At 71.9% G+C, this 56,027-nt stretch carries 47 protein-coding genes and 2 pseudogenes (1 of these 49 only partly in view); 21 read left to right on the top strand and 28 right to left on the bottom strand.

What is annotated here, in order from left to right:
- Together ACFVX4_RS01625 and ACFVX4_RS01620 are read left to right on the top strand one after the other, a co-directional pair.
- On the top strand, positions 1-34 hold the end of the coding sequence (locus ACFVX4_RS01625) for a transcriptional regulator (protein ID WP_389970809.1). It extends 950 nt beyond the left edge of the window; the window shows 34 of its 984 coding nt (coding positions 951-984); its start codon lies off the left edge, out of view; the stop codon is at positions 32-34.
- Positions 35-50: 16 nt separating this feature from the next.
- Positions 51-404: pseudogene (locus ACFVX4_RS01620) on the top strand (hypothetical protein).
- 560 nt (positions 405-964) lie between these two features.
- Here the strand turns inward: ACFVX4_RS01620 and ACFVX4_RS01615 are convergent.
- Positions 965-1,891 carry an NADP-dependent oxidoreductase gene (locus tag ACFVX4_RS01615; protein WP_389970806.1) on the bottom strand — a complete coding sequence of 309 codons (927 nt, stop codon included), beginning with the start codon at positions 1,889-1,891 and terminating at the stop codon, positions 965-967.
- A gap of 216 nt (positions 1,892-2,107) precedes the next feature.
- Here ACFVX4_RS01615 and ACFVX4_RS01610 point away from each other — a divergent pair, with 216 nt between their 5' ends.
- Positions 2,108-3,568: an MFS transporter gene (locus ACFVX4_RS01610; RefSeq protein ID WP_389970803.1), complete on the top strand. Its 1,461-nt coding sequence runs from the start codon at positions 2,108-2,110 to the stop codon at positions 3,566-3,568.
- 135 nt (positions 3,569-3,703) lie between these two features.
- Entirely contained in the window at positions 3,704-4,291 is a 588-nt protein-coding gene (locus tag ACFVX4_RS01605; protein WP_389970800.1) for a TetR/AcrR family transcriptional regulator, read from the top strand.
- 81 nt (positions 4,292-4,372) lie between these two features.
- Here the strand turns inward: ACFVX4_RS01605 and ACFVX4_RS01600 are convergent, their stop codons facing one another.
- Together ACFVX4_RS01600 and ACFVX4_RS01595 are read right to left on the bottom strand one after the other, a co-directional pair.
- Positions 4,373-5,134 (bottom strand): MerR family transcriptional regulator, encoded by a 762-nt coding sequence (locus ACFVX4_RS01600; RefSeq protein WP_389970797.1) that lies wholly within the window; start codon positions 5,132-5,134, stop codon positions 4,373-4,375.
- Positions 5,135-5,399: 265 nt separating this feature from the next.
- Positions 5,400-7,838: a polysaccharide lyase 8 family protein gene (locus tag ACFVX4_RS01595; protein WP_389970794.1), complete on the bottom strand. Its 2,439-nt coding sequence runs from the start codon at positions 7,836-7,838 to the stop codon at positions 5,400-5,402.
- A gap of 298 nt (positions 7,839-8,136) precedes the next feature.
- Here ACFVX4_RS01595 and ACFVX4_RS01590 point away from each other — a divergent pair.
- Positions 8,137-8,703: pseudogene (locus ACFVX4_RS01590) on the top strand (ROK family protein); the annotation flags it as partial.
- Positions 8,704-9,192: 489 nt separating this feature from the next.
- On the opposite strand, the gene ACFVX4_RS01585 reads toward ACFVX4_RS01590, so the two are convergent.
- Positions 9,193-11,637 carry a SpoIIE family protein phosphatase gene (locus ACFVX4_RS01585; RefSeq protein ID WP_389970791.1) on the bottom strand — a complete coding sequence of 815 codons (2,445 nt, stop codon included), beginning with the start codon at positions 11,635-11,637 and terminating at the stop codon, positions 9,193-9,195.
- Positions 11,638-11,798: 161 nt separating this feature from the next.
- Between ACFVX4_RS01585 and ACFVX4_RS01580 the strand changes: the two genes are divergently transcribed.
- Positions 11,799-12,698, top strand: coding sequence for a metallophosphoesterase family protein (locus ACFVX4_RS01580; protein WP_389970788.1), 900 nt, complete (start codon positions 11,799-11,801; stop codon positions 12,696-12,698).
- Here the strand turns inward: ACFVX4_RS01580 and ACFVX4_RS01575 are convergent.
- From ACFVX4_RS01575 to ACFVX4_RS01550, 6 genes are all read right to left on the bottom strand, one after another.
- Positions 12,676-13,041 (bottom strand): VOC family protein, encoded by a 366-nt coding sequence (locus tag ACFVX4_RS01575; RefSeq protein WP_389970785.1) that lies wholly within the window; start codon positions 13,039-13,041, stop codon positions 12,676-12,678. The genes ACFVX4_RS01580 and ACFVX4_RS01575 overlap by 23 nt on opposite strands.
- A 60-nt stretch (positions 13,042-13,101) precedes the next feature.
- The gene (locus ACFVX4_RS01570) at positions 13,102-14,004 is read right to left on the bottom strand and encodes a glycosyltransferase family 2 protein (protein WP_389970782.1); all 903 of its coding nucleotides are present in this window, start codon (positions 14,002-14,004) and stop codon (positions 13,102-13,104) included.
- A 103-nt stretch (positions 14,005-14,107) separates the two neighbouring features.
- The gene (locus tag ACFVX4_RS01565; protein WP_389970780.1) at positions 14,108-14,509 is read right to left on the bottom strand and encodes a MazG-like family protein; all 402 of its coding nucleotides are present in this window, start codon (positions 14,507-14,509) and stop codon (positions 14,108-14,110) included.
- Positions 14,510-14,563: 54 nt separating this feature from the next.
- On the bottom strand, positions 14,564-15,463 hold the full coding sequence (locus tag ACFVX4_RS01560; RefSeq protein WP_389970777.1) for a PhzF family phenazine biosynthesis protein: 900 nt from the start codon (positions 15,461-15,463) through the stop codon (positions 14,564-14,566).
- An 80-nt stretch (positions 15,464-15,543) separates the two neighbouring features.
- Complete coding sequence (locus ACFVX4_RS01555; protein ID WP_389970774.1) at positions 15,544-16,011, bottom strand: lamin tail domain-containing protein; 468 nt, start codon at positions 16,009-16,011, stop codon at positions 15,544-15,546.
- 113 nt (positions 16,012-16,124) lie between these two features.
- The gene (locus ACFVX4_RS01550; RefSeq protein WP_389970771.1) at positions 16,125-16,898 is read right to left on the bottom strand and encodes an SDR family oxidoreductase; all 774 of its coding nucleotides are present in this window, start codon (positions 16,896-16,898) and stop codon (positions 16,125-16,127) included.
- Positions 16,899-17,160: 262 nt separating this feature from the next.
- On the opposite strand from ACFVX4_RS01550, the gene ACFVX4_RS01545 reads away from it, so the two are divergent.
- Positions 17,161-18,789, top strand: a complete 1,629-nt coding sequence (locus ACFVX4_RS01545; protein ID WP_389970768.1) for an alkaline phosphatase D family protein — start codon at positions 17,161-17,163, stop codon at positions 18,787-18,789.
- A gap of 22 nt (positions 18,790-18,811) precedes the next feature.
- Here the strand turns inward: ACFVX4_RS01545 and ACFVX4_RS01540 are convergent, their stop codons facing one another.
- Positions 18,812-19,816 (bottom strand): Gfo/Idh/MocA family protein, encoded by a 1,005-nt coding sequence (locus ACFVX4_RS01540; protein WP_389972044.1) that lies wholly within the window; start codon positions 19,814-19,816, stop codon positions 18,812-18,814.
- A gap of 86 nt (positions 19,817-19,902) precedes the next feature.
- Here ACFVX4_RS01540 and ACFVX4_RS01535 point away from each other — a divergent pair, with 86 nt between their 5' ends.
- Positions 19,903-21,225, top strand: coding sequence for a multidrug effflux MFS transporter (locus tag ACFVX4_RS01535; protein ID WP_389970765.1), 1,323 nt, complete (start codon positions 19,903-19,905; stop codon positions 21,223-21,225).
- A gap of 818 nt (positions 21,226-22,043) precedes the next feature.
- Here the strand turns inward: ACFVX4_RS01535 and ACFVX4_RS01530 are convergent.
- Complete coding sequence (locus ACFVX4_RS01530; protein WP_389970762.1) at positions 22,044-23,351, bottom strand: hypothetical protein; 1,308 nt, start codon at positions 23,349-23,351, stop codon at positions 22,044-22,046.
- A gap of 141 nt (positions 23,352-23,492) precedes the next feature.
- Between ACFVX4_RS01530 and ACFVX4_RS01525 the strand changes: the two genes are divergently transcribed.
- Complete coding sequence (locus ACFVX4_RS01525; RefSeq protein WP_389970759.1) at positions 23,493-24,488, top strand: small ribosomal subunit Rsm22 family protein; 996 nt, start codon at positions 23,493-23,495, stop codon at positions 24,486-24,488.
- Positions 24,489-24,503: 15 nt separating this feature from the next.
- On the opposite strand, the gene ddaH is transcribed toward ACFVX4_RS01525, so the two are convergent.
- The gene (ddaH, locus tag ACFVX4_RS01520; RefSeq protein WP_389970756.1) at positions 24,504-25,388 is read right to left on the bottom strand and encodes a dimethylargininase; all 885 of its coding nucleotides are present in this window, start codon (positions 25,386-25,388) and stop codon (positions 24,504-24,506) included.
- Positions 25,389-25,772: 384 nt separating this feature from the next.
- Here ddaH and ACFVX4_RS01515 point away from each other — a divergent pair, with 384 nt between their 5' ends.
- Positions 25,773-26,519 (top strand): bifunctional DNA primase/polymerase, encoded by a 747-nt coding sequence (locus tag ACFVX4_RS01515; protein WP_389970753.1) that lies wholly within the window; start codon positions 25,773-25,775, stop codon positions 26,517-26,519.
- A gap of 57 nt (positions 26,520-26,576) precedes the next feature.
- Here ACFVX4_RS01515 and ACFVX4_RS01510 read toward each other — a convergent pair whose 3' ends face one another.
- The 7 genes from ACFVX4_RS01510 to ACFVX4_RS01480 form a co-directional block, all read right to left on the bottom strand.
- Positions 26,577-27,515 (bottom strand): hypothetical protein, encoded by a 939-nt coding sequence (locus tag ACFVX4_RS01510; RefSeq protein ID WP_389970750.1) that lies wholly within the window; start codon positions 27,513-27,515, stop codon positions 26,577-26,579.
- Positions 27,448-28,419 (bottom strand): iron uptake transporter permease EfeU, encoded by a 972-nt coding sequence (efeU, locus tag ACFVX4_RS01505; protein ID WP_389970747.1) that lies wholly within the window; start codon positions 28,417-28,419, stop codon positions 27,448-27,450. The genes ACFVX4_RS01510 and efeU overlap by 68 nt, the downstream gene beginning before the upstream one ends.
- A 53-nt stretch (positions 28,420-28,472) precedes the next feature.
- The gene (efeB, locus tag ACFVX4_RS01500; protein WP_389970744.1) at positions 28,473-29,747 is read right to left on the bottom strand and encodes an iron uptake transporter deferrochelatase/peroxidase subunit; all 1,275 of its coding nucleotides are present in this window, start codon (positions 29,745-29,747) and stop codon (positions 28,473-28,475) included.
- Between the two features lie 20 nt (positions 29,748-29,767).
- The gene (gene efeO, locus ACFVX4_RS01495; protein ID WP_389970741.1) at positions 29,768-30,904 is read right to left on the bottom strand and encodes an iron uptake system protein EfeO; all 1,137 of its coding nucleotides are present in this window, start codon (positions 30,902-30,904) and stop codon (positions 29,768-29,770) included.
- 191 nt (positions 30,905-31,095) lie between these two features.
- Positions 31,096-31,935: a heme ABC transporter ATP-binding protein gene (locus ACFVX4_RS01490; RefSeq protein ID WP_389970738.1), complete on the bottom strand. Its 840-nt coding sequence runs from the start codon at positions 31,933-31,935 to the stop codon at positions 31,096-31,098.
- Positions 31,932-32,975: a FecCD family ABC transporter permease gene (locus tag ACFVX4_RS01485; protein WP_389972042.1), complete on the bottom strand. Its 1,044-nt coding sequence runs from the start codon at positions 32,973-32,975 to the stop codon at positions 31,932-31,934. The genes ACFVX4_RS01490 and ACFVX4_RS01485 overlap by 4 nt, the downstream gene beginning before the upstream one ends.
- Positions 32,976-33,031: 56 nt before the next feature.
- Entirely contained in the window at positions 33,032-34,105 is a 1,074-nt protein-coding gene (locus tag ACFVX4_RS01480; RefSeq protein WP_389970735.1) for a hemin ABC transporter substrate-binding protein, read from the bottom strand.
- Positions 34,106-34,238: 133 nt separating this feature from the next.
- Between ACFVX4_RS01480 and ACFVX4_RS01475 the strand changes: the two genes are divergently transcribed.
- The 3 genes from ACFVX4_RS01475 to ACFVX4_RS01465 all read left to right on the top strand — a co-directional run bounded on the left by ACFVX4_RS01475 (position 34,239) and on the right by ACFVX4_RS01465 (position 38,091).
- Positions 34,239-35,636: an HtaA domain-containing protein gene (locus ACFVX4_RS01475; RefSeq protein ID WP_389970733.1), complete on the top strand. Its 1,398-nt coding sequence runs from the start codon at positions 34,239-34,241 to the stop codon at positions 35,634-35,636.
- A gap of 82 nt (positions 35,637-35,718) precedes the next feature.
- Positions 35,719-37,314: an HtaA domain-containing protein gene (locus tag ACFVX4_RS01470; RefSeq protein WP_389970730.1), complete on the top strand. Its 1,596-nt coding sequence runs from the start codon at positions 35,719-35,721 to the stop codon at positions 37,312-37,314.
- Between the two features lie 78 nt (positions 37,315-37,392).
- A complete protein-coding gene (locus tag ACFVX4_RS01465) occupies positions 37,393-38,091 on the top strand; it encodes a PhzF family phenazine biosynthesis protein (RefSeq protein ID WP_389970727.1) in 699 nt (232 codons plus the stop codon).
- On the opposite strand, the gene ACFVX4_RS01460 is transcribed toward ACFVX4_RS01465, so the two are convergent.
- The gene (locus ACFVX4_RS01460) at positions 38,081-38,746 is read right to left on the bottom strand and encodes a heme oxygenase (biliverdin-producing) (RefSeq protein ID WP_389970725.1); all 666 of its coding nucleotides are present in this window, start codon (positions 38,744-38,746) and stop codon (positions 38,081-38,083) included. The two genes, ACFVX4_RS01465 and ACFVX4_RS01460, sit on opposite strands and share 11 nt — an antisense overlap.
- 259 nt (positions 38,747-39,005) lie before the next feature.
- Complete coding sequence (map, locus tag ACFVX4_RS01455; RefSeq protein WP_389970722.1) at positions 39,006-39,863, bottom strand: type I methionyl aminopeptidase; 858 nt, start codon at positions 39,861-39,863, stop codon at positions 39,006-39,008.
- A 58-nt stretch (positions 39,864-39,921) separates the two neighbouring features.
- Here map and ACFVX4_RS01450 point away from each other — a divergent pair, with 58 nt between their 5' ends.
- Complete coding sequence (locus ACFVX4_RS01450) at positions 39,922-40,152, top strand: hypothetical protein (protein ID WP_389970719.1); 231 nt, start codon at positions 39,922-39,924, stop codon at positions 40,150-40,152.
- 43 nt (positions 40,153-40,195) lie between these two features.
- On the opposite strand, the gene ACFVX4_RS01445 is transcribed toward ACFVX4_RS01450, so the two are convergent.
- Both ACFVX4_RS01445 and ACFVX4_RS01440 read right to left on the bottom strand, forming a co-directional pair.
- Entirely contained in the window at positions 40,196-41,503 is a 1,308-nt protein-coding gene (locus ACFVX4_RS01445; protein ID WP_389970716.1) for an MFS transporter, read from the bottom strand.
- A gap of 78 nt (positions 41,504-41,581) precedes the next feature.
- On the bottom strand, positions 41,582-42,184 hold the full coding sequence (locus ACFVX4_RS01440; protein WP_389970713.1) for a hypothetical protein: 603 nt from the start codon (positions 42,182-42,184) through the stop codon (positions 41,582-41,584).
- Positions 42,185-42,303: 119 nt separating this feature from the next.
- Here ACFVX4_RS01440 and npdG point away from each other — a divergent pair, with 119 nt between their 5' ends.
- On the top strand, positions 42,304-43,014 hold the full coding sequence (npdG, locus tag ACFVX4_RS01435; protein ID WP_389970710.1) for an NADPH-dependent F420 reductase: 711 nt from the start codon (positions 42,304-42,306) through the stop codon (positions 43,012-43,014).
- Positions 43,015-43,165: 151 nt separating this feature from the next.
- Entirely contained in the window at positions 43,166-43,339 is a 174-nt protein-coding gene (locus ACFVX4_RS01430; protein ID WP_356481761.1) for a hypothetical protein, read from the top strand.
- Between the two features lie 16 nt (positions 43,340-43,355).
- Here ACFVX4_RS01430 and ACFVX4_RS01425 read toward each other — a convergent pair whose 3' ends face one another.
- Positions 43,356-44,162, bottom strand: coding sequence for a site-2 protease family protein (locus ACFVX4_RS01425; RefSeq protein ID WP_389970707.1), 807 nt, complete (start codon positions 44,160-44,162; stop codon positions 43,356-43,358).
- A gap of 204 nt (positions 44,163-44,366) precedes the next feature.
- Between ACFVX4_RS01425 and ACFVX4_RS01420 the strand changes: the two genes are divergently transcribed.
- Positions 44,367-47,681: a BTAD domain-containing putative transcriptional regulator gene (locus ACFVX4_RS01420; protein ID WP_389970704.1), complete on the top strand. Its 3,315-nt coding sequence runs from the start codon at positions 44,367-44,369 to the stop codon at positions 47,679-47,681.
- Between the two features lie 9 nt (positions 47,682-47,690).
- Here ACFVX4_RS01420 and ACFVX4_RS01415 read toward each other — a convergent pair whose 3' ends face one another.
- The 3 genes from ACFVX4_RS01415 to panB all read right to left on the bottom strand — a co-directional run bounded on the left by ACFVX4_RS01415 (position 47,691) and on the right by panB (position 50,552).
- Entirely contained in the window at positions 47,691-48,545 is an 855-nt protein-coding gene (locus ACFVX4_RS01415; protein ID WP_389970701.1) for an ABC transporter permease, read from the bottom strand.
- Positions 48,542-49,564, bottom strand: a complete 1,023-nt coding sequence (locus ACFVX4_RS01410; protein WP_385327374.1) for an ATP-binding cassette domain-containing protein — start codon at positions 49,562-49,564, stop codon at positions 48,542-48,544. Before ACFVX4_RS01410 ends, ACFVX4_RS01415 begins: the two co-directional genes overlap by 4 nt.
- A gap of 100 nt (positions 49,565-49,664) precedes the next feature.
- Entirely contained in the window at positions 49,665-50,552 is an 888-nt protein-coding gene (gene panB, locus ACFVX4_RS01405) for a 3-methyl-2-oxobutanoate hydroxymethyltransferase (RefSeq protein WP_389970698.1), read from the bottom strand.
- Between the two features lie 192 nt (positions 50,553-50,744).
- On the opposite strand from panB, the gene ACFVX4_RS01400 reads away from it, so the two are divergent.
- From ACFVX4_RS01400 to ACFVX4_RS01385, 4 genes are all read left to right on the top strand, one after another.
- Positions 50,745-52,361, top strand: a complete 1,617-nt coding sequence (locus tag ACFVX4_RS01400) for an MFS transporter (protein WP_389970695.1) — start codon at positions 50,745-50,747, stop codon at positions 52,359-52,361.
- 140 nt (positions 52,362-52,501) lie between these two features.
- Entirely contained in the window at positions 52,502-53,152 is a 651-nt protein-coding gene (locus ACFVX4_RS01395; RefSeq protein ID WP_389970692.1) for a TetR/AcrR family transcriptional regulator, read from the top strand.
- A 243-nt stretch (positions 53,153-53,395) separates the two neighbouring features.
- Positions 53,396-54,430, top strand: coding sequence for an endonuclease/exonuclease/phosphatase family protein (locus ACFVX4_RS01390; RefSeq protein WP_389970689.1), 1,035 nt, complete (start codon positions 53,396-53,398; stop codon positions 54,428-54,430).
- Positions 54,431-54,776: 346 nt separating this feature from the next.
- Complete coding sequence (locus ACFVX4_RS01385) at positions 54,777-55,997, top strand: MFS transporter (RefSeq protein ID WP_389970685.1); 1,221 nt, start codon at positions 54,777-54,779, stop codon at positions 55,995-55,997.
- Positions 55,998-56,027: the final 30 nt, after the last annotated feature.

Here is a 56,027-nt window from a genome sequence, read left to right as displayed (position 1 = left end):
TCATCGAATCGCGGCGCTTCCGCGTACCGCATGACGAGAGGGACACGCGCATGAGTGACGGTCGGATCTTCCGCGAGGCGTGGATCGCCGGGGTGACCAGGCACTACCCCGGTGAACCGAAGCCCGGCTACCTCACGCCGTGGGACGAGACGCCCGAGTGGGAGCGCGAAGCTGCCGCCGCCGTGTACGGACAGGTGCGCGACTTCATCAGGATCAGCGAAGGGCACGCCGCACGGCTCACCCGCGAGTAGAAGGGCCGCTTCGTCGCCATCTGTTGGACCGCCCAGATGTTCAAGCACTTCGAGGACCCGAAGCCCGGATACGTCGCAGACTGGGCCGACCTGCCGGCCTGGCAGCAAGAGACGGACGCGGACATCTTCGAGCGCGTCGAGCAGACCTTCTGACCTCCGGAACGACGACGCCCCGTCCGGGCTGACCTGGACGGGGCGTCTCCTTACGTAGCCATGAAGGTAGCCACGGAAGTGTCCTTCCTTCATTTTCGTGCAGGTCATAGCGTTGCGGTGACTGTTCCCGGCGTACAGCCCGACTCGTCTGCCACAGGGGTCCCTGGTCAGTGAATTTCCTGGCCAAGGGCCCTTTTCCGTCGGACTGGGGACACTCGCCGTGAGCGCGTACTGCCGGATTCGCGGCGCGCCCGATGAGCCGCACGCCGGGAGGCGGGCGACTCACCGGACTCGGCCGTGTCAGGTGTCCTGGTGGTCGGCTTGCTCCGGGGCCGGGGCCTCCAGGTATTCGGGGCATTCGGGGTTGTGGCAGGGGCCGGGGTGCCACACGGGTACGAAGATTCCGAGACTCTTGTGCCGTCTCTTCACAACCGCGGTCACGGGCTGCTTGCAGACCGGGCAGACAAGCGCCCCTTGGGGACCGGTCTCATGCTCGGCTTTAATCATCCTTTAACGATAGGCGTGATGGCCGCAGCCTGCTGGTGGGGCGGCTTCTTCCGTCAGTGCGGCGTGATGATCAGCTTGCCGCGTACATGGCCGCCCGCGCTCTCCCGGTGGGCGTCGGCGGCCCGGGACAAGGGGTACGTCCTCGCCACGGACAGGGTGAGTCCGCCGCTCACTACCAGTGCGGCCGCCTGCTCAAGGCGCTCACGGATCGCGTCGGGGCCGGCGAAGACGAAGCGCACGCCGTGCTCCGCCGCCCGGTGGTCGGCGATGGTGACCACGCGCTCCGGGGCGCCGGTCAGTTCGACGAGGGCCGGCAGCGAGCCCTTCCCGGCGGCGTCGAACGCCGCGTCCACGCCCTTCACCGCGACGGCGCGGGCCCGCTCGGCGAAGCCCTCGCCGTACGTCACGGGCTCGGCGCCGAGCGAGCGGAGATACGCGTGATTGTGTTCGCCGGCCGTACCGATCACGGTCGCGCCGAGATGCCTGGCGATCTGCACGGCCACGGACCCGACGCCGCCGGCGGCCCCGTCCACGACCAGGGTCTCCCCGGCCTTCACCCCGAGGTCCGCGAGCACCTGGTACGCCGTGTTGACGGCCACCGGGAGTCCGGCCGCGACCTCCCAGGACACGCCCTCGGGCTTCCGCGCGAGCTGTGCCGCGGGCGCCAGTGCGAACTCGGCGTAGCCTCCGGAGCCGATCGAGCCGAAGACCTCGTCGCCCGCGGCGAAGTTGGTCACGTCCGCACCGACCTCCGCCACGACACCGGCGACATCGCCGCCGGGCACCGAGGGGAACTCCACCGGCATCATCGCCGCGACGGCCCCGCTGCGCAGCTGCCAGTCCAGCGGATTCACCCCGGCGGCGCGGACCTCCACCAGTACCTGCCCGGGACCCGGGTGGGGCAGCTCGCGGTCCACCACGCGTAAGACCTCGGGACCTCCGTACTCCGAGAACTCCACAGCGCGATACGTCTCTGTCATTTTTTGCCCTTTTCCGTGCGGATTCCATCTGGTTGACAAGAGTTTGTGATGATCCGTCAACTCCTTGCCCAAGCTATCGAACGAAGGCTCGGTGGGTCATTCGGCTCCGACTGGATCCCGCCACTCGTCCTCGTGTCGCCAACGCTGGCCATTGATACCCCCATGGGGTATATTCACGACGCATAGATACCCCCCTCCCGTATAGGAGTGCTTGCAATGGCCGTGTCAGCCGCATCAACCGCGTCAACCGATTCGCGGAGATGGTCCGCGCTTGCCCTGATCGCTCTGGCCCAGTTCATCGTCATCATGGATACGTCGATCATCGGCGTGGCCCTGCCCGAGATGCAGGCCGACCTGGGCTTCTCCCAGGAGAACCTGTCGTGGGTGTTCAACGCCTATGTCGTCGCCTTCGGAGGGCTGTTGCTGCTCGGCGGGCGGCTGTCGGACCTGCTCGGCGCCAGGCGCCTGTTCAGTGCCGGATGGGTCGTCCTCGCCGCGGGCTCCCTGGCCGCGGGCCTCGCGGGCGAGGTCTGGGTCGAGCTGACCGGACGGGCCCTGCAGGGCGTGGGCGCCGCGCTGATCGCCCCGTCCGCCCTCACCCTGCTGATGACGCTGTTCGGCTCACGGCCCCAGGAGCTGGGCAAGGCCTTCGCCCTGTACGGCGCGGCCGCCCCGGCCGGCGGGACCGCGGGAGTCTTCCTCGGCGGGGTCATCACCCAGTACGCCAGCTGGCCCTGGGTGTTCTACATCAACATCCCCGTCGCCCTGATCGTCCTGGCCGCCACGCCCGCCGTCATGCCTTCGGGTACGGGACGACGCGGCTCGATCGACCTGGCCGGCGCGGTCACCGTCACGGCGGGTCTCGCCGCCGCCGTCTACGCCATCGTCCGTGCTCCCGAGACCGGTTGGGGTTCCGCCGAGACCTGGCTGGTCCTCCTGGCCGGTGCGGCACTGATCGTCGCGTTCGTCGCGATCCAGTCCAGGCGGCGCGAACCGCTGATGCGGCTGGGGATCTGGCGGGCGCCCAACCTGGCCGGTGCCAACATCGCCCAGCTGCTCATGGCCGCCGCGTGGATACCCATGTGGTTCTTCCTCAACCTCTACCTGCAACAGGTCCTGGGACTGGGTGCCTTCGCCTCCGGCTCCGCGCTGCTGCCCATGACCGTCGCCATCATGATCATGATGATCGTCCTGGCGCCCCGCCTGATCTCCCGGTTCGGGCCCAAGCCCCTCATCGTCCTGGGGCTCCTCGCGCTCGGTGCGGGCATGTTCTGGCTCTCGCTCGCCCGTCCGGACGGGAACTTCCTCGTCGACGTCCTGCCCGCGTCCCTGCTCTCGGCGGTGGGCATGTCGCTGGCGTTCATCCCGTCGCTCGGTACCGCGCTCTCCAGCGCCCGCCCGGAGGAGGGCGGCCTCGCCTCGGGGATCGTCAACACCAGCTACCAGGTCGGTTCCGCCCTCGGCCTCGCCGCCATGACCGCACTCGCCGCCGCGCACGGCGCCCGCGAACCCGGGGACCCGGTGGCCCTCACCAACGGCTTCTCCGCCGCCTTCCTGGGAGCCGCGGCCCTCGCTGTGGCCGGCGCCCTCGCCGCCCTGCTGACCCTGCGCACCGCACCCGCACCCGCCGCCGAGGGCGTGGGCGGCGGCGAAACGTCGGAAAAGGGCGCAGCCTGAAAAGGGGCGGCTGTCCGCCGATGACCGCGGCCGGGCGGCGCCCGCTGCCGAGGGCGGGTGTCCGCCCCGGCAGCGGACGCCGCCCACCGGTCACCCGGGCCGTCGGGCGGTGACCAGCCAGGCGGTGGTGAGCAGTTGGAGCGCCCCCTCCCGCTCGTGGGGGCGCAGAAGGTCGACGAGCCTGCGCCGGGCCCGGGAGCCCTGACGAGCAGGGCGATCACGGGTGAGGCCGGCTGTGCGAAGGGCCTCCCGCACGCCCATTTCGACGGACTGGACGAGTTCGTCGCGGAGTTGGTCCTGGACCGGTTCGCGCGAGTGGCCCGGCACGCCGAGGAGCTCCGGGGGAGGGCGGGGCAGGGCACCGTCGCGGAGAACCTTCTCGGTACCGCTCTCGCGCTGCTGTCCTCGGCCGGCCCCACCGTCGCCGGCCTGGCACTCAGCCGTCCCGCGGCGTCCTTGCGCATCCGGGAGGCATTGGAGGGCGGTGCGCCGGGCTTCGACACGGTCCAGGACGCGATCACCGACTACCTGGACGCGGAACGGCACGGTGGCCGGATCGCCCAAGGAGCCGACACTGCCGCCGCGGCACTCGCCCTGGTCGGGACCCTCCACCACCTGCTCATGACCGGCGGGCACGACCGACAGAACGAGCGGGAGCGGGCCGGGCACCTGGTGGCCCTGCTCGAAGCCGGCCTCCGGCGCGGGCCCGACGACATCGGGTGAGCCGGGGCCGGGGCCGGGGCCGGGGCGGGGGCGGGGGAGTGCCGCCGCGGACCCGTTCCCGCGGTGGCACCCCCGTCCGGTTCAGCTCAGCCGGTTCGCGGCGTACGCCTCGATGGCGTCCCGCTGATACGCGGCCAGGCCCGGCGCGATCGACTCGTACGCCGCGCGCCACTGCTCGTTCTCCACGCAGGAACGCCCGATCGCGCGGTACTCCTCGGCGGAGACCCTCCGCAGCGCGGTCAGGGCCCGGTGCTGGGCCTCGATCTCGGCCTGCACCGGATCGGCCCCGGCGGGCACCCCCGCGGCCAGCAGCTCGGCCAGCCGGATCATCTGCGCCGTGCGCTCGCGGTGTCCGGCCTCGATCTGCGCCTCGCTCATCGTCGAGGTGTGCCGGCCGATCTCCTCGGCCAGCTCGGGGAAGTCGCGCAGGCTCTCCCCGTACTGGGCGGGCCGAACGCCCTCGAAGAGGTTCTCCGGTCGGTTGATGGCGGTCATGGGTCCACCGTCCTTTCTGGACTCCTCCAGTTCGGTGATCGTGCGGGAGACGGTGTCGGCCAGCGCGTCGATCCGGTCGCGCTCGGCGAGGAGCCGGCGGTGGTGACCGCGCAGGGCCTTCACCTCATCGACCTGCGCGGCCAGGATCCGCCCGATCTCGGGCAGACCCAGGCCCAGCGCCCGCAGCACGAGGATCTGCTGCAGCCGCAGCAGCTCGCCCTCCCCGTAGCGGCGGTGGCCGTTGGAGCCGATCCCCGCGGGCGGCAGCAGGTCGATCTCGTCGTAGTGCCGCAGCGTCCGGGCCGTCACGCCCGACATCCGGGCGACTTCCGCGATCGGCCAGACCATCGCCGCCTCCCCTCACGATCACCTCACCGGGCCGGTCTCTCCGGCCCTGGTCAGGACGGTAGAAGCTGCCGCTGCGGCAACCGCAAGCCCGGCATCCAGAATCTCCCGCCGATGCCCGAGGGGCGCGCCGGGCCGGCCCGTGATCACGGAGCCCGGCCCGGCGATCAGGCAGGCCACGGAGCCCGGTCCGGCGATCACGGAACCCGACCCGCGACCACGGAGCCCGGCCCGTGACCACTGCACGATCACCGCACGCGGCCCGCGGTCACCGCACCCGGACGCGCACCGTGTGCGTGGCGCCGCGGCTCTTGCTCAGGTCGCCGTAGGTCACGGTCACCGACGAGCCGGTCCGGACGTCGCCGACGCTGTCCGCCTTGGACAGGACGGACTTGACGGGCCGCCGCCAGGTGAGGGTGAGACCGGTGACGGTGCGGGACGGGTCGGAGACGCAGATCGTGGCGGTGCCGTCGCGCTTCTCGTGGATCTGCACGCAGACCGGCGCACTCGCGGTGACCTTGCCCGCCGTGCCCGCCGCCCAGAAGTTGACGCCGGTGAAACCGAGGGAGGGCACACGGATGCCGGTGCGCCCGGCGTCATTGGCGAGGATCTGCAGCCAGCCGGTGTCCTTGGCACGCGCGGCGGTGCGCGCGCTGCTCGCGCCCGGCAGCAGGATGTACGCGTAGGTGCTGTCCGCCGGGTCGGTGCCGTGGTCCTGCCAAAGGGTCAGGTAGCGGCGGGTGTTGGGCGTGGCGGTGCCGCCGTCGTTGATGTCCTTCCAGGCGCCGGTGCGCTCCTCGCGCAGCGCGTGCAGTTCGGTGCCGCCCGGGAAGACGTATCCGGCATGCCGGTCGAGGTGGGCCCAGGTGGTGGTGCGGGTGGTGGTCCAGCCCTGGGTGGTGGGCTGAGCCCGGCCGTCGAGCAGCAGCCGCTGCGTGCCGCTCGCGCCGAGGCAGCGGTTGTCGACGACCGTCTCGACGCCGGCGCCGTCGGCGGAGGTGATGCCGGAACCGAGACAGACCACGCAGTCGTCCAGCCAGAACCACGACTTGCGGGCATGCATCGTGCTGGCCAGGCCCTGGAGGTGCTGGCCGGTGGTGCCGAACTCGCCGTCGCCGGTGCCGCCGACCCACTGCGTGCCCGGCACCGGGTTGGCCCAGGCGCCGCCCTGCCCGTCGGCGAGCCGCTTTTGGGAGGCGGTGGTGCCGGGCAGCCGGTACGGGTCGACGGTCGGCCAGTACGCGTCCGAGTACTGCTCGAGACCCGCGCCGTCGCCCCACCACTGCAGCCAGCCCGCGCCGGTGTGCCAGCCGCGCTTGTTCTCCCCGTTGCCGAACTCGTAGTGGGCGATCCGCGCGGAGGCCATGGACAGACCGGCGCCCCAGCCGCGGCGGCGGTGGGTCACCCGGTCCATGTTGTGGAAGACGCGGTGCGCGGACGGCTCCGGCGACGCGGTGACGGTCGCGTCGTCCAGCAGCGTCTGCAGCCGGGCGGTGTTGACCAGGCTCAGGGAGCCGTCCTTGAGCGCCGGGGCGTAGTAGTCGCGCTTCAGCCAGCCCTTGACCATGGCGCGCCAGCGGGCGTTCTCCTCGGGGCCGGCGCCCATGCCGAGCAGCACGATGGAGGCCATGACGCCGTGGGCGCGGGTGTGGTCGCTGGAGCCGACGCGGGTGATGCCGCGGCCCGAGACGTTGTCCATCATCAGGCCGTCGTAGATGAACGGGGCGATGGCCGCGTCGATGGTGTCGAGGAACTGCCGGCTGCCCGGATCGGTGATCTCCCAGGCCGAGCCGCGCAGCAGGGCGAAGAGCCGGCCGAGCCCGTCGTTGAGGACCGCGCCGTAGCCACCGATGTACGGGATGGAGGTGTGCTGGACGAAGGAGCCGTCCGGGTAGAAGCCGTCGCCCGTCGTGACGTACGGGAAGACCGGCGAGAGCGCGGCGACCGCCAGCGTGACCTTGGCGGCGTCGGCACCGACGATGCCGCGCAGGATCATGCCGCGGCACAGGTCGACGCGGTTGGCGCCGGTGCTGGTGCCGGTGTACGAGCCGACGGCGGAGTCGGGCAGGAACTCGTCGACTGCCTTGCAGTAGGCGGCCCGCTGGGCGTCCGTCAGGGCGTCGTGGAGCAGCACGCAGGTGTCCATGAGGGCCTGGGGCGCGCCGATCTGCCAGTTCCACCAGTTCCCGTAGCGGGCGGTCGTCTCGTTGAAGACGTCGGCGTGGAGGTGGTCGAGGCCGGTGATGACCGCGTCCCGCAGGCCGGTGTCGCCGGTGACCCCGGTGCCGGGCTGGGAGTACGCCTCCGCCATGGTGCGCAGCCGGTTGTAGCCGGTGTTCATGTTGGCGGAGAAGCCGAACGATTCGGTGTCGGTGTCCGGGTCGGGGTCGAGATAGACCAGGTCCGGCCAGAGGGAACCGGGTGCGGGGGCCATCGTGGAGCGGTAACCGGTGGCCTGGGCGCCGAGGTCGGCGAGCTTGGACTTGAACGGCTCGGCGGTCGGGCTGAAGCCGGTACCCAGGTACAGATCGCGCCACTTCGCACGAAGGGCGGCGAATTCGTCGGCGGCGCCGGCAGCGGCGGTGGCGGGCGAGGGGGCCGAGGGAGAGGCGGAGTCGGACGCGGACGCGGCGGTCGGCAGGCCGAGGGCGAGCGCCGCACCGCCGCCCGTGGCCAGCAGGGCACGACGGGACCAGGCAGATGTCATCGAAGCTCCGGGGGAAGAGTGAGCCAGTGCGGGAAGGCCAGCGTGGTAAGCGTTTTCTAGCATGGGGGCGTTGGGGGACTCAAGAGGCTGCTCCGGCCGCTGTCGGTCTTTCGGAGGGGGAGTACGAGCGCGACTGCGCCCCTGGTCACGAACGGGAAAGGATCCGATGGATACCTCCCGGCGGGATTGACGGCCTCGCCGGTCCCGGGTCAGGGTTCGTTTCAAACAGGCAGGCTCCCTGTTTGAAAGAGCGTCATGTCCCTTCCCGCCGACGGCCTTTCGGACCGATGCGCGGCGCGTGGCTCGACGCCCGTGCGCCTCCGGGCTGCACAGTGTGGTCGTCGGAACGCCCGGCATCGTCGATCCACGGTCGGGCGAGATCGGGTTCGCCGCCGATCTGCCCACCTGGGGAGGCGGGCTGCGGGATCTGCTGCGCTGTGAACTCGCCCACCCCGTACGGTTCGAGAACGAGGTCAATCTCTCCGCGCTCGCCGAGCACCGCGTCGGCGCGGCGCGCGGTCAGGAGGCGTTCGCGCTGATCTCGCTGGGCGAGGGCGTCGGCATGGCGCTGATGCTCGACGGCCGGTTCGTGCGGGGTGCCTCGGGCGGCGCCGGGGAGATCGGCTACCTACCCCTCGGCGACGGCGCCCTGGCACCCGCCCGGCCCGCCGAGGGCACCTACGCCGGAGGCTTCCAGGCGCTGGTGGGCGCACGGGCGGTGCGGGCCCTCGCCCGGCAGTACGGCTTCGACCGGCGCACGGCGGCGGCCGTCGTCCGGGCCGCCCACGCGGCGGGGGAGGACGGAGCCGCCTTCCTCGACGCGCTCGTCGGGCGCATCGCCGCCGGTGTCGCCGCCGTCTGTGCCGTCGTCGACCCCGGGCTCGTCGTCCTGACCGGGCCGCTGGGGCGCGTCGCCGGTGAGCTGCTCGGCGAGCGCCTCGCGGAGCGGGTCGGTGCGGCGACCCCCGTGCGCCCCGAGGTCCGTCCGTCGCGGCGCTGCTCGACGCGACGCTCGGGGTCCGCTTCCAGGGCGCCGACGGCCCCGACGGCCCCGACGGCCCTTGGTACGACCTCGCCGAGGTCGTCCACCAGCCCACCGCGACCTGGAACGAACCGTGCGTCGAGGACCCGGCGCCGTACCGGTGGCTCCGGGCGTACGGCGCGCCCGGCGGACTCGCCACGCGATGGTATGGAGAGCGCGGAGAGCGCCGAGCCCGCGGAGGGAAGGTGTGATCGGCCACTTCCGCGTATCCGCCTGGCAGTCGGGGGCGGCTTTCGCGACCATGGGGTGATGAGGCATCGGGTTGCGGCCGATGAAGACGCGGATGGATCAGCCGCTTCGAGCGTGCGTGGGTCAGCCGCTCCGAGCATGAGGGGCGTGCGGGGTGTCCGGGATCGGCTGCTCGGCCCAGATCGTCTTGCCGCGCCGGGTGTAGCGGCTGCCCCAGCGCGTGGTGAGCTGGGCGACCAGATACAGGCCGCGGCCCCCCTCGTCGGTGAGGAGGGCCCGGCGCATGCGGGGTTGGGTGGCGCTGGGGTCGGAGACCTCGCAGGTCAGCTGTCCCGCACGGATCAGCCGCACCTCGACCGGGCCGCCGGCATGGCGGATGGCGTTGGTGACCAGCTCGCTCAGCACCAGTTCGGTGGTGAAGACGAGCTCCTCCAGCCCCCAGGCACGCAGCTGCCGGGCCGCGTCCTGCCGTACCCGGGCGACGGCGACCGGGTCGGCGTCCACGGGCCAGACCGCCGTGTTCCCGGGCGGCACCGCGTGGGTGCGGGCGAGCAGCAGGGTGACGTCGTCGGCGAGTTGGTGCGCGGGACGGCCGGAGACGATCTCCTGGCCGAGCTCCCGCAGCGGTGCGGTGGTGGTGCCAGGCCGGGACAGCCGGCGGCTCAGTTCGGCCATGCCCTCGTCGAGGTCGCTGTCGCGTCCCTCGATCAGCCCGTCGGTGTAGAGCACGAGGAGGCTGTCGGGCGCCAGTTCGACCTCTGTCACCTCGAAGGGCAGACCGCTGACGCCCAGCGGCGGACCGGGGTTCAGGGGCACGTACGAGACGGTCCCGTCCGGGGCCACGACGGCGGGCGGGGGGTGCCCGGCGGAGACCATCGCGCAGCGCCGGGAGACCGGGTCGTAGACGGCGTACAGGCAGGTGGCGCCGATCGGGTCGGCCCGGTGGCCGCCGGTTGCCCCGCCTGCGTCCGGCCGGCTGGGCCGAACGGGTCCGCCGGGTCCGCCGGGTCCGCCGGGTCCGCCGGATGCGCCGGGCCGGTCGGGTTCGTCGGGTTCGTTGGGCTCGTCGCGGAGCTGGGAGACCAGGTCGTCGAGATGGACCATCAGCTCGTCCGGTTCGAGATCGAGGTCGGCGAGGGTGCGGACGGCGGTACGGAGCCGCCCCATGGTGGCGGTGGCCCCCAGGCCGTGGCCGACCACGTCCCCGGCGACCAGGGCGACCCGGGCGGAGGACAGCGGGATCATGTCGAACCAGTCGCCGCCGACGCCGGTGGCGGTATCGGCCGGCAGATAGAAGCCGGAGGTGGTCACGGCGACGGTCTCGGCCTGCGCGGGCGGCAGCAGACTGCGCTGCAGGCCGACGGCTGCCCGGTGCTCCCGGGTGTAGCGGCGGGCGTTGTCCAGCGCGAGGGCCGCACGGGCGGCGATCTCGCACAGGAGGTCCAGGTCGGCCGATGCGTAGCCGGGCCGATCGGGGCCGCGCCGGACGGTCACCCGGCCGAGGAAGATGCCCCGGGCCCGCAGCGGGGCGGTCATCGACGCCGGGGAACGACCGACGGCCGGGGCGCAGTCGGCATCGGCCGGGACCACGGTGCCGGTCGGCACCTCCGCCGCCCGCTCCCCGGCCGCCGCGGTCCGGCGCAGCGGCAGCAGCCCGTCCTCGCCGGGAGCGGGCTCCTCGCCCGTGAACACCGACTCCGCGATCTCCACCACGGCGAGGTCGGCCAGTCCGGGCACCAGCACGGCGGCCAGTTCCTCACCGGTACCGGCGACGGACAGCGATCCGCCGACGGCCGCGGTGGCGTGATGCAGAATCGCCAGGCGCTCGTCCGAGCGGCGCTGCTCGGTGACGTCCGTGAACAGTGCGGTGACGCCGAAGACCTGCCCGTCCGGTGCCTGGAGCCGGAACGCCGAGATGGCCATCACCACCCCGCCGCCGGGATCCTCGATGGTCCGTACCGTCTCCTCCGCCAGGATCAGCGGCCGGCCGGTCCGCAGCACCTCGCGCAGCCGTCGCTCGACCGCCGCGGCGCCCTCGGCCTGCAGGAAGTCCCCCAGGCGCCGGTTGCGCAGGTCCGGCGGGAGGCCGGTGTACGGCAGCAGCTGGGTGTTGGTCCTGACCAGCCGCAGCTCCGCGTCGAACACGGCGAGACCCAGCCGGTCCTGCAGGAAGAGTTCCCGGGTGAACGCCTGGTCCTGCCGCCAGCGGTCGACCGTCCCGACCGGGGCCCAGAGCACGAGGTACCCGGTCGCGCCGTCGGCGGACGCCAGCGGCAGCGCGTGGAAGACGATGCCCAGGTCCTCGCCCCGGCCGGTGCGCACCACGGCCTCGCCGGACCAGGCGGTCTCCTGGTATCCGGCCGGCGGTTCGGGACCGGCCGCCGGGTCCGCGAGCAGCTCCAGGGCGGGACGGCCGCAGACCTGCTCGGTCGGAAGCGCGAACAGCTCCGCCGCCGCGGGTGTCCAGCCGATGATCAGTCCGTCCGCATCGAGCAGGGCCCCGGCCGCGCTGTCCGCGAACGGGAGCCCGTTGTGCCCGGGTGCGCCAGGGAGGGTCTTGCCGTCCACCTCGTTCTCAGCTCCCTCTCACGGCCCTGCCGGCGGTCCCGCGCCGCGTCCACGGACGTCTCCATCATGCCTCCGCTCGTTCCGGCCGCCAGTTTCGGCAGCCGGGCCGGTCCGAGGTGGGGCAGTATTTCGTTCAAGCATCTCGGCGGGAAGGTATCTGCATGTCCGATCGCACCGATGGAAGCACCGGCTCGCTGCTGGCGGTGAGCGACCTTCATGTGGGGGTGGCGGACAACCGCCCCGTCATCGAGTCCCTGCGGCCCGATTCCGACGAGGACTGGCTGATCGTCGCCGGTGATGTCGCGGAGCGGATGGCGGACGTGGAGTGGGCGTTGCGGCTGCTCGCGGACCGGTTCGCCCGGGTGATCTGGACCCCGGGGAACCATGAGTTGTGGACGCCGGAACGCGATCCGGTCCGGCTGCGGGGCCAGGAGCGGTACGAGCACCTGGTCGGGCTGTGCCGGAGCCTCGGGGTGGCCACTCCGGAGGACCCGTACCCGTTGTGGCCGGGCCCCGGCGGGCCGGTGGCCGTCGCGCCCGTGTTCGTGCTGTACGACTACAGCTTCCGGGCGCCGGGCACCACGACCAAGGAGGAGTCCCTGGCGTACGCGCGCCGGACGGGGGTGGTGTGCACCGACGAGTACCTGCTGCACCCCGACCCGTACCCGAGCCGCGACGCCTGGTGCCGGGCTCGGGTGGTGGAGACGGAACGGCGCCTCGCGGCACATGACCCGGAGGTCCCGCTGGTCATCGCCGGCCACTGGCCCCTGGTGCGCGAACCGATGGAGGTCCTCTGGTACCCCGAGTTCGCCCAGTGGTGCGGCACGCGGCTCACCGCCGACTGGCACCGGCGCTTCAACGTGGCGGCGATGGTCTACGGCCATCTGCACATCCCCCGTACGACCTGGTACGACGGAGTGCGCTTCGAGGAGGTCTCCATCGGCTACCCGAGGGAGTGGCGCAAGCGGGGCCACCCCAGGGGCCTGCTGCGGAAGATCCTCCCGTACGACGGCGACGGCGTGGCCGGGCAGGGGTCCGTCAGCGGTGGCCCAGCACGTTGACGACGCGGCCGTTCGGGTCGCGGACGAAGAAGCGGCGTACGCCCCACTCCTCGTCGCGCAACGGGTACACGATCTCGGCGCCGCTCTCCAGCATGGCCGCGTGGGCCGCGTCCACGTCCTCCACCTCGATGCTCATGTCCGGTGTGACCGGGGCGGTCGCGTCGGCGCCCATGATGCTGAGCTGGACCGTGGGGTGGGAGGCGGAGGCGAGCGTCATGATCCAGCCGTGGTTCATGACTTCCTGGAGGCCCAGCAGGCCGTAGAACTCCGCGCTCCGCTCCATCCCTTCGGCGGCGGGGCCACCGGCGGTGCGGATGTTGGGGACGATTCTGCGGACGGACATCGGCAACTCCTGTCGCGGGACTGACTCCGTGCCACCCGTCATCGGCGGACCCGACGCGGATCAGATGACCGGCGGCCGTCCCAGTTTCGTCATCTGCCACACCGTGCGCCACCGCATCGGCTGCCTTCGCCCGCACGGGGTACGGACACCCTCGGCGAAGCCGCCGGCCCAGGCGCGCAGACCCGTCGCCGACCTGGTGCGGGCCACGGTGAGCAGGGTCCAGGTGCCCAGGTAGGCCGGGACCAGGGGGAGGGGCAGGTTCCGGCGGGCGAGCCAGACCCGGTTGCGGGCCGTCATCCGGTAGTAGACGGAGTGCCTGGCCGGGGAGGTCTTGGGGTGCTGGAGCAGCAGATCGGGCTCGTAAAGGATCTTCCAGCCCGCGTCGAGCGCCCGCCAGGACAGGTCCGTCTCCTCGTGCGTGAAGAAGAACTCCGCCGGCCAGGGCCCCGTCTGGGCGAGCATCTTCATCGAGAAGGCGTGGCCGCCGCCCAGGAACGCGGTGACCGGTCCGCGCCGCATCGGGTCGGAGGCGCGCAGGCGCGGTACGTGACGACGCTGGGTCTCGCCGTGCTCGTCGGCGATCCGGAAGCCGATGATGCCGAGCCGCTGGTCGGCGGCGAACAGCTCCCGGACCTTGCGGAACGCCCCGCTGTCGACCAGGAGTCCGTCGTCGTCGAGCTCGATGACGACATCCACGTCGCCGAACTCCGCCAGCTTGGCCAGGGCGACGTTGCGGCCCCCGGGGCAGCCCAGGTTCTCCGCCAGCTCGATCGTCGTCACACCGCCGGGCAGATCGGACAGGCCGGGAAACGCGCCGAAGTCCGGGAGGGGCGATCCGTTGCCCACGACGACGAGGCGGGCCGGACGGACGTCCTGCCCGGCCACCGAGGCCAGCAGGGCCTCGACCTGCTGCGGGCGGTCGCCCATGGTGACGATGGATACGGCGATGCGCGGTTCGGACACGGTCGGCACTCCTGGTCTCGCTGCGGTGTCCGCGATCGTAGCCCCAGGAGATCGTCGCCCGTTGTTCAGCCACCCGTTGCCGCCCTGCCGTGCCCCGTGATTCTCAGGGTGCGGTGCCGGGGGTCTGGCTGGACGGGCCGAGCGGGGACCGCGGACGTGCCGCGACGCGTCGCACATGCCGGTCGAAGACGGCCGCCGCGTCGGGGGTGAGGGTGCGCAGCGCGACCATCGCCGTCACGATGACGTCGCAGAGCTCGGCCTCCACGTCCTGCCAGGAATGGCTGGCGCCCTTGCGCGGGTTCTGGCCGGTCGCCCCGATGACGGCCTGGGCGACCTCGCCCACCTCCTCCGACAGCTTCAGCATCCGCAGCAGCAGATCCTGCTCGGGCGGGATGCCGGTCTCCGCGTCGAGCCAGCCGTGCAGCTCGTCGATCGTCCGCCAGGTGTCGTGGTCCCGGTCGTGGGGGGTGTCCTGCCGGGGGCGGTGGGTGCTCTGCTGGTCCATGGTGCTCAGCCTGCCAGCCGCGACCGGCCCGTCGAGCGCGTCGGCGCGGCCCCGTCAGTCCCCGATGCGGGTTCCCGTCCCGCTCACCCGCACCCGGGCGTCGTCCGTCCGCAGTTCGACCGTGAGCGTGCCGGGGCGGCCCATGTCCTCGCCCTGGTGGAGGGTGAGGAGCGCGGTGTCGGGAACGAGGCCCTCGGCGCGCAGATAGGCGCCGAAGGCGGCCGCCGCCGCGCCGGTGGCGGGGTCCTCGACGACGCCGCCGACCGGGAACGGGGCGCGGACGTGGAAGACGGCCGGCGCCGCCCGCCACACCAGTTGCAGGGTCGTCAGGTCCAGCCGGTGCATCAGCGCTTCGAGGCGCGCGAAGTCGTAACGGAGGTCGGCCAGCCGCTCACGGGTCGCGGCGGCCAGCACCAGATGGCGGGCGCCCGCGAAGGCGATCCGGGGCGGCAGGGCCGGGTCGAGATCGGCGGCCGGCCAGTCCAGGGCGGCGAGCGCCTCCGCCAGGTCGTCGGGGGCGATGTCCGCGACATCCGGTTCGACGCTGGTGAGCGTGGCGCGGAGTTCGGCGCCCTCCCGGGTGACGGTGACCGGGACCGTGCCCGCGCGCGTGCCGAACACCAGGTCGCCGGGGCCGTCGCGCTCGGCGAGCGCCAGGGCCGTCGCGACGGTGGCGTGGCCGCAGAACGGGACCTCGGCCTTCGGGCTGAAGTAGCGGATGGTGTACTCCCGGGCGCCCGACGACCCCGCACCGCCCGACGTTTCTTCCCCGCCCGGCTCTCCCCGCCCGGTCAGGAACGCCGACTCGCTGTAGCCCAGCTCCGCCGCGACGGCGAGCATGGCGGCCTCGTCGAGACCGGACGCGTCAAGGACGACCCCGGCCGGATTGCCGCCCTCCGGGTCGGCGGAGAACGCGGTGTAGCGCAGGACCTCGATATCTGGAATCTGACTCATGCCGCAGGTCAACCGTGCCGCGGCCCGGGACATTCCCTTCCCGTCGGCAAAAAGGGGTGCCCCGGCCGCGGTCGCCCGGCTCAGTGGCAGTTCTTGGTGCCCTTGCTCGACTTCGTCCAGGAGCAGGAGTCCTGGAGCTTGCCGTTCGGCTTGATCAGCCGGGCCTTGTCGCCGGTGTTGTTCCAGACGTACGAACCGCGGTTCCAGTACACGTTGCCCGAAGCGTTCTTGCCCCGGCCGGTGTGGACCTTGACGGTCTTGCCCGCGGCGATGGTGTAGCTGCCGAAGGTGTACGTGTAACCGGTGTTGTCCTTCAGCTTGTAGCCCTTGAGCTGCAGCTTCGACTTGCTGTTGTTGTGGATGTCCACCCACTCGGCGTTGAGGGACGTGTTGCTGCGGGTGTCCTTGCCGGGGCTGTCGTACTGGATCCTGCCGAGGTGCAGCCCGCCCTGGTGCGGGGCGGCGGAGGCGGGGGCCGCGACGAGCAGCGAGCCGGCCAGGGCGGTGGCGGCTGCCAGGGCGAAGGGGGCCACGGTGCGTATGTGCATGCTGTGTTCCTTCTGTGGAATTTTGGTGAAGGAGTGTCAGCATAGGGGCAGCGCACGGCGACCCGGCGCGCGGGGCTACCGCCCGCGCCGGGGTGTTCGCCGGGAGCGTCCCGTCAGCCGCGCCCCACGTACGGCATCGCCGTCGCCAGGACCGTCGCGAACTGCATGTTCGCCTCCAGTGGCAGCTCCGCCATGTGGAGCACCGTCCGGGCCACGTCCGCCGCCGCCATCACCGGCTCGACCGCGAGTTCGCCGTTGGCCTGGAGGATGCCGGTCCGCATCTGCTCGGTCATGTCCGTGGCCGCGTTGCCGATGTCGATCTGCCCGCAGGCGATCCGGTACGGACGCCCGTCCAGCGACAGCGACTTCGTCAGCCCCGTCATGGCGTGCTTGGTCGTGGTGTAGGCGACCGAGTGGGGGCGCGGCGCATGGGCGGAGATCGAGCCGTTGTTGATGATCCGGCCGCCCTGCGGGTCCTGTTCCTTCATCAGCCGGTACGCCGCCTGCGCGCACAGGAACGCACCCGTCACGTTCACGTCCACCACCGAGCGCCAGTCCGCCACCGAGAGGTCCTCCACCGGGACGGAACGCGGGCCGAACGCACCGGCGTTGTTGAAGAGCAGATCGAGGCGGCCGAAGCACTCCCGCACCGAGGAGAAGAGCGCGCTCACGTCGTCGGGGCGCGACACATCGGCGGGGACGGTGATCACCCGGGCGCTCTCCCCGGCCAGTGCGGCAGTCCCGGCGAGGGGTTCCGGGCGCCGGCCCGCGAGCGCGACCGACCAGCCGGCGCCGGTCAGGGCGAGCGCCACCGCGCGACCGATTCCGGAGCCCGCGCCCGTCACGACCGCCGTCTTCGCATCGGAATTCAACACTTTGTTGCTCATGACGCCGCAGCGTACGTCGTTCCTCCCCGGGGTGTGCGTGAGGCCACATGGAGTCAAGGCGGCGCGTGGGGCGGCGCGTTCGCACGTCGGCCGGGTGCCGAAGATGATCATTGTCTCGTCGCGGATGCATGTTTTGTCCCCGCGGACCCATTGCTGCCGCATTCCTCATCCACGCGACGCCCGAGCGACGCGAACACGACAGCCGCTCGATGTGCTGAGCCGGTGAACTGCTCGCGTACACCACCAGCCAGGGGAGGGTCAGATGACAGACTCATCGCACCAGCAGGAGATGCGCGACGCCGCCAAGCAGGTCGGGCGCCGCCGCTTCCTCACCGTCACCGGCGCCGCCGCCGCGCTCGCCTTCTCGGTCAACCTGCCCGCCGCGGGCACCGCGAGCGCCGCCGAGCTGGACTCCAGGAAGATCGGCGACGACCCGTTCACCCTCGGCGTCGCCTCCGGTGACCCGCTTCCCGACTCGGTCCTGCTGTGGACGAGACTCGCGCCGCGCCCCTACGAGGCCGGCAGCGGACTGCCCCGGGCCCGTGTGCAGGTGAGCTGGGAACTCGCCCGCGACGAGCGCTTCTCCCGCGTCGTGCGGCGCGGATCGGCCACCGCCCACCCGGAGTTCGACCACAGCGTCCACGTCGAGGTCAAGGGACTCGACGCCGACCGCGTGTTCTACTACCGCTTCCGCACCGGGACGTGGACCAGCCCCGTCGGCCGGACCCGCACCGCCCCCGCCCGCGGCGCCCGCAACAGCTCGCTGAGCCTGGCCGCAATCTCCTGCCAGGCGTACCACGACGGCTACTTCACCGCGTACAAGCACCTCGCCCAGGAGGACGTCGACGTCGTCTTCCACCTCGGCGACTACCTCTACGAGTACGCCGTCGACGCGACCGGCGGAGCCCGTAAGTACACCGACCGCAGGCTCCCCGCCCACTACAACCGGGAGACGGTCACGCTGGAGGACTACCGGCTGCGGTACGGCCTCTACAAGTCCGACCCCGACCTGCGCGCCGCCCACGCCGCGCACCCCTTCGTCGTCACCTGGGACGACCACGAGACCGAGAACAACTACGCGGGCGACACCCCCGAGAACGACGTGCCGCCGGAGGAATTCCTGCTGCGCCGCGCCGCCGCGTACCGCGCGTACTGGGAGAACCAGCCGCTGCGCGCCCCGCAGCGCCCCACCGGCCCGGACATGAAGCTCTACCGGCGCCTGCGGTTCGGCCGGCTCGCCCAGTTCGACATCCTCGACACCCGCCAGTACCGCAGCGACCAGGCGTACGGCGACGGCTGGCAGACGCCCGGACCGGAGTCCCAGGACCCGTCGCGCACCATGACCGGCGCCACCCAGGAGCGCTGGCTGATCGACGGCTGGCACGCCTCGCAGGCCACCTGGAACGTCGTGCCGCAGCAGGTCACCTTCGCCCAGCGGCGCGACGTCCCCACCGACGCCTTCAAGGTGTCCATGGACGCCTGGGACGGCTACCCCGCCTCCCGGGGCCGCATCCTGAAGGGCGCCGAGGCCGCCGGGGTCGCCAACCTGATGGTGCTGACCGGCGATGTGCACGTCGGCTACGGCTTCGACCTGAAGAAGGACTTCGACGACCCCTCGTCCCGCACCGTCGGCACGGAGATCGTCGCCACCTCCATCACCAGCGGCAAGGACGGCTCGGACAAGCCCGGCAGCTGGAACAACCAGATGCAGGCCAACCCGCACATGAAGTTCTTCAACGGCCGCCGCGGATACGCCGTCGTCACACTGGGCCGGGACCGGGCGCGCGCCGACTACCGCACGGTGTCCGCCGTCACCACGCCCGGCGCGCCCCTCGCGACGGCCGCGTCGTTCGTCACCGAGGCCGGGAACCAGGGCCTCACCCCTGCGTGAGGCCCCTCCCGGACAGCCCCGGTCAGCCGAGGTCGTCGGCCGGGTAGCGGACGCCGATGCGGTCACGTACCGCGTCGAGCGTCCGCATCACGGCGAGCGACCCGTCCAGCGGCACCAGCGGCGACTCCGTCTCGCCCGCCCGCAGCGCCCGCGCCACCTCGGCCTGCTCGAACTGCAAGCCGCGCAGCCCCGCCCCGGCCGCCCCGGCGGTGAACTCCTCGGGGTCGTGTCCCGCCCGGTGCAGCACGAACCGCTCCGGGTAGAAGAAGCCGCGCGGGAACTCGATCCGGCCCTTCGAGCCCGTGACCGCCGCGGTCTGCGGAGTGTCCGCGACGACCGAACAGTTCAGCAGCGCCGAGGCGCCCGCCTCCGACCAGCCCAGCAGCATCGCGGTGTGCAGATCGACGCCCTCGGGGGAGAGCACCGCGTCGGCCTGCACCCGGTCCGGCTCACCCAGCAGCAGATGCGCGAACGACACCGGATAGACCCCGAGGTCCAGCAGCGCGCCGCCGCCCAGCGCCCGGTCGCGCAGCCGGTGTTCGGGACCGAAGGAGCCCGCGAGCCCGAAGTCGGCCTGCACGGAGCGGATGTCGCCGATGGCGCCGTCCCGCACCAGCTCCGTCATGCGCCGGATGACCGGGTTGCAGTACGTCCACATGGCCTCCATCAGGAAGAGGCCGCGGTCCCGGGCGAGCTTCACCAGTTCGTCCGCCTCCCGGGCGTTGAGCGTGAACGCCTTCTCGCACAGCACGTGCTTTCCGGCCTCCAGGCAGAGCGCCGCCGCTTCCCGGTGCGCCGAGTGCGGCGTCGCGACGTACACCACGTCGACCTCCTCGTCGGCGGCGAGAGCGGCCCAGCTGCCGTACGCCCGGGGTACCCCGAACCGCTGTGCGAACGCCTGCGCCGAGGCATCTGTCCGAGATGCGACGGCCACCACTTCCGCGTCCGGCATCGACCGGAGATCCTCGGTGAACGCCGCGGCGATACCGCCGGTCGCCAGCACACCCCACCGCACAGCGCCGCTCATGCCTGTCATGTCTGCTCCCCAAAAGGTCTCGACCAGTCCGGCTGAGCTGAGAGCATAGATGCGGATTCAACGACATGGAGATGAGAATGCCGGAGAGCGGCGCAAGCCGGGCCCAGCAGGAACGCACACACATACCGACCGCCGGGACCGGGGCCTCGGAGCCCGGAGCCACCGGCGCACTTCCCGGAAAGCCGGCCGCTGCCGAAGCGGCCGGGCGCACCGGACTTCTCGTCACCCTCGTCCTCGGCGGCCTCACCGCGGTACCGCCACTCTCCATGGACATGTACCTCCCCGCCCTGCCCGCGGTCACCGAGTCCCTGCACGCTCCTGCCGCCACCGTCCAGCTCACCCTCACCGCCTGCCTGACCGGCCTGGCGCTCGGACAGATCGTCGTCGGACCGTTGAGCGACCGGTGGGGCAGGCGCAGGCCGCTGCTCCTCGGCATGGTCATCTACGTCGTCGCCACCGCGATGTGCGTCTTCGCGCCCACCACCGGGCTTCTCATCGGCTTCCGCCTTCTCCAGGGCCTGGCCGGTGCGGCGGGCATCGTCATCGCCCGTGCCGTGGTGCGCGACATGTACGACGGCGTGGAGATGGCCAGGTTCTTCTCCACCCTGATGCTCATCTCCGGCGTCGCGCCGATCGTCGCCCCGCTGATCGGCGGACAGGTGCTGCGGTTCACCGACTGGCGCGGAATCTTCGCCGTCCTCACCGTCGTCGGCCTGGCGCTCACCCTTGTCGTCTGGAAGTGGCTGGGCGAGACCCTGCCGCCGCAGGACCGGCACACCGGTGGCCTCGGCGACGCGCTGCGCACCATGCGCGGACTGCTCGCCGACCGGGTCTTCACCGGCTACATGATCGCGGGCAGCCTCGCCTTCGCCACTCTCTTCTCGTACGTGAGCGCGTCGCCGTTCGTCATGCAGGAGATCTACGGGGCATCGCCGCAGACGTTCAGCCTGCTCTTCGGCATCAACTCGGTCGGTCTGATCATCGTCGGCCAGATCAACGGCAAGCTGCTGGTCGGCCGGGTCAGCCTGGACAAGGCGCTGGCCTTCGGGCTCTGCGTCATCACGCTCGCCGCGCTCGCGCTGCTGCTGATGACGACCGGGGTCTTCGGGGAGGTGGGCCTGGCCCCGGTCGCCGCCGGGCTGTTCGTGCTGATGTCGGCGATGGGGATGGCGATGCCGAACACGAACGCGCAGGCGCTGATGCGTACGAAGCACGCCGCGGGGTCCGCCTCCGCGCTGCTCGGCACCTCGTCGTTCCTGATCGGTGCCGTCGCCTCGCCGCTCGTCGGGATCGCGGGCGAGGACACGGCCGTTCCGATGGCTGTCGTCCAGCTGGTGTGCGCGGTGGGCGCGATGGTCTGCTTCCTCGGGCTGTGCCGGCCCTGGCAGCGGACGTCGTGAAGTGCGCGCCGTGACGCGGGGCCTGTGACGCGGGGCCTGTGACGCGGTCCGTGGGTCAGCCCCGGGTCTTGCCGCTGATCATGTCCGGCCCGAACCAGCGGGAGAGGACGGAGGCGAGCGGTGGCACCGGACCGTCCTCCATCGCGAGCTTGAAGGTGTGGACCACGCAGGTCCGCACCGGATGCGTCGGCCCGCCGGGGTACCCGCTGTCGTCGGCGGACAGCGGACAGCGGCCGGTGCTGCGGGTGCGCCAGGGCGAAGCAGACCAGCATCGTGCGAGGGTCCTCGAACCGGAAGTACTCGGTGATCGCCCGGTTGCCGAAGTCCATGCGGTCGAAGACGACGGCGACGTCCTCGTCGCCGTACGGGGCGGCCCGCAGAGCCGGCAGCACGTCGAGGACCGCGTCACCGGAAGCGAGCAGCCGGGCCTCCTCGTGGGAGTCGCCCCAGGGCGGCGGATCGTCGTCCGGCGGGCACCCGGGGTACGTCTCGGTCCGCAGCGACGTGCCCACGGGAGGCCGGTCCCAGCGGGCCTGCCCGCTGACGCTGCCCCAGTTCAGACCGGCGTTGACGCAGAGCTTCCCCGCGACGAGCGCCCACGGTGTCCGGACCACGCGCTCACGTGCCAGCTCGACCACGAGACGGCCGAAGGCCTCCGGCCGCAGGAGAGCCGGCTCGGGCGGTGCGATGAAGGCGTCGGTCCGGATTCCCATGCCCTCTTGTAACAGCGGGGTCCGGAGCGGGGCGAACGGATTTCCGCGCTCCGCCCCGGACCCCGCGACGCCTCTCGACGTTCTCCGCGACGCCGCTGCGCCGCGCTACGACGACCTCGGATAGCCGATCAGGTGCGGGCGGTCCTTCTCGTCCGTCCAGCGGAACAGGCCGACACCGTCCGCCGTCTCCATGCCCGGAACCCGTACGTTCGACGGCAGGGCGCCCGTCGAACCGCTCCTGACGGCGACCGCGACCGGGGCGCCGCCGCCGGCCAGCACGTCCGCCGCGTTGCGTGCGCTCGCCGCGCCGTACGCGGTGCCCTCGTCGTTCACGGACGCCAGCGTCAGCGGCTTGGTGCCGTCCGCCCCCTCGAAGCAGAACCCCCGCTTCGTGGCCAGGTCGAACGCGAGCGGTCCGGCCACCAGGTAGGAGCCCGAGGGCGCGGAGACGAGCTGCGGGTACTGGCCCGGCTTTATCGCGGGCTTGCTGCACTCCACCGAGGCCAGGGTCTTGCCCGTCTCCGCGTCCTGCACCGCCCACATGTCGTGGGTGGTGGCGCGCTTGGCGCCCTTCGCGAGCTGCCACTTCGACAGGAGTAGACCCGGGATCACCGACGTCGGGATCCCGCTGAGCTTGTCCGTGCCCTTGGGGGCGACATTGCGGCTGAACCAGCCGCCCTGCACCCAGAACTCCTTGGACCCGCTGACCAGCAGGCCCTTCTGCGTCAGCCCGCGCACCTCGGTGAGCTGCTTGCAGGTCTTGCAGCCCTTCGGGTACTTGAGCGCGGCAGCCGTGACGTTCGACACCCGGCCGGTCACCGGGTCGACCACCGCGCTGTTCGTCCGGCCGTCGCTGATGAGGATGCCGGGGCCGGTGGTGGAGACCGTCGGAACGGAGTTCCACGGCACCTCGATGCGCCGCCGGGAACCGTCCTCCACGTCGTAGACATCCAGCGAGACGATGGTGTCGGCGGGGGTCAGCGCGTTCTCGCCGACCTTTCCGTACGCCCACGTCACGAAGTACTCGTGGTCGTCGACGGTGACCGGGAGGAGTCTCGGGAACTGGTGCGGGGACGGGGGCCGCCAGCTCTCGCCGTGCCAGCCGTCCTCTCCCGTCTTGGAATCGATGGTCCGCAGCTGGTACTTGGTCTCCGACTCCCGCACCAGATAGGCGAGACGGCCCGTCGTCCGGGAGATCGCATAGTCGGGCGAGGTCCCGATGAGCTCCCAGCCGTGCTCCGTCGCATACGCGGAAGGAACGGTGAGCTGCGTCACCTTCGTCGGGCTCTTCCTGGCCTGCTTCTCCGGCTTGTCCGTGCTCTTCTCGCCGCTGCCGCACGTGGCGAGCAGAAGAAGCATGGCAAGCACGATCACTCCGCCGACCAGAGCCAGGCGCACGATCTTCTGTCTCATGGTTCCCCTCAATGGGCAATCCCGACCTCGCGGCGGTCAGCGTAGCAACTTGCGCAGGCATCGCGGCAGTTCGGATTCCGTGCAGTTCGGCGTGGATACCGGGGCGGGGACGACTGGGTCGGCTTTGCCTACAATTCGTCGGTGAACGCCACCCTCCCCACCGCGGAAGTCCTGCGCGCGGCGCTGGCCGGACTGCTCGACGGGTTGCCGCCCAAGCAGGCCGCCCAGGCCGTCGAACGGCTCATCGCCAACTACCGCGGGACCACCCCGACCGACGCGCCGGTGCTCCGCGACCGTTCCGACGTCGCCGCGTACGCCGCGTACCGGATGCCCGCCACCTTCGAAGCCGTACGGTCCGCCCTCGCCGCGCTCCAGGAGGCCGCGCCGGACTGGACGCCCGCCACGCACACCGACGTCGGCGGCGGCACCGGAGCGGCGAGCTGGGCCGTGGCAGGGGCCTGGGAGGGGCCGCGGACGACCGTGCTGGACTGGGCCGAGCCCGCGCTCGCCCTCGGCCGCGAGCTGGCCGGCCTCTCCGGCATCCCCGCCCTGCGCGCCGCCGAGTGGCGCCGGGCCCGGATCGGCGCGGGCCTCGAACTCGCCCCCACGGACCTGATCACCGTCTCCTACGTACTCAAGGAGCTGACCGCGGACGTCCGCGCCGCCCTCGTCGACACCGCCGCCGCGGCGGCGCAGGCGGTCGTGGTCGTCGAACCGGGCACCCCCGACGGCTACGCCCGGATCATCGAGGCCCGCGACCGGCTGATCGCCGCCGGGCTGAGCGTCGCCGCGCCCTGCCCGCACAGCGAGGCCTGCCCGATCGAGCCGGGCACGGACTGGTGCCACTTCTCGGCCCGGGTCAGCCGCTCCTCGCTGCACCGGCAGGTCAAGGGCGGCTCGCTGCCGTACGAGGACGAGAAGTTCAGCTATGTGGTGGCGACCCGCTTCGGGACGGAGCCCGTCCGGGCGCGGGTCACCCGCAAGCCGCAGATCCGCAAGGGGCAGGTGCTGCTGGACCTGTGCACCCGCGACGAGGCCCTGCGGCGTGCCACGGTCACCAAGCGGCACGGCGAGCTGTACCGGGCCGCCCGGGACATCGCGTGGGGCGACGAGTGGCCGCCCGGCGGGAACGCCTGACGGCGGCCCGCTCGCTCACCCCCGCAGCTCCTGCGTGCAGCACTTCACGCTGCCGCCGCCCTTGAGCAGCTCGCCCAGGTCCATCGGCACCGGTTCGAAGCCCCGCGCCCGCAGCGGATCGAAGAGCCCCGTCGCGGCCTGCGGCAGCAGCACATGGCGCCCGTCGCTCACCGCGTTCAGGCCGAGCGCCGCGGCGTCCGCCTCCTCGGCGATCAGCGCACCGGGGAAGAGCCGGGCCAGCACCGACCGGCTGCCCGGCGAGAAGGCGCCCGGGTAGTACATGATCTCGTCGCCCGCGTCGTCGAGCACGGACAGCGCCGTGTCCAGGTGGTAGTAGCGCGGGTCGACCAGATCGAGCCCGATCACCGGGCGCCCGAAGAACTCCTGCGCCTCGCCGTGCGAGAGCGGACTGGACCGGAAGCCCCGCCCGGCCAGGACGTACGACGCGGTGACCGCGAAGTCGCCCTCGCCCTCGTTGACGTGGTCCGGTTCATGGATCTCGGTGAAGCCGTTCGCCCGGAACCACTCGCGATGGGCCCCGGCCTCCTCGTACCGCTGCCGGTACGCGAAGCGGGCGCCCAGCACCCGGCCGTCGATGACGGTGGCGCCGTTGGCGGCGAACACCATGTCGGGCAGCTCGGGGCGGGGGGCGATCAGCTCCACGGTGTGCCCCAGGGCGCGGTACCGGTCGCGCAGGTCCTCCCACTGCGTCCGGGCCAGGGGGAGGTCCACGGGCTTGCTGGGGTCCATCCAGGGGTTGATGGAGTACGTCACCCTGAAGTGCGTGGGCGCGCACATCAGGTAGCGGCGGGGTGTGGCTTCACGAGGCAACGAAGGCTCCTCACGAAAGGCAGGGGTTGCCTGCCGGGGGACTTCGCACGGATCTGTGCGTGAGCCCATGGTCCGCTCTCCGGGGCCCGCGCGCAGTGATCCGATCGGGTGGTTCCGCGCGACCGGGAGACGATACGTATCGACTCGTCCCACTGCTGGATCGATCGGCACGGTAGAGAACCGGCAGCCCGACGCCGGCCGCCGCAACGAGCGTTCGCGCCGCGCGATCCATGACGCGGCGCTCGGCCTGGTCGCGGAGGTGGGCTACCCGAGGACCACGACCACGCCCTGCGCAGGACCGGCGCCCTGAGACGCACCCGTCATTTCATGACAAGAAGTGGCATAGTGCCCAACTCGCGGCACTGTCGTCCGTACCCCGCTTCGGGACTCCGGCCACCCGAGGCGCAGGATGGTGGGACCATGGGCAGGGGCAACGCTGAGGTAAGGGGATAGATGGGCGCCGATTTCGGCCGTTATCGCGGCTCAGAGAGCAAATTTTCCCAATGGCTTCGCCGCCGACCCAAACCGCAGCAGAGCGAGGTCGACGACACCGCCCGGGAGGCGCTGCTCCTGGCCGTCGCCGAGGCCGGAATGCCGATCGCGCCGGCCGCCCATCCGATCGGATACCGATGTTCGTGCGAACGCATCGGCTGTCCCACCCCCGCCCGGCACCCGATCTCCTTCGCCTGGCAGACGCAGTCCACCACCGACCGGGCCCAGATCGAGCGCTGGGCCCGCAGCCAGCAGCAGGCTAACTTCATCACCGCGACCGGCATGATCCACGACGTTCTCGACGTGCCGCTGTCCGCGGGCAGCCAGGCGCTGGAACGGCTCCTCGCCGCGGGCATCGACGTCGGCCCCGTCGCCCGGTCCGGCGACGACCGGATGCTCTTCTTCACCGCCACCCGCGGTACGCCCGAGGACGAGGACGAATGGTGGCCGTGCGAGCTGGACTGCCACCCCGAGACCATGGACGAGCATCCGGGACTGCGGTGGCACTGCCGCGGCAGCTATGTGCTCCTGCCGCCGGCCCGGCTCCCCGGCGAACTGGACGTGCGGTGGGTGCGCGGGCCGGAGAACCCGCTGCCCGATCCGCTGACCCTGCTGGAGACGCTCACCGACGCGTGCGCGCAGTACGCGGACGAGGCGGACCAGAGCGATCTCGACCATGACTCGGTGGCGTGGCCGCTGAGCCGTTAGCGCACCGTCCGGATCATGACCGGGGCCGTTCCCGCACGCGGGGCGGCCCCGGTCGTGTCACGAGCCCTTCGCCGCCGTCAGGCCCGGCAGCCTGTTCAGCACGACCACCTTGCCGCCGTCCTTCGTCGAGCCCTTCTTCGGGACGTACACCAGCTCGCTGGAGACCCGCTCCTTGGTGAGGGTGGACTCCACCTCACCGGTCAGCAGCGCCTCCACGTCCTGGTTGAGCGGGGGGCGCAGCCCCTTCGCCGCGGTCTGCCGCTCGAAGTGCTTGCTGCTGAAGAAGACCAGTGCCCCGCCGTCGTCCGTCTCCAGGCCGAGCGGGCCGAACGTACCGCTGTCCAGCGGCCGGTCGATGTACTGGTACGAGAAGCCCGCCCGCCGGGTGGTCCGGCGCGCCTCCCGCCAGCCCGAGGTGGCGGAGCCGGGGGCGAAGACGTCCGGGGTGCCCTTCTGCAGGTACTGCGTGTACTGGGTGCTCAAGTCCTCCGGTGCCACGGCCAGTTCGGTGCTGTCGGCGGCCACCGGCCTGGCCCGGCCCTCGCCGTCCTTCGCGAAGGACGGCAGCTGGGAGGCGGCGAGGACCGACAGATAGGAGGCCTTCCACCCGGCGCCGGGCCCGGACTTGACGAAGACGACCAGCCAGCGGGTGTCCAGCTTCCCGTTGTCCTGGTCGCGGTTGGCGTCGGTGTCCGCGAGGAACCACCGCGGCCAGCCGGCCTTCTTCGGGATGAGATACCGGGCGTCGGTCAGCTCCAGCGGCGAGTGGTCCGGGTTGCCGTCCGGATGGTTCTTCTGCCGCGCCTTCAGCCCGGCCTGGTTGATCGCACCGAGCGGGCCGGTGACCCGGTCCGCGTCCAGGGCCGGATCGTAGGCCTTGTCCGCCGCGTTGTACGCGGTGGTGAACGCCTTCAGGGCCTGCGCGGCCTCAGACCTGGTTGCCCCCGGCACCACTTCCAGCTCGCCGTGCACCGTCACGCAACCGCTCGCCGTCATGGACAGCACCGTCGCCGTCGCGAGCCCCGTCGCCAGCCGAATCGGCCTCAGGCTTCTCATCCGTTGCTTTCCGCACCTTCTGATCCGTCGCCCTTTCTGACCGTCCGAACCCTACCGGGGCGAGGAACAGCGCGAGGGTGGGGATCAGATACAGCGCCCACACCGTGATCTGGAGAACGGTCGGGTCGGGCTGGAAGTTGAACGTGCCCTTCAGCAGCGTGCCGTACCAGCTGTCCGGCGGAATCGTGGCGCTGATGTCGAACGCCTGGTTGTGGAGACCGCCGATGAACTCGGCTTCCTGGAGGTCGTGGACGCCGTACGCGAGCACGCCCGCGGCGACGATCACCAGCATGCCGCCGGTCCAGGTGAAGAACTTCGAGAGGTTGATCCTCAGGGCGCCCCGGTAGAACAGCCAGCCCAGCACGACGGCGGCCGCGATGCCGAGGAGCGCGCCGATCATCGGGTGCCAGCCGTCGTCCGCCGCGTGAACCGCACGCCACACGAACAGCGAGGTCTCCAGGCCCTCCCGGCCCACCGCGAGGAGCGCCGTGGCGACCAGCGCGCCGGTACCCATCGCGAGCGCCGCGTCGAGCTTGCCGTGCAGTTCCGTCTTCAGGTGCCGCGCGGTGCGCCGCATCCAGAAGACCATCCAGGTGACCAGGCCGACGGAGACGATCGACAGCGAACCGCCGAGCGCCTCCTGGGCCTTGAACGTCATCTCCTGCGAACCGAATTCGAGCCCGGCACCGAACGCCAGGCTGACGACGATCGCGATCCCCACCCCGGTCCAGATCGGCACCAGCTTGTTCTTGTTGCCGGTCTTCACCAGATAGGCGATGAGGATGCAGACGACCAGGCTGGCCTCAAGGCCCTCGCGCAGGCCGATCAGGAAGTTGCTGAACACGTCTCGGTTCTCCTTTTCTGCTTCGAGTCCCGTTACTTCTGCTTCGAGTCTCGTTACGAGAACAGCGCCCGGCCCCACCAGTCGCCCTTGTCGCGGACGCCCGGCGGGACGGCGAAGTGCGCCGAACCCACGTGCTGGATGTACTCGTTGAGTGCGTCGTGCGCCGCCAGGCGCCGCTGGAGCGGAATGAACGCCTTGCGGACATCGCGCTGGTAGGCGAGGAAGAACAGCCCGGCGTCGAGCCGGCCGAGGCCGTCCGTGCCGTCGGTGAAGGAGTAGCCGCGGCGCAGGATCGTCGCACCGCCGTTGCTGTCCGGGTGGGCGAGCCGCACGTGCGCGGTCGGCAGCATCGCCTTCAGGAACGGCTCGTCGCGCTCCTTGGCCTTGCCGACCGGGGCGCCCTCGCCCTTGTCGCGGCCGAAGACGTCCTCCTGCTCCTGGAGCGGGGCGCGGTCCCAGGTCTCGATGTGCATCCGGATGCGGCGGGCCACCAGGTACGAACCTCCGGTCATCCAGCCCGCGTCGTCCTTCGGGCCGACCCAGACGTGCTTGTCCAGGGCGGCGGTGTCGGTGCCGGAGATGTTCCGGGTGCCGTCCTTGAAGCCCATCATGTTGCGCGGGGTCTGGGCGTCCGGCGTCGTCGAGGACGTCTTGCCGAAGCCCAGCTGGGACCAGCGGATCGCGGTGCGGCCCATGCCGATCCTGGCGAGGTTGCGGATGGCGTGCACCGCGACCTGCGGGTCGTCCGCACACGCCTGGACGCAGAGATCGCCGCCGCTGCGGGCCGCGTCGAGGTTGTCGCCGGGGAACTTCGGCAGATCGACGAGCGCCTCGGGCCGCTTGTCCTCCAGGCCGAACCGGCCCTTGGCGAAGAGCGAGGGGCCGAAGCCGATGGTCAGCGTCAGCCGGGACGGCTTCAGCCCCAGCGCCTCGCCCGTGTCGTCCGGCGGGGCCTCGGCGAGACCGCCGTACGCCCCGTCGCCGACCGCGTGACCGGCCGTCATCCGCTCCGCCGCCCGCGTCCACTCCTTGAGCAGCGCGATCAGCTCGGCGCGGTCCTTCGTCGTCACGTCGAACGCGGCGAAGTGCAGCCTGTCCTGTACGGCGGTGGCGATACCGGCCTGGTGCGCACCGTGGAACGGCACGGCCGCACCGCTGTCCGCGGCCGGCACCGCGTCGTTCTCCGTGCGTACTGCGGCGACCGCGCCGCCGGCCGCGACGGCTCCCAGCGCGAGACCCGCGCCGCCCCAGCCGAGCAGTGCCCGGCGGGACGGGGCGGGACCGGAGGTCTCCTCCGGGGTTTCGCCGGCCTGTGTCTGGTCGGACATGACCAAAGCCTTCCCGCTCGTTACTTCGTCACCGCGGCGGCGAGCCGGGACAGCGGCTCGGCCAGCGCGTTGACCGCGTCCGAAAGCTCCTTGCGGTCCGCCTTGCCGACCTTCTCGTACGAGGTGAACTCGTAGGAGCTCTTGTCCTTGCGGTACTTGTCCAGCAGCGTGTTCAGCTCCGCGAACCGCTTGTCCAGGGTGGCGGTCAGCGCCGCGTCGTTCTTCGAGGCGATCGGCTTCAGCAGCTCGTAGGACTTCTCGGCGCCCTCGACGTTGCCCTTGAAGTCGATCAGGTCGGTGTGGCTGTAGCGCTCCTCCTCACCGGTGACCTTGCCGGTGGCGACCTCGTCGAGGAGCTCCTTGGCGCCGTTGGCCATCGAGGTCGGGGTGATGTCGGCCGTGCCGACCCGCTTCTGCCAGTCGAGCAGGTCCTTGTGGAGGACCGGGGCGAGGGCCTTTTCCTCGGCGCCCAGCTTCTTGTCCTGCCACAGCGCCTTCTCCAGGCGGTGCCAGCCGGTCCACTTCTGGCCGTCCTCCAGGCCGTCCTCGCGGATGTCGACCTTGGGGTCGATGTCACCGAAGGATTCGGCGACCGGCTCGGTGCGCTCCCAGCCGAGCCGGGAGTCGGCGTAGATCTTCTTGGCGGCCTCGATGTCACCGGCGGCGACGGCGTCCGTGAACTTCTTGGCCTTCGGCAGCGTCTCGTCGGCCTGGGCCTGGACGTAGGTGCGGTACTCCGCGACGGCCTTGTCCATCTCGGGGCTGCGCTTGGCCGCGTTGCCGCCGGTGACCTCCAGCTTCTGCCGGATGCCGTGGCCCTTCATGCCGGGCTTGCAGGCGACCTCGTACGAACCCGCCTTGATCTCGGCCGTGATGGTGGCCTTGGTGCCGGGGCCGATGTTCTCGCGCTCGGCGACGATGCGGTCGTCCGGGAAGAGGACGTAGACCTCGGTGACCTTGGATCCCTTGTTCTGCACGGCCAGTTCGATGTGACCGGCCGGAAGCTTCTTCTTCGACACCTCGCAGGAGTCGTCCTTCGCGACGACCTGCAGGGCGCCGTCGCCCTTGCCGTCGCTCTTCTGTGCGCAGCCCGTGACGGCGGTCAGAGCGGCCACCGTGGCGGCAGCGGTGACGACGGAGAAACGAACGGCTCGCATACGGGCTCCACATGAGGACGAAGGAGAAGCGGGAGAAGATCCGGACAAAGGCAGGTGAGGCGGACCTAACTTAACCGAGGCTTACCTGAGCAATGCCCACCCGTGCAGTGATTCAGCTCTCATCCGGGCGGCACGGAAACGGGGCGATCACGAGTGACCCATGGATCTCCCAAGCGTAGGTCAAGCAGTGGTCAAGTCCCTCTTGTCGGTACGACGAGAGGCGCCCCGGTCCGCGGGTGCGGGAACACCTCGACCGGCTGCCGGTAGACCTCGCCGAGCAGCTCGCCCGTGAACACCCCGGCGGGCGGCCCCGCCACCGCGATCCGCCCGTCGTGCAGCACGGCGGCCCGGTCCGCGTACGCCGCGGCGAGACCCAGATCGTGCAGCACCACGACGACCGCGTCCCCGGCGGCGGCCCGCGCCCGGCAGATCCGCAGCACCAGTTCCTGGTGGCGCAGATCGAGCGCGGCCGTGGGCTCGTCGAGCAGCAGCAGCGGGGCGCGCTGCGCCAGCACCCTGGCCAGTGCGACCCGGGCCCGTTCGCCGCCGGACAGGGCGGAGAAGGGCCGCGCGGCGAACTCGGTGACCTCGGTCGCCGCCATCGACGCGGCGACGGCGGGATCGTCCTCGTCCGCCCGCTCCGTTCCGGCCCACGGTGCCCGCCCCATCCGGACGACGTCCTCCACCGGGAACGGGAACGACAGCGCGGCGGACTGCGGCAGCACGGCCCGGCGCAGCGCCAGTTCGGCGGCCGACCAGTCGCCGACCGGGCGCCCGTCGATCCGGATCTCACCGCCGGCCGCGGGCAGATCGGCGGCCAGTGCCGCCAACAGGGTCGACTTGCCCGCCCCGTTGGGCCCCACCAGCGCCAGCACCTCGCCCGCGTGCGCGGTCAGATCGATGGAGTCGAGCACCGTCCGCTGCCCCAGCAGCACCCGCAGCCCGCACGCCTCGGCGACGGGGGAGCCGGGGGAGACGGGAGCGGGCAGTCGCCGTCCCCGTACCCGGAACGGATTCTTCAGGGCCTTCATGCCCAACCACCTTGCTTGCGACGGGTCCTGCGCAGCAGCCAGAAGAAGAACGGGCTGCCGAAGAGCGCGGTCAGCACACCGAGCGGCAGCTCGGCGGGATCGGCGACGGTACGGGCCGCGAGATCGCCCACCACCAGGACCAGGGCGCCGCCGAGCGCACTGCCGGGGACGAGGAAGCGGTGGCCGGGACCGTTCGCCATCCGCAGCAGATGCGGCACCAGCAGCCCCACGAACGAGATGATCCCGGCGACCGCCACCGCGGCGGCGGTCAGCAGCGCCACGACGAGCACGAGCACGATCCGGAGCCGTTCGACATCGACCCCCAGGTGCCGGGCGGGCCGTTCGCCGAGCGCGAGGAGGTCCAGCTTCCGGGCGTGGAACGGTGCGACGAGCAGCCCGAGCACCGCGCACGGCAGCACCGCGAGCACCTTGGGCCAGGTCGCCTGGGCCAGCGAGCCCAGCTGCCAGAAGGTGATCTGCGAGATCTGCGCGTTGTCGGCGAAGAAGATGAACAGCCCGATCAGCGCGCCCGCGAAGGCGTTGACCGCGATCCCGGTGAGGATCAGCGTCACCACCTCGGTCCGTCCGCCCGACCGCGACAGCGCGTACACCAGCAGTACGGTCGCGAGCCCGGCGGCGAACGCGCAGACGGTCACCGTCCAGTTGCCGAAGAAGCTCAGTCCGAGCGCGATCGAGGCGACCGCGCCGACCGCCGCACCGGAGGAGATCCCGATCACCCCGGGCTCGGCGAGCGGATTGCCGAACACCCCCTGCATCAGGGCGCCTGCGCAGCCCAGCGACGCCCCGACCAGCAGGGCCAGGACGACCCTCGGCAGCCGTACGTTCCACAGCACGCTCTCGCCGACCCGGTCCAGCGCGGCCCCGCCGAGGCCGAGCCGGTGCTGGACCGAGCCGAGGACGTCGCCGAGCGGGATGCTGTACGCGCCGAGTCCGGCGGAGAGCAGACAGCACACCAGGAGGGCGGCGAGCAGCCCGGCGGTCAGCGCGAACGACGAGGAGCGCCGGGGCCTGGGTGCCATCGGCCCTTCCGGTGCCGCGGCGGCGTCGGCCCGGGTGCGCTCCGGGGACGTGGTGGTCACTTGTCCGCCCCGTCCTCCGGGTAGAGCTGCGCGATCAGTTCGCTCAGCACCCGGTCCGTGCGCGGGCCGTAGTTCAGCAGCACCCCGTCGTCGATGGAGACGATCCGCCGGTCCATCCCGGCCGGGGTCTCGGCGACGCCCGGGATCTTCACGAGTCCGTCGACGCCGCCCACCGAGTCGAGCCCCTTGCTCATCACCAGGATGGCGTCGGGGGCGGCCTTGGCGAGTGCCTCGCTGGTGATGGCGGTGAAGTCCTTCTTCAGCCCGGACGCCTTGCCCGCGTCGACGGCTCCCGCCGCTTCCAGGAGCGAACTCGCGCCGGACTCCCGGCCGCCCAGCAGATACACCGAGGCCGAACCACGCAGGTAGAGGAAGGCGACCCGGGGCTTCTCGTGCCCGTCCGCCGGGGCGGGCACGGACTTCCGTACGGCGTCGATACGCGACTGGGTGCGCGACTTCAGTTCGGCGCCCGAGTCCGGCATGCCCAGGGCCGCCGCCACGGTGCCGATCCGGCGGCCGATGTCGGAGAGCTGCTGGGCCGGTTCGACGACGACGAGCGGGATGCCGGCATCCCGGATCTGGTCGATGGCCTCCGCCGGGCCGGTCGTGGTCTCGGCGAGCACGACGGTCGGCTTCAGCGACAGCACGCTCTCCGCCGAGACGTCATGGGCCCGGGTCACCACGGGGAGTTTCGCGGCCTGTTCGAAGGTGGCCGTGATGTCGCGGGCCACGACCCGCTTGCCGAGGCCGAGCGTGAAGACGATCTCGCTCAGACCGCCGGTCAGCGGAACGATCCGGTCCGTCGAGGCGACGGTGACCTCGGCGCCGTCCGCCGACTTCACCGTGACGGGCAGCCGTGGCTCCGGCGCGGTGGCGAGGGGTTCGACCCGGTCGGCGGCGGCCCCGGCAGCGGGAGCCTTCGTCTCCGTACCGCCGCCGCAGCCCGTCAGGACGAGGGCCAGGGCGAGAACGGCCGTCAGGGCGCCGAGCGGTCCACGGCTCCCGGACCGCCCGCGCCCCGGCCGTCGGCCGCCCTGACCCGGTGGGGCGAAGTCCTGCGAGAAGCGCACTGGGGCACCGTCCTGTCGTAGTGCGTGGGCAGTTGGTCATGGTTCGCGAGTGATGTGGTGGAAGGGGTACCTCCACGAGACGCGCATAGCTTAGGTTAGCCTTACCTCAGTTTCCAGACCTCGGAGGGGTTCCATGCTGCCGTCCAGACCTGCCCGCGCACTCGCCGTCACGCTCCTGACGGCGGTGCTGGGAGTCCTGCTCCCCGCCACCGCCGCGCAGGCGGCGGGCCGTACGGTGCAGGGCGGCAGGCTGGACTGGGGCATCAAGCCCTCCTTCCAGAGCTATGTCACCGGCCCGATCGCGAAAGGCAGTTGGAGCCTGACCGGCGGCGCCGCCACGGTCGGCGGCAGCCAGTTCCGCTTCCACTCCGCCACCGGTTCCTACGACCCGGCGACCGGCGCCTTCGCCTCGGCCTTCGCCGGCGGGGTCCACTTCCTCGGCCACCGGAAAACCGACGGCAGCCACGAACTGGACCTCACCATCAGCCGCCCCACCGTCCGCATCGCGGGCGGCGGCGGCACCCTGTACGCCGACATGGTCAGCAAGGACCGGGGGAGCGGCCGGGTGACCTCGGCCGCCCAGGTGCCGCTCGCGACGCTCGGCCTGTCCGGGATCGACATGAAGGGCGGTACCACCCCCATCGCCCTCCGCAACGTCCCGGCGACCCTGACCGCGCAGGGCGCCAAGGCGTTCGCCGGCTACTACACGGCCGGCACCCCGCTCGACCCGGTCAGCCTCTCCGTGGACACCTCCGCCCCGGCCGGGAAGCCCGCCGCCGCCAAGTCCCCCGGAAAGAAGCCGGAGCCGAGGAAGACCGCGACGGCCGCCGGACGCTTCGAGGACGCCGCCGTCGACTGGGGTGTCCGCCGGACCTTCCGCGAGTACGTCACCGGCTCCATCGGCAAGGGGAAGTGGACCCTCGCCGGGGGCGCCCAGGACGGCGGGGCGCTTTTCCGCTTCCCGCGCGGCAAGGGCACGTACGACCCGGCGAGGCAGACCCTGGACGCCGAATTCGCGGGCAGCGTCCGGTTCACCGGCGCCGACGGGCTCGATCTGGAACTGTCGGCCGTCGCGGTCCGGGTGAAGGCGGGCAAGGGCACGCTCCTGGCCGACGTCCACGGCGACGGCGACCGGCGCAGGGCCGTCCCGCTCGTCACCTTCACCGCGAAGGACTTCGCGCCGAAGGACGGTCTCGCCGTCCTCGCCGAAGCTCCCGCCACCCTCACCGCCGACGGCGCCGAGGCGTTCGGCTCGCTCTATCGGGCGGGCACCGCGATGGACCCGGTCTCGCTGGCCGTCGTCGTCGATGCCGGGGCCGAACTGCCCGCCCTGCCCGACCTGGGCAGCGCCCCCGACCCGTCGTCCCAGCCGTCCGCCGCATCGACGGAGAAGGCCACCCCCGCCGCGGCTGAGGCAGCCGACTCCAGCACCGGCCTGTATCCGGTCCTCGGCGGTGCGGGCGTGCTCGCCGTCGCGGCGGGCGCGCTGTACCTCGCCCGTCGCCGCGGCACCCCGCGGAAGACCGACTAGGCCTGTCCGACCCTGATCCGCCGGACAGGGTCTAGACCCCCGTCCCCCGTCCCACCCCCTGTTCCTGAGGAGACCAACGACCATGGCAGCCACCCGCCGCCCCATAGCCCTCACCGCCGCAGTCGCCACCGCCGCCGCCCTCGGCGCCACCGTGTTCGCCCTTCCGGCGCTCGCCGCCGACGGTCCCGCAGCCGGTGGAGCCGCCGCCGCGGCGCCGACGCTGGAGCTGAAGGACGGCACGCTCGAATGGGGCGTCAAGGAGTCCTTCCGCAAGTACCTCGCCTCGTCGTTCTCCGGCGGGAAGATCACCGTCAAGGACGGTGCCACCCAGGCGCCCGACAACGGCGTGTTCACCTTCGCCGGCGGCAAGGGCACGTACGACACCGCCACGCACGGCACCGACACCGCCTTCGGCGGCGGCGTCAACTTCTACGCCCACGGGGGCGTTCTCGACATCACGCTCTCCGACGTGAAGCTCGCCACGACCGGTACCGGCGGCGCGATCACCGTCGACGTCACGACTCCCCAGGGCACCCGCGACGACGTGAAGTTCGCGGCTCTCGACCTCTCGGCGGTGAAGCCGGGCCGGGGCGAGGGCGGCGCGATGGTCTTCAAGGACATCCCGGCGACGCTGACGAAGGCGGGCTCCGAGGCGTTCGACGGCCAGTACAAGGAGGGCGACGCGCTCGACCCGGCCACCCTCTCGGTGAAGGCGGTCACGCCCCCGACCACCGAGCCCACGGAGGAGCCGACCACCGAGCCGACCGGAAAGCCCACCACGAAGCCCACCACGAAGCCGACCGGGCCGACCACCGAGCCGACCGGGAAGCCCACCTCGACCGCGCCCCCGTCCCCCTCGGACACCGACAAGCCGGCCGCCGCCGACCGGGGCGACGTCGTCGACGGCACCCTGGACTGGGGCGTCAAGAAGTCCTTCCGTACGTACGTCACGGGCCCGATCGCCCACGGCAAGGTCGAGACGACGGCCGGTGCCACCGCCTCCGGTGACGGCTACCGGTTCTCCGACGCGACCGGCCGTTTCGACGCCACGAAGCAGAGCCTGAACGCCGAATTCCACGGCAAGGTCCGCTTCCTGGGCCACGAGGAGAACGGCGCGTACACCCTCGACCTCTCCCTGACCGGCATGGAGATCCAGGTGAACGGCACGAAGGGCACCCTGATCGCGGACGTCTCCACCAAGGACCGCACGACCAAGAAGGTCTCCACGTACACCGGTCTGGCCGTCGCGGACCTGAAGGTGCCGAAGGGCCGACTCGCCGCCAAGAACGGCGTGGTGAACCTCTCGGCCGTCCCGGCGACCCTCACCGCCGACGGCACCAAGGCCTTCGGCGGCATGTACCGGGCCGGCGAGCAGCTCGACGCGCTGACCGTCGCGGTCGCCCTCGACAAGGACGCCGAACTCCCGGGCGCCGCGGGCGGTTCCGGTTCCGCGGGCGGTTCCGGCTCGACGGGCGGCACCGCGACCGCCGGGGGCAGCGTGGGCGGCGGCTCCGCAGGCGGCTCCGTGGGCGGCGCGGTCGGCGGTTCGGCCGGCGGCGCGGGCTCCCTCGCCGCCACCGGCTCCGAACTCCCGGCGGGCGCCCTGTTCGCCGCCTCGGGTGTGGTCGTGGCGGCCGGTGCCGGAGTCGTGATCGCGGCCCGCCGCCGCACCGCCTGACCCGTCCGCGTCCCACGACCGCACCGCCCGGGTGGACCGGCCGAACAGCCGCCACCCGGGCGGTGCTTGAATGCTGACGTGAGCGACAGCGACTTCGACGTACCCGCGGGCATCGACGTACTACGCGTGTTCTGCGGCCCCGACGGCCGGCACGGCAACGCCCTCGGCGTGGTGCGCGACGGCAGCGCCTACCCGGACCGGGCGTCCCGGCAGGCGCTGGCCGGGCGGCTCGGCTTCAGCGAGACGGTGTTCGTCGACGACCCCGAGCGCGGACACGTCGACATCTACACCCCGGGTCTCCGCCTCCCGTTCGCCGGGCATCCGCTCGTCGGCACGGCCTGGCTGCTCGACCTGGAGATCCTGGAGCTTCCGGTCGGGGAGGTCTTCGCCCGTCAGGACGGCGAGTTCAGCTGGATCACCGCCCGCCCCGAGTGGGCACCCCCGCGCACGCTGGAGCGGTACGGGTCCGCCGCCGAGGTCGAGGCGCTGACTGGGCCGCCGCCGGGGGAGGGCTGGCTGTACGTGTGGGCCTGGGAGGACGAGGCGGCCGGCCGGGTCAGGGCGCGGGCGTTCCCCCGGCGCGACGACAACATCGTGGAGGACGAGGCGACGGGGGCGGCGGCGCTGCTGCTCAGCGCGGAGCTGGGGCGCGCCCTCAACATCACGCAAGGACGCGGCTCCCAGATCCTCACCGCTCCCGCGCCCGACGGCACGGTGGAGGTCGGGGGCCGCGTGACACTCGCCGCCGTCCGCGCCCGGCAAGGCACTACGCGCTGAGCGGGAACACCTCGCCCAGCTCCCGGAACACCGCCGTGTTCAGCGCGAACGCGCGCTTGCACTCGTCGACGATCCGCTGCTTCTCCAGGTCGTCCGCGTCCACCGCGTCCAGCAGCTCGCGGTAACCCCGCTTGAACGAGGCGGGGTTGGATATCTCCTCGAAGACGTAGAACCGGACCCCGTCGCCCTTGCGCGCGAAACCCCAGGTCTTCTCCGCCTTGTCACGGATGATCTGGCCGCCGGAGAGGTCGCCGAGGTAGCGGGTGTAGTGGTGCGCGACATAGCCGGCCGGCCAGCTGCGGGCGCACTCGGCGACCCGGGCGGCGTACGCGGCCGTGGCGGGCAGCGGCTCCAGGCCCTCGCGCCAGTCCGCACCCCGCAGATGGGCCAGATCGCGCTCCAGCTCGGCGGTGCGCATCAGCTCGGGCCGTATGAAGGGACCGGCGACCGGATCGCCGTGCAACGCCTGCGCCCCCTCCTCCAGCGCCCGGTACACGAACCACAGCTGCTCGGTGTAGCGCGTGTAGGCGTCCACTCCGAGCCGCCCGCCCAGCAGGTCGCTCATGAAGGTCGAGGTCTCCGCCTCGGTGTGCTGCTCGTGCGACGCGATGCGGATGAGCGTCGAGAAGGGCGTGGTGGCGGCGGTTGCGTCCAAGGCGGGCCTCCGGGGACCGAGGGGGACGGGAAGTCCAGAAAGAGACGGAAATATCGGCAGCGACCGCGTACTGCGGCGGGGGCTGTCGACAACCCCGATCTTCCTACTTAGGCTTACCTAAGTCAATAACTTCCCGACGCCCTGTCGGTAAAAACGATACGCCTGGTTCCGCCTCTGCGGGGGGTACGCGAAAGCGGCCGCCCGGGGGCGGCCGCTTTCGGGGAGGAACTGTCCGGGGGACGGGGACGGGGACGGGGGACTACGGGAGCGTCAGGATCTCGGCGCCCGTCTCCGTCACCACCAGCGTGTGCTCGAACTGCGCGGTGCGCCTGCGGTCCTTCGTCACCACGGTCCAGCCGTCGTCCCACATGTCGTAGTCATGGCTGCCCAGCGTCAGCATCGGCTCGATGGTGAACGTCATTCCGGGCTGCATCAGGGTGGTCGCGTGCGGGCTGTCGTAGTGCGGAATGATCAGGCCGGAGTGGAACGAGGAATTGATCCCGTGCCCGGTGAAGTCCCGCACCACCCCGTAGCCGAAGCGCTTGGCGTACGACTCGATGACCCGCCCGATCACATTGACCTGCCGCCCCGGCCGGACCGCCTTGATCGCCCGGTTCAGCGACTCCTCGGTGCGCTCCACGAGGAGCCGGGACTCCTCGTCCACGTCGCCGCAGAGATACGTGGCGTTGTTGTCGCCGTGCACACCGTTGATGTACGCCGTGACGTCGAGGTTCACGATGTCGCCGTCGCGCAGCACCGTGGAGTCCGGGATGCCGTGGCAGATCACCTCGTTGAGCGAGGTGCAGAGCGACTTGGGGAACCCGCGGTAGCCGAGCGTCGACGGGTACGCGCCGTGGTCGCACATGAACTCATGGGCGACCCGGTCGAGTTCGTCCGTCGTGACGCCCGGGGCGATGTGCTTCGCGGCCTCCGCCATCGCCTGCGCGGCGATCCGGCCGGCGACGCGCATGCGCTCGACGGTGTCGGTGTCCTGGACCTCCGGACCGGTGTACGGGGTGGGGGCCGGCTTGCCCACGTATTCGGGGCGCCGGATCTTTCCGGGCACGGAGCGGATGGGAGTGATCTCCCCGGGTGCGAGCAGCGACTGGCCAGACATGTCAGCGAGTCTAACCAGCGCGCTTGGGGCAGCATGGCCCCGAGGGAAGGAGCCGCTGATGGCCCTGTTCAAGAAGCGCACGGTCGGCAAGCCGGGCGAGTGGTACTACTGCCTGGAGCATCACAAGGTCGAGGAGGGCCCCGAGTGCCCGGCCAAGGACCGTTTCGGGCCGTACGCCTCCCGCGAGGAGGCACAGCACGCCATGGACACCGCCCGGGAGCGGAACCTGGAGTGGGAGAACGACCCCAAGTGGCACGACGGGGGCACGCCGCCCGATCCGGAGGCATGACCCGGGGCGCCGCGCCGGGCCCCCGCCCCGGGGGGCCCGCTCCTCAGAGCCTGTCGGGTGACGGGCTGGACTTCCTGGCTTCCCGCCTGCGCAGCGCGTCCTCGTCCGTCTCGGAGTCGTAGGTGAGCAGCTTCGGAAGCGCTGCCGTGAGCAGCGCGACCGAGGCCACGCACGCCACACCGCCGCTCCAGATCGCCGAGCGGGTCCCCGTCCAGCCCGCCATCGCACCGGCCCGCACCTGGCCCAGCTGCGGGCCGATGCTGTACGAGAGCACCTCGATGCCCGCCAGCCGGCCCCGCAGCTCCTCCGGGATGGTCTGGTTCCAGATCGTGGAGCGGCCGAGACCGCTGAGCATGTCGCCCGCGCCCGCCACCGCCAGGCAGACCAGCACCAGCCACACATTGCCGAACCACCCGGCCGCCGCGATGGCCAGCCCCCAGACCGCCGCCCCGAAGACCACGAACAGCCCGTGCCGCCGCACCCGCGACGTCCAGCCGCTGGTCAGTCCCAGCACCAGCGATCCGACCGAGTCCGCGGCGTACATCAGGCCCAGCGACCAGTCGGCGTGCAGGTCGTCCGCCAGGAACGGGAAGATCGCGTTCGGGAAGGCGAAGAACATCGCGGCCATGTCGACCGCGTACGTCCCCAGCAGCACCGGTCGGCTCCAGGCGTACTTCGCGCCCTCCACGATGCCGCGCAGCGACGGCTTCGCGTTGTCCCGGGCGGGCGGTGCGGGCGTCAGGCGCAGACACAGGAGCACGGAGACGGCGAACGTGGCCACCGTGACCGCGTACGCCGTGGCGTGCCCGGCGTAGGCCACCACCAGGCCCGCCACCGCGGGACCGGTGATCGCGCCGAACTGCCAGCGCAGCGAGTTCAGCGCGGCGGCTGCGGTCAGCTGCTCGTGCGGCACGATCCTGGCCATCAGGGAGTCCAGCGCGGGCCGCTGGAGCCCGGCGAGCGCGGAGACCCCGGCCGCGACCAGGTAGAGCGGCCAGAGCATTGGACCGGACAGCGCCGCGTTCCCCAGGAGCACCAGAGCGAGCAGCCCCAGCCCCGCCTCCGTGGCCAGGATCACCTTGCGGCGGTCCGCGGAGTCCGCGAGCGCCCCGCCGTACAGACCGAAGACGACCAGCGGCACCAGCTCGACCGCGCCCATCACACCGACGGCCAGCGGCGAACCCGTCAGCTCCTTGATCTGGAGCGGCAGCGCGATCATCGCCATGAAGCTGCCGAAGTACGTCACCAGGCCCTGGATCCACAGCAGCCGGAAGTCGGCGGAGGAGCGCAGGGGCGAGAGATCGGGCAGCAGAGCGGCCAGCCGGGCGGCCGGGGACGGAGCAGTGGTCACGGGGGGCCATGCTCCGGCGCGGCAGGTGCCGCCGCAACGGAATTTCCGCGGCGGCCCCTCTGCCCGGCCGCCGGGCTCTCACCAGCGGGCGGGAGGAGGGGACGTCAGCTGATCGGCGAGCCGGGACAGCCGGTCCCGGAAGCCGCGGCGGCCACGTGGCGCGGGGGCGCTGTTCTCCCCGGCCGCCGCGCTCACCAGATGCTGCACGGTGTCCAGGTCGACGTCGTCGCCGCCGGTCACCGTGAGCGTCTCGTGGGCGAGCCCGCGCACCTCCGGGTCGCCGTCGTTCAGCGAGAGCACCGTGGCCCCCGCGCGCCGCGCGTCGTGCACCCGCTCCAGCAGCCCCGCGCCGGGCCGCTCCGGGGCCACCAGGAGCAGCGTCTCGCCCCGCCCGGCCGCCTCGATCCGGCCCAGACCGACGGCCAGATGCGCGGGGCCGCCCGGCTCCACCCGGTGGCGTACCAGGGTGGGGGCCAGCTCCGGCAGCCCGGACCAGGTGGACTCGTCGACCAGATGCGCGGCCAGATGCCACGGTTCGTACGCCGCCGTCCCCACCAGCAGCAGACCGCCGCCGTGCGGGACGACGGACGACCTCAGCGCTCCGGCGAACCGCCGGGTGGCGGCGGGCCACTCGGTCCCGGCGAGCACTTCACGGAGCAGGGCGACGCGTACGGCATCCATGGCCCGGCATCATGCCCCAGGACCCGTGCCCGGCACCGGGGAACGGCTCCGAACCAGTCGAACGGGGAACGAGGGGTGACACCGGGTCCCGCTCCGTGGCGGGCAGTAATGTCGGAGCCATGACTACGAATGGCAGTGACAGCGCGGCCAAGCCCCCCGCCAAGGACCCCTGGGACCTTCCCGACGTCTCCGGGCTGACCGTCGGGGTGCTCGGTGGCACCGGACCCCAGGGGCGCGGCCTGGCCTACCGGTTCGCCCGTGCCGGGCAGCAGGTGATCATCGGCTCCCGGGCCGCCGACCGTGCGCGGAGCGCCGCCGAGGAGCTGGGGCGCGGCGTCGAGGGCGCGGACAACGCGGAGTGCGCCCGCCGCAGCGACGTCGTGATCGTCGCCGTGCCGTGGGACGGCCATGCCAAGACCCTGGAGTCGCTGCGGGACGAACTCGCGGGCAAGCTCGTCGTCGACTGCGTCAACCCGCTCGGCTTCGACAAGAAGGGCGCCTACGCGCTGAAGCCCGAGGAGGGCAGCGCCGCCGAGCAGGCCGCCGCCCTGCTGCCGGAGTCCCGGGTCACCGCCGCCTTCCACCACCTCTCGGCGGTGCTGCTGCAGGACGAGGCCATCGAGGAGATCGACACCGATGTGCTGGTGCTGGGCGAGGCCCGCGCCGACACCGACCTCGTACAGGCGCTGGCGGGCCGGATCCCCGGCATGCGCGGCATCTTCGCCGGGCGGCTGCGCAACGCGCACCAGGTGGAGTCGCTGGTCGCCAACCTGATCTCGGTCAACCGCCGCTACAAGGCGCACGCCGGGCTCCGTACCACCGACGTCTGAGCCGGACCGGCCACCATCGCCGTCCGAGCCGGACCGGCCACCACCGGTATGTGAGCCGGAGCCGCTCCCGGCCCCACCCTGCGGCGAGCGGAAAGGGGCATGGGGGACACTGGACGGGACCGCGCATCACCCCCGACAGGAGCCGCCCCCCATGCCCCGACTCGCTCTCTACGCCATCACCGTCTGTGTCCTGGCCGTCGTCGCGGCCGTGATCTCGTTCGCCCAGGGCAGCCTGCTCGGGATCGTCTGGGTGCTGCTGGCCGGGCTCTCGTCCAACATGGCGTGGTTCTACCTGCGCCGGCAGCGCGCACAGACCGCCGAATGACGGCCGGTCCGCCGGGTCACGGGCCGACCGCGCAGACCGGATACTCCTCGTTCCAGTTCTCCCAGAACCGGTAGGCGGCACGGCCGCACTCCGTCCCCAGGCCGTTCACGCCCAGCGAATCCAGCACGCCGTGGACCATGTCGAAGAAGACATGGTTGACCTCCGGGATCCACAGCACGCCGAACACCGCGAGCAGCCCGAACTGCGCGAACGGTTCCACCTGGCGCCGGATCCGGTACGACAGCCAGGGCTCGATCACCCCGTACCCGTCCAGTCCGGGGACCGGCAGGAAGTTCAGGATCGCCGCGGTGACCTGGAGCAGGGCCAGGAACGCCAGCGCGTACCGGAACTCCCTCGGGACGCCGTCCAGCGCGTGCAGCCAGAACGGCGCCGTGCACACCAGCGCGAACAGCACATTCGTCAGCGGGCCCGCCGCCGAGATCAGGCTGTGCCGCCAGCGACCGCGGATCCGCCCCCGCTCGATGAAGACGGCGCCGCCGGGCAGACCGATACCGCCCATGATCACGAACAGCACCGGCAGCACGATGCTGAGCAGAGCGTGCGTGTAGGCGAGCGGATTGAGGCTGAGGTAGCCCTTCGCGCCGACCGAGAGGTCCCCGCTGTGCAGCGCGGTGCGGGCGTGCGCGTACTCGTGCAGGCAGAGCGAGACCACCCACGCCCCCGTGACGAAGACGAAGACCGCGAGGCCGTACGGATATCCGGTGCCCGTCCACACCGCCCATCCCGACACCGCCGTCACGGCGACGATCCCGAGGAAGACCGGGCTGATCCGCCGGTCGCTGCGGGCTGCTGTGGTGGTCATCGGCGAACTCCTGAGGGGTGGCCGGAAGGGAACGGTACGGCGGGCGGCGAGCCCGACCGTACCGCCGACACGCCACAAACGTCTCGCGCCGGGGCGGTGGTTCCGTAAAGGGTGGGGGCATGACGAACGATCCAGGAATACCGCGCACAGGGGCACGGTCGGACGTGTGTGCCCATCTCGATCCCGGTCACGGACAATAGGCCGGTGCGCTACTGCATCCTCGGAACGACCCGGGCACTTCGCGACGACGGCACGGCCGTCGCCCTCGGCGGGGCGCGGCTGCGCGCCCTGCTCACCGTCCTCGCGCTGCGCCCCGGCCGCACGGTCCCGGCCGCCGTGCTCGTCGACGAGGTGTGGGACGGCGAGCCGCCCGCCGACGCGGTGGGCGCCCTCCAGGCACTCGTCGGCCGGCTCCGGCGGGCCGTCGGCCACGACGCGGTGGTCTCCGCGGACAGCGGCTACCGGCTGGCCACCGAGCCGGACGCCATCGACCTCCACCGCTTCGAGCGGCTCGCGGGGGAGGGGGCGCGGGCGCTGGAGGAGGGCGACGCGGCGAAGGCCCGGACCGTGCTCGACGACGCGCTCGGCCTGTGGCGCGGGCCGGTTCTGGCCGATCTGCCCGACCGCGGCGCCGACGCGGCCCGCTGGGAGGCCCGGCGGCTGGATGCCCGCCGCAACAGGCTCCGCGCGGACCTCGCGCTCGGCCACGCGGACGAGGCCCTGCCCGAACTGGCCGCCCTGTGCGCCGAGCACCCGATCGACGAACCCCTTCAGGCCCTGCGGCTGCGGGCCCTGCGCGACGCCGGGCGCACGGCGCAGGCGCTGGCCGCCTACGACGAGGTGCGCACCGTGCTCGCCGACCGTCTCGGCACCGATCCCGGCCCCGAGCTGCGCTCGCTCCACGCCGAGCTGCTCCGCCAGGAGCCCGCGCGCCCGGCCGCACCGGCCGCCCCGCCCCTGCCCGCCCGCACCGGGGCCCCCGCCGCACCACAGGGCAACCTCCGGGCCCGGCTGACCAGTTTCGTCGGGCGCGAGGGCGATATCGATGTCCTGCGCGAGGACCTCTCGCACGCCCGTCTCGTCACCCTCCTGGGCCCCGGCGGCGCGGGCAAGACCCGGCTCTCCCAGGAGGCCGCCGAATCCGTCGCGCCCGCCTGGCCGGACGGTGTCTGGCTGGCCGAACTCGCCCCCGTCGACGATCCCGAGGCGGTGCCGGAGGCCGTGCTGACCGCGCTCGGCGCCCGCGAGACCGTCCTGCGCGGCGCCGGTGCCGAGGAGCTCAGGGTCGCCGAGGGAAACGCGAGCGACCCCCTCGTACGCCTCACCGAGTACTGCTCCCGGCGCCGCATGCTGCTGCTCCTGGACAACTGCGAACACCTCGTCGGGGCCGCCGCCGCCCTCGCCGACCACCTGCTCGCCCGCTGCCCGCACCTCACCGTCCTCGCGACCAGCCGTGAACCCCTCGGCGTGCCGGGCGAGTTCGTCCGCCCCGTCGAACCGCTGCCCGACCCGATGGCGCTGCGCCTGTTCGCCGACCGCGGCGCCGCCGCCCGGCCGGGTTTCCGGACCGACGCCGACGAGGAGACCGCGGCCGCCGCGGCGGAGATCTGCCGCCGCCTCGACGGGCTGCCGCTCGCCATCGAACTCGCCGCCGCCCGGCTGCGGATGCTCACCCCGCGCCAGATCGCCGACCGGCTCGACGACCGGTTCCGCCTGCTCACCAGCGGAGCCCGCACCGTACTGCCCCGCCAGCAGACCCTGCGCGCCGTCGTCGACTGGTCCTGGGACCTGCTCGACGAATCCGAACGCGCCGTGCTGCGCGGGCTCTCCGTCTTCGCGGGCGGCTGCACCCTGACCGCGGCCGAGGCGGTCTGCGCGGACGGGCCCCGGGAGGCGCGCGAGGTCGCCGGGCTGCTCGGCTCCCTCGTCGACAAATCGCTCGTCGTCGCCGCGCCCGCCGAGGACGGCGAGATGCGCTACCGGCTGCTGGAGACCGTCGGCGAGTACGCCGCCGAACGGCTCGACGAGGCGGCCGAGCGGGACCCCGTGGTCCGGCGTCACCAGGTGTTCTTCCGGGAGCTGGTCCGTACCACGGAACCCCGGCTCCGCGGCGCCGGACAGCGGTCCGCCATCGCGCTCCTCCAGCGCGAGTACGAGAACATCCGCACCGCCCTGCGCAACGCCGTCGCCGCCCGCGACGAGCAGGAGACGCTCTGCATGGTGCTCTCGCTGTGCTGGTACTGGCAGATGCGCGATCTGAGCAGCGACGCGCTGCACTGGGCCGAAGCCGCCGCCGCGCTGGGCCCCGACCCCTTCGCCCCGCCCGCCGAGCCCGCGCCCTCCATCCACGAACGCTGCACCGACGCACCGCCGCCCATGGGGCCCGAGCTGCTCCAGGAGGCACGCCGCCAGGCGGGCCTGATCCGGCTGGTCAGCATGGAACACGCCACGGAGAGGTGGACCGACGAGCCGAGCATGGCCCGGCTGCGTGTCATCGCGAACACCTACCGGGCCGGCCAGCCGCAGACCTGCCGGGTCCCGGCATCGCTCTGGTTCTTCGCGGTCATGCTCGTCGGGGAGACCGGCAGGCTGCGCGGGCTGCTGGACGAGACGGTCCGCGCCTGTCGGGAGTTCGGCTACGAATGGGAGCTCGCCGCGGCCCTCCAGACGCGGGCCAACGTGCTGGCCAACCGGCCCGAGTGGTCGGGCGAGGCGCGCACGGACGCCGACGAGAGCCTGGAGCTCTTCAGCCGGATCGGTGACGACTGGGGCGTCGCCGAAGCGCTCTCGGCACGGGGCGAGGCCCACGAGCGGCGCGGCGAGTACACGCGCGCGGCCGAGGACTACCAGGCCGCGATCGGCTATGCGAACAAACTGGGCGCCCCCTCCCAGGTGGCGGTCCTGCGCACCAGATACGCGGCCGTGCTCACCGAGATGGACCGCGGCGCCGAGGGCGAGGCGATCCTGCGCGAGGTGATCGCCGAGAGGCTCGATGCGAGGTCCATCGCCCGGCTCCATCTGGCCATGTGGCTGGGCCGCAGTAGTCGCACCGGCGAGGCGCGCGAGCAACTGGCCGTACTGCGCGAGGAGTTCCACTCCGAGACCATGGCGATCTTCGAAGGGGTCGTGCTGGGCGCGGTGGCCTGGCTGGACAACCAGGACGGGCGGTACGCGGACGCCCTGCCCCGGGGCCTGGTGGCGCTGGAGCGGTCCCACGACCGGCTGTCGCAGTTGGTGGCGCCGCAGATGTCCGTCATCCATCTCGTCGCCCTCGCCCGCTCGTTGGCCGGCATCGGCGGCGAGCGGCGGGCCACGACCGCGGCCCGGCTGCTGGGGGCGGGCCGGGAGCTGCTGCCCCGGGGCCATGTGCCGACATCGATGGAGCGGGACGACTGGGCCCGTGCGGAGGAACTGGCCGTCGCCGCGCTCGGCCGGGCCGCCTACGAGACCGCGTACGCCGAGGGCGGCGGCCTCTCCCTGGAGGAGGCCACCGCCCTCGTGGACGCGTACCGGGAGTGACCCCGTCCGTCAGGACTTCTTGCGGAACCTGGAGACCGCGATCGGGGCCATCACCGCGGTGATGACCACGGTCCAGCCGAGCGTCACCAGGACCGAGTGGGCGAGCGGGCCGCCCATCATCAGGGCGCGCGCGGCGTCGGCCAGGTTGGACAGCGGGTTGTAGTCGGTGAACGTCTGGAGCCAGCCGGGCATCGTCTTCGTCGGGGCGAAGATCGAGGAGCCGAACTGGAGCGGCATCAGCACGAGCATCCCCATTCCCTGAACCGCCTGGGTCGTCTTCATGGTCAGCCCGAGCAGGATGAAGATCCACATGATGGCGGCGCCGAACGCGGCCGACAGCGCGATGGCCCCGATCAGCCCGAGCACCGACTCCTGGAGCTCCATGCCGAGGGCGAAGCCCATGGCCAGCAGGATGAGGGTGGCGACCATCATCCGGCCCAGCTCGACCACGATCTTCGCGATGAGCACCGAGGAACGGGCGATCGGCATCGTCCGGAACCGGTCCATGACGCCCTTGCGGAAGTCGTCGTTGACCCCGGAGCCGACCGCCATGGCGATGTTCATGCCCATCATCGCCATCAGGCCGGGTATCAGGTAGTTCAGATACTCCTGCCGGCCGCCGCCCATGCTGCCGCCTACCGAGCCGCCGAAGACGTACACGAACAGCAGCGTGAAGATGACCGGCATCAGGAGCGCGTCGAACATCGACTCCGGATCCTTCTTGATCTGGAGCATGTTGCGCCGCACCAGCGCCCCGATGTGGCGCAGATTGTTCCGCAGCCCTATCCGGCCCTCGTCGTGGACCGCCTTCGCCCGGGGGGACTCGGTGGGCGTGGGCGTGGGTGTCAGAGTCGCCGTGCTCATGCCGCGACCTCCTCGGGGATCGTGTCGGTGGCGGAAGCGGACTTCTCGCCGGTGATGGCCAGGAACACCTCGTCCAGGCTGGGCAGCGCGGTGGCGACATGCGCCAGCGGGAAGCCCCGGGTGCCGAGCAGGCCGATGACGGAGGTCAGCTGTTCGTCGCTGAGGATCGGTACGTACAGCAGCCCCTCGTCCGGGACGGCCTGCGCTCCCGCGACACCGTCCAGACCGGCCTCCCTGATGGCCTGCGCCATCGCGGCCAGCTGCGCCGGGTCCGAGGGCCGGATCTGCAGGGTGCGGCCGCCGACCTTCGCCTTCAGCTCGTCGACACCGCCGCGGGCGATGATCTTCCCCTTGTCGATGACGGTCAGCTCGTTGGCGAGCTGCTCGGCCTCTTCCATGTACTGGGTGGTGAGCAGCACGGTCGCCCCCTCCGCGACCATCCGCTGCACCTCGTCCCAGACCTCGTTACGGGTGCGGGGGTCCAGCCCCGTCGTCGGCTCGTCCAGGTACAGGACGGCCGGGCTGCCGATCATCGAGGCGGCCAGGTCGAGCCGGCGCCGCATGCCGCCGGAGTAGTCCATCGCGGCCTTCTTGGCCGCGTCGGTGAGCGAGAAGCGCTCCAGCAGCTCGTCCGCGCGGGACCGGGCGGTCTTGCGGGGCAGGTCGAGCAGCCGCCCGATCATGTAGAGGTTCTCCCAGCCGGAGAGCTTCTCGTCGACCGAGGCGTACTGCCCGGTCAGACCGATGGTGCGGCGCAGCTGCCGGGGCTGCTTCACCACGTCGTAGCCCGCCACGGTGGCGTGCCCGGCGTCGGGAACGATCAGGGTGGAGAGGCAGCGTACGAGCGTGGTCTTCCCGGCGCCGTTGGGGCCGAGCACACCGAGCACGGTGCCTTCGCGGACATCGAGGTCCACGCCGTCCAGAGCCTTGGTCGTGCCGTAGTGCTTGACCAGCCCCCGTACCTCGACGGCGTTCGTGCCGCTCCTGGGGTTCTTGTCGATTCGCGTCATGCCGACCATCAGACCAGCCGCCACCGACAGTCCACCGACAGCGGGCCGACAGCCCGCCGATGGGGGATGTCGGCGGGCTGTCGGTGGTGCGGGCAGTGGTCAGGTGGAACTAGTGGAAGGTGTGCTCGGCGGCCGGGAAGGCGCCGCCCACGACCTCTTCCGCGAACTCCTTCGCCGCGTCGCCCAGCACCTTGCGCAGGTCCGCGTACTGCTTGGTGAAGCGCGGCACCTTGCCGCCGGTCAGTCCGACCATGTCGGTGTAGACCAGCACCTGGGCGTCCGTGTCGGGGCCGGCGCCGATGCCGACGGTCGGGATGTGCAGGGTGCGGGTGACCTCGGCGGCCAGCTCGGCCGGTACGAGCTCCAGGACGACGGCGAACGCGCCCGCGTCCTGCACGGCCTTGGCGTCGCGCAGCATCTGCTGGGCGGCCTCCTCGCCGCGGCCCTGCACCCGGTAGCCCATCGCGTTGACGGACTGCGGGGTCAGGCCGATGTGGGCCATGACCGGGATTCCGGCGTCGACCAGCAGCTTGATCTGCTCGTGGCTGCGCTCGCCGCCCTCCAGCTTGACCGCGCCGACGCCGGACTCCTTGATCAGCCGGGTGGCGTTGCGCAGGGCCTGGACCGGGCTCTCCTGGTACGCCCCGAAGGGCAGGTCCGCGACGATCAGGGCACGCTTGGTGCCCCGGACGACCGCGGCGGAGAGGATCGCGATCTCGTCCATCGTGACGGGCACGGTGGTCTCGTAGCCGAGATGGCAGTTGCCCATGGAGTCGCCGACGAGCATGACCGGGATTCCGGCCTCGTCGAAGACGGACGCGGTCATCGCGTCGTAGGCGGTGAGCATGGGCCACTTCTCGCCGCGCTCGGTGGCGGCGGCGATGTCATGGATGGAGATACGGCGGGTGCTCTTGCCTCCGTACAGCGCCTTGCTGCTGTCGGTGGGGGCCCCCGCGGGGGATGTTGCGGACTGGTTCCGCGCAGCCTGAAGCGACATTGCGAACGGCTCCTTCGTCATCTCGAGGCGCCCTGACGGCGTCCCCGGACCGGTTCCATGGTGGCATCCCGTGACGGTCCACGGGAAGTGGGCCCGCACATGACGGTGAGCGCATGGCCGGAAGGCGGCCTCACCGGTCACATGTTTCCAATACGAGACGGTCTCGTATCGAAATCGGATAAGCTCCTTGCCATGTCGATACCGTCCGGTGCTCGCGCTGCCGAATCCCAGATCCCGGAGGCGGTCCACCGTCGCCGCTGGGCGATCCTCGTCGTCCTGATGTTCAGCCTGCTCATCGTCGTGCTGGACAACTCGATCCTGAACGTCGCGGTCAAGACCATCGCCAGCCCCGCACCCACGGGCCTCGGGGCCACCCAGAGCGAGCTGGAATGGGCGATCAACGCCTACACGCTCGTCTTCGCCGGACTCCTCTTCACCGCGGGCCTGCTCGGCGACCGCATCGGCCGCAAGAAGGTGCTGCTCTTCGGCATCCTGCTCTTCGGCGTCGGCTCCGCGCTGGCCGCCATGTCCGGCTCGCCCGCCCAGCTGATCACCTGGCGTGCCCTGATGGGCTTCGGCGCCGCGTTCGTCATGCCGGCCACCCTCGCCGTCCTGATGAACGTCTTCGAGCGCGACGAGCAGCCCAGGGCCATCGGCATCTGGGCGGGCAGTGTCGGTGTGGCCATCGCGATCGGCCCGATCACCGGCGGACTGCTGCTCGAACACTTCTGGTGGGGTTCGATCTTCCTGGTCAATGTGCCCGTGGTGATCGTGGCGCTGATCGCGATGATGCTGCTGGTGCCGGACTCCAGGGACCCGAGCCCGGGCCGGACCGACCCGCTCGGTGTCGCGCTCTCCATCGTCGGCCTGGTGCTGCTGGTGTACGGCATCATCCGCGGCGGCCAGCTCGCCGACTTCACCGAACCCGTCGTGCTCCTGTCGAGCCTCGGCGGTCTGCTCGTCCTGGCCGGGTTCGTCTGGCACGAGAAGCACAGCACCCACCCGGCCATCGACATCTCGTACTTCAAGGAGCCGTCGTTCGCCGCGGCCGTCGCCGCCATAGCGCTGGTCTTCTTCGCCCTGATGGGGGTGACCTTCTTCTCCGCCTTCTACATGCAGAGCGTGCGCGGCTGGAGCGCGCTCCAGGCGGGTCTGATGCTGCTGCCGCTGGCCGCCACCCAGATCATCTTCGCGCCCCGGGCCCGGCTGTTCGTCGACCGCTTCGGCGCCCGCGCCACCTGCACCGTCGGCATGCTGCTGGTCGCGGTCGGACTGGCGGCGTTCGCGCTGTTCGACGGCACCACACCGGTCTGGGTGCTGTGTCTGCTCTTCTTCGTCCAGGGCACGGGCATGGCGCATGTGATGACGCCGGTCACCGTCTCGGTGATGCAGGCGCTGCCCCGGGAGAAGGCCGGTTCCGGATCGGCCGTCAACAACACCTTCCGGCAGGTCGGCGGGGCGCTCGGGGTCGCCGTGCTCGGCTCGGTGCTCTCCACCGTCTACCGGGGCGACATCGAGGGGCACCTCGGCGCGGTCCCGGCCGGTGCCAGGGCGGCGGCGGGGGAGTCGATCGAGGCGACGCTCGGCATCGCGGAGAAGATGGGCCCGGCGGGCGCCCCGCTGGTCGCCTCGGCCAACGAGGCGTTCCTGAAGGCCATGCATGTCACCGCCGTCGGTTCGGCGACCATCGCCCTGGTGGGTGCCCTCGTGGTCGCGCTGTTCCTGCCGGGGAAGCCGCGCGCCGAACCGGGGCCCGGCGGATCCGGCGAGGGCGACCGGTCGGTGCGCGCGGCGGGGGCGGGCCGGTGAGACCGGCGGCCCGGAAGACCTGAGAGCGCCGCCCCGGGAACCGGGCGGACCCCCGGAACCGGGGGCGGCGCACTGAGCCACCGCCACCGTCGGCGAGAATCGGGACGGCGGTCGGACGGTGCGGCGAGAGGTGGAGCGACGTGCGGGTACAGGCACAGGTACAGGACCGGGACCAGCCGTTCCGGGAGGATTCGGAACCACGACGGGGCCGGCCGCGCAGCGCGGCGGCCGAGCGGGCGATCCTGGACGCCGTCGTCGAACTGCTGGAGGCCGGTGAGCCCCTGGCGGGCCTGTCCATCGAGCGGATAGCCCGGACCGCGGGGGTCGGCAAGGCGACCATCTACCGGCGGTGGAGCGGCAAGGAAGAACTCTTCGTCGATGTCCTGAACGACATGGAGCCGCCGGAACCCGCCGTCTCCGGCACCGCCGGGCTCGACGACCTGCGGCTGCTGCTGGAATCGCTGCGCAGGCGCGGCCTGGCCCAGCGCTCCTCGGTCCTGCTGCACAACGTGTTCGCGCAGATGAAGAGCCACCCCAAGCTGTGGGCGGAGTACCACTGCAACGTCATTGCGCCCCGCCGCGTCGCCATGCTGGCCGCCGTGCAGCGCGCGGTCGACGCCGGCGAACTCCGCGCGGACCTGGACGTGGGGCTGATGGACGACCTGTTCCTGGGGCCCATGCTCGTACGCACCGTCCACCGGCCCGACGCGCCGCTGCCCGAGGACCTCGCCGACCGCATCGTCCAGGTCCTGGTCGAGGGCCTGGCGCCCCGCCCGGCCGACGACGCCTGACACTTCCGGGCACCCGGCACTCCCGGGCGCCTGACACTCCCGGACCCGGAAACCGGAATCGGACCCGTCCGATTGTGATCGTTCTGTCACAAGCCCGTATGGCCCCCGCCCGGTCGGAACCCGGCGGACCCCGCCCTTCGTCCTCGTGGCAGTACAGCCGTCGTCGACGGCAGGAATCTCGCCGCCCATCGCCTAGGGTCGTGGACGCGGCGACATGCACGGCAAGGCAGTGAGGACAGCGCGATGGTGCAGGCGTACGGAGCGGACACCGGGAACGACCGTGCGGAACCGGAACCGGAGCGTGCCGGGACGGGATCCCGCCTCCGGGACCTGCGCGACAGGTGGACCCGCGACCCGGGCATCTGGCGGCGCGGCATCGTCCTCGCCCTCTGCTCGGTCCTCCTCACCCTCGTGATGGTCTTCCACGCCAGGATCCCGAACACCATCGGCAACCTGGGCAGCCTCTCCGAGACGTTCCTGCCGTGGATCGGGGTGTTCGTCCCGCTGCTGCTGGTCCTGGGCCTGGTGCGCCGCTCGGCGACCGCGCTGATCGCCCTGCTGCTGCCGGTCGTGGTCTGGGTCAACGTCTTCGGCGGTCTGCTCACCGACAAGTCCGGCAGCGGCGGCGACCTCACCGTGGCCACCCACAACGTCAACGCCGACAACCCCGATCCCAAGGGCACCGCCCGTAAGGTCGCGGACTCCGGCGCCGACGTCATCGCCCTGGAGGAGCTGCCGAGCGGCAAGGTGGCGAGCTACGAGGCGGCACTCGCCGACCGCTACCCGTACCACTCGGTGCAGGGGACCGTCGGCCTGTGGAGCAAGTACCCGATGAGCGGCACGAAGCCGGTCGACATCAAGATGGGCTGGACCCGGGCGATGCGCTCCACGGTGACGACCCCGAAGGGCGAGGTCGCCGTCTACGTGGCGCATCTGCCGTCCGTACGGGTCAAGCTGCACGCCGGATTCACCGCCAACCAGCGCGACGACAGCGCGGACGCCCTGGGCGAGGCCATCGCCGACGAACGGCTCGGCAAGGTGATCCTGCTCGGCGACCTCAACGGCACGATGAACGACCGCGCGCTGAACGGAGTCACCGCCCAGATGCGCTCCACCCAGGGCGCGGCCGGCGACGGCTTCGGCTTCAGCTGGCCGGCCTCGTTCCCGATGGCGCGGATCGACCAGATCCTGGTGAAGGGCGTCGAACCGATGTCCTCGTGGACGCTTGCGGCGACGGACAGCGACCACCTGCCGATCGTGGCGCGCGTGGAACTGTGACGCGGCGGGCCGTTCCGTCCCGCCGAGGGCGAACCGTGGCGCGCTGAGCCGTTCCGCCCCACCGAGGGGAGACCGTGGCGCGCTGAGCCGTTCCGCCCCACCGAGGGGAGACCGTGGCGCGCTGAGCCGTTCCGCCACCGAGGACGGACTCTGACGAAATGGTCCGTTCACCCGCGGGAACAAACCGTCTGAGAGAATTTGTTCCGTTCGGGAACCAAGGGCGTCCGGCGATGGCGCCGGACCGGCCACGCGTCGGCCCGCCCGGTTCCCTCCTCTGCCTCCCGCCCACCGGTCCGCCCTGCCCGGCCGGGGCGGGCCCGGCTTTCCTGCGGAAAGGTCTCTCCTCATGCCCCTGGCCCTGCTCGCACTCGCGGTGAGCGCCTTCGGCATCGGTACCACGGAGTTCGTGATGATGGGCCTGCTGCCCAATGTCGCGGACGACCTGGGCACCTCCGTACCCACCGCCGGCTACCTCGTCTCGGCGTACGCGATCGGCGTCGTGGTGGGAGCCCCGCTGCTCACCGCCGTCGGCTCCCGGATCCCGCGCAAGCGGATGCTCCTGCTGCTGATGGCCCTCTTCACGGTCGGCAACCTCGCCTCCGCGTTCGCCCCCGGCTTCGGCTGGCTGCTCGGCGGACGGTTCCTGGCCGGGCTGCCGCACGGGGCGTTCTTCGGCGTCGGCGCGGTCGTCGCGGCCCGGCTGGTCCCCGAGGGGCGCCGGGCGCGGGCCGTGGCCACCATGTTCCTCGGCCTCACCGTCGCCAATGTCGTCGGTGTCCCGGCGGCCACCCTGCTCGGCCAGCACCTCGGCTGGCGGGCCACGTTCCTGGTCGTCGCGGCGATCGGGCTCTGCGCACTGGCGGCGCTCGCCCGGCTCGTACCGCAGGTGCCCGTCGACGCCCACCAGGGCCTGGGCCGGGAGCTGCGCGCCCTCGGCGACCGCCAGGTGCTGCTCGGCCTGCTCACCGCCGTGTTCGGCTTCGCCGGAGTCTTCGCCGTGTACTCCTACCTCTCGGCCATGACGACCGAGGCGATGGGCTTCGGCGAGTCCGCGGTGACGCCGGTGCTCGCGCTCTTCGGCATCGGCATGACGCTCGGCGCACTCGCGGCGGGACCGCTCACGGACCGGGCGCTGCGGCCGACGCTGTACGGATCGCTCGGCGCGCTCGCCGTCGTCCTCGCCCTCTTCCCGTTCGCCGTCCATGTGCGGTGGGCCGCGCCGGTGCTGGTGGTGCTGCTCGGCGGGGTCGGCTTCATGACGACCACGCCGCTCCAGATGCTGGTCATGAACAAGGCCAAGGACGCCCCGACCCTGGCGTCCGCCTCCAACCACTCCGCGTTCAACCTCGCCAACGCGGGCGGCGCCTGGCTGGGCGGCGCCGCGATCGCGGCGGGCTGGGGGTGGACCTCCCCGGCCCTGGTCGGCGCGGCCCTCGCGGTCGCCGGCCTGGCGGTGGCGGTCACGGCGGGCCTGCTGGACCGGGAACGCGCACCGGGCGCGTCGAGGGTGGTGGCCCGTGCGGACGCGCGGCCCGCGCGGGACGACACCCGGGTGGACGCGCGCTGAAACGCGCGGGCGCGGTGACCGGGCGGACCC

The sequence above is a fragment of the Streptomyces sp. NPDC058240 genome, assembly GCF_042882135.1.
Lineage (GTDB): Bacteria > Actinomycetota > Actinomycetes > Streptomycetales > Streptomycetaceae > Streptomyces.
The sequence above is the reverse complement of the archived record's forward strand: the minus strand, read 5'-3'. Positions and strand labels throughout refer to the sequence as shown.

What these genes read in the sequence shown, in the direction of transcription:
- ACFVX4_RS01540 (WP_389972044.1), bottom strand. Translation starts at nt 19,816, where the DNA reads ATGAGCGGCGCTGTGCGGTGGGGTGTGCTGGCGACCGGCGGTATCGCC.
- ACFVX4_RS01560 (WP_389970777.1), bottom strand. Translation starts at nt 15,463, where the DNA reads ATGAGTCAGATTCCAGATATCGAGGTCCTGCGCTACACCGCGTTCTCC.
- ACFVX4_RS01595 (WP_389970794.1), bottom strand. Translation starts at nt 7,838, where the DNA reads ATGACATCTGCCTGGTCCCGTCGTGCCCTGCTGGCCACGGGCGGCGGT.
- ACFVX4_RS01550 (WP_389970771.1), bottom strand. Translation starts at nt 16,898, where the DNA reads ATGAGCAACAAAGTGTTGAATTCCGATGCGAAGACGGCGGTCGTGACG.
- ACFVX4_RS01430 (WP_356481761.1), top strand. Translation starts at nt 43,166, where the DNA reads ATGCCCCGACTCGCTCTCTACGCCATCACCGTCTGTGTCCTGGCCGTC.
- ACFVX4_RS01610 (WP_389970803.1), top strand. Translation starts at nt 2,108, where the DNA reads ATGGCCGTGTCAGCCGCATCAACCGCGTCAACCGATTCGCGGAGATGG.
- ACFVX4_RS01490 (WP_389970738.1), bottom strand. Translation starts at nt 31,935, where the DNA reads ATGAAGGCCCTGAAGAATCCGTTCCGGGTACGGGGACGGCGACTGCCC.
- ACFVX4_RS01545 (WP_389970768.1), top strand. Translation starts at nt 17,161, where the DNA reads ATGACAGACTCATCGCACCAGCAGGAGATGCGCGACGCCGCCAAGCAG.
- ACFVX4_RS01475 (WP_389970733.1), top strand. Translation starts at nt 34,239, where the DNA reads ATGCTGCCGTCCAGACCTGCCCGCGCACTCGCCGTCACGCTCCTGACG.
- ACFVX4_RS01535 (WP_389970765.1), top strand. Translation starts at nt 19,903, where the DNA reads ATGCCGGAGAGCGGCGCAAGCCGGGCCCAGCAGGAACGCACACACATA.
- ACFVX4_RS01450 (WP_389970719.1), top strand. Translation starts at nt 39,922, where the DNA reads ATGGCCCTGTTCAAGAAGCGCACGGTCGGCAAGCCGGGCGAGTGGTAC.
- ACFVX4_RS01580 (WP_389970788.1), top strand. Translation starts at nt 11,799, where the DNA reads ATGTCCGATCGCACCGATGGAAGCACCGGCTCGCTGCTGGCGGTGAGC.
- efeO (WP_389970741.1), bottom strand. Translation starts at nt 30,904, where the DNA reads ATGCGAGCCGTTCGTTTCTCCGTCGTCACCGCTGCCGCCACGGTGGCC.
- panB (WP_389970698.1), bottom strand. Translation starts at nt 50,552, where the DNA reads ATGTCGCTTCAGGCTGCGCGGAACCAGTCCGCAACATCCCCCGCGGGG.
- ACFVX4_RS01565 (WP_389970780.1), bottom strand. Translation starts at nt 14,509, where the DNA reads ATGGACCAGCAGAGCACCCACCGCCCCCGGCAGGACACCCCCCACGAC.
- ACFVX4_RS01575 (WP_389970785.1), bottom strand. Translation starts at nt 13,041, where the DNA reads ATGTCCGTCCGCAGAATCGTCCCCAACATCCGCACCGCCGGTGGCCCC.
- ACFVX4_RS01530 (WP_389970762.1), bottom strand. Translation starts at nt 23,351, where the DNA reads ATGAGACAGAAGATCGTGCGCCTGGCTCTGGTCGGCGGAGTGATCGTG.
- ACFVX4_RS01415 (WP_389970701.1), bottom strand. Translation starts at nt 48,545, where the DNA reads ATGAGCACGGCGACTCTGACACCCACGCCCACGCCCACCGAGTCCCCC.
- ACFVX4_RS01410 (WP_385327374.1), bottom strand. Translation starts at nt 49,564, where the DNA reads ATGGTCGGCATGACGCGAATCGACAAGAACCCCAGGAGCGGCACGAAC.
- ACFVX4_RS01390 (WP_389970689.1), top strand. Translation starts at nt 53,396, where the DNA reads ATGGTGCAGGCGTACGGAGCGGACACCGGGAACGACCGTGCGGAACCG.
- ACFVX4_RS01555 (WP_389970774.1), bottom strand. Translation starts at nt 16,011, where the DNA reads ATGCACATACGCACCGTGGCCCCCTTCGCCCTGGCAGCCGCCACCGCC.
- ACFVX4_RS01515 (WP_389970753.1), top strand. Translation starts at nt 25,773, where the DNA reads ATGGGCGCCGATTTCGGCCGTTATCGCGGCTCAGAGAGCAAATTTTCC.
- efeB (WP_389970744.1), bottom strand. Translation starts at nt 29,747, where the DNA reads ATGTCCGACCAGACACAGGCCGGCGAAACCCCGGAGGAGACCTCCGGT.
- ACFVX4_RS01615 (WP_389970806.1), bottom strand. Translation starts at nt 1,891, where the DNA reads ATGACAGAGACGTATCGCGCTGTGGAGTTCTCGGAGTACGGAGGTCCC.
- ddaH (WP_389970756.1), bottom strand. Translation starts at nt 25,388, where the DNA reads ATGGGCTCACGCACAGATCCGTGCGAAGTCCCCCGGCAGGCAACCCCT.
- ACFVX4_RS01425 (WP_389970707.1), bottom strand. Translation starts at nt 44,162, where the DNA reads ATGACCACCACAGCAGCCCGCAGCGACCGGCGGATCAGCCCGGTCTTC.
- ACFVX4_RS01385 (WP_389970685.1), top strand. Translation starts at nt 54,777, where the DNA reads ATGCCCCTGGCCCTGCTCGCACTCGCGGTGAGCGCCTTCGGCATCGGT.
- ACFVX4_RS01470 (WP_389970730.1), top strand. Translation starts at nt 35,719, where the DNA reads ATGGCAGCCACCCGCCGCCCCATAGCCCTCACCGCCGCAGTCGCCACC.
- ACFVX4_RS01400 (WP_389970695.1), top strand. Translation starts at nt 50,745, where the DNA reads ATGTCGATACCGTCCGGTGCTCGCGCTGCCGAATCCCAGATCCCGGAG.
- ACFVX4_RS01510 (WP_389970750.1), bottom strand. Translation starts at nt 27,515, where the DNA reads ATGACGGCGAGCGGTTGCGTGACGGTGCACGGCGAGCTGGAAGTGGTG.
- ACFVX4_RS01440 (WP_389970713.1), bottom strand. Translation starts at nt 42,184, where the DNA reads ATGGATGCCGTACGCGTCGCCCTGCTCCGTGAAGTGCTCGCCGGGACC.
- ACFVX4_RS01600 (WP_389970797.1), bottom strand. Translation starts at nt 5,134, where the DNA reads ATGGTCTGGCCGATCGCGGAAGTCGCCCGGATGTCGGGCGTGACGGCC.
- map (WP_389970722.1), bottom strand. Translation starts at nt 39,863, where the DNA reads ATGTCTGGCCAGTCGCTGCTCGCACCCGGGGAGATCACTCCCATCCGC.
- npdG (WP_389970710.1), top strand. Translation starts at nt 42,304, where the DNA reads ATGACTACGAATGGCAGTGACAGCGCGGCCAAGCCCCCCGCCAAGGAC.
- ACFVX4_RS01485 (WP_389972042.1), bottom strand. Translation starts at nt 32,975, where the DNA reads ATGGCACCCAGGCCCCGGCGCTCCTCGTCGTTCGCGCTGACCGCCGGG.